The organism is Kitasatospora sp. NPDC054939 (assembly GCF_053610105.1).
On record NZ_JBSGXP010000046.1, the window covers coordinates 1 to 52,710 of the forward strand.

Here is a 52,710-nt window from a genome sequence, read left to right on the forward strand (position 1 = left end):
GGCCGGACGGGCCTGCGGTTCGGGGTGGCGCGGATCCTCGGGCCGGCCCGGAGCTTCGACGCGGCGCCGATCCTCGGCGCGGAGCGGTCGGGGTGGCGCGGTCAGGGTGGCGCTGATCCTCGGCGCGGAGCGGTCGGGGTGGCGCGGTTCGTCAGACCTGGCCGGAGAAGATCGGCAGGTAGCCGCCGGACTGGCCGGCCGCCTTGGGGTGGTAGCTGTCGTCGACGGGCCAGGTGGTGCTGTGCAGCCAGGTGGTGCCGCTGCCGCAGATCTCGTGGGTACCGAAGATGCTGCGCACGTCACCGAAGGCGTTGCCCGCGTTCGCGGCACGCTTGGCGATCACCTCGTTCAGCAGGTCGGCCGCACTGTTGATGGCCGCGCGCTTGGTGTCCCCGATGCCGAAGATGCAGCTGCCGCCGACCTTGTACAGCCGCGGGTAACCCATCACCACCACGCGGGCGTTGGGCGCCTTCGCACGGATCGCCGAGTAGACCTGGTCGAGCTTGCCGGGCAGGGTGGTGGTGGCGTAGTTCTTGGCGGTGGCGACCGCGCTGAGGCAGGCGCTGTCGGATTCCAGCACGCAGGTCTGCATGGTGCTCGCAAAACCCGCGTCGTTGCCGCCGATGCTGATGCTGACCAGCGTGGTGCCCGAGTTGAGGGCCGACAGCTGGTTGTTGAGCACGTCTCCGGTTCTCGCGCCGGAACAGGCCACGAAGGTGAACGAGGACGGTGCGTGGGCCTTCTTCCACAGGTACGGGTACGCGTTGGTGCTCCGCTTGCAGCTGCCGCTGTCGGCGAGGTAGCTCCCTGCGCCGACGCCGGCGGAGTAGGAGTCGCCCAGGGCAACGTAGTTGACGGCGGCGGCGTTCGCGGCCGAGGCGGTGAAGAGCGTGGTCAGGGTGAGCACGACCGCGAGAGCGGCTACGGACAGGGCACGGGCAGGGCGCAGCATGACACCTCCACTGGTGATGCGGGTCACATTGGTGATACCAGGGAGTAGCTTCCTCGGGAAGCGGTCATGCCAAGGATATTGACGGTCCGTCTGACAGGCGGGGTGTGGCGTTTCGGTCGAGGGCCTCGCATCGGAGCGGCATCCTGGCCGGTCAGCACGGGTGCGGGGCCGGTGGGAACGGGTGCGGGCCGCCGGCGTCGGCGGGGCATGCAGCGCCGGCGTCAGGGGCGCGCGTCAGGGCATGCGTCGGCGCCCGCCCGCGGCGAGGCCGGCCGGGGCGGCACGCGGCGAGGCCGGCGGGGGCGGCGCGGCGGCAGGGCGGCACCCGACGCCGGGCGGCCCGGCCGAGGTCCGGGTCAGTGCTGGTCGGGGCGGGCGAGTGCACCGGGGAAGACGGTGCAGCCCTCGACCGGCAACTCCTCGATCGTCTCGTTGGCGGCGGCGGGCACGCCGAGCCGGCGAACGGCGGACGCCACCGCCACCCGCGCCTGCCGCAGGCCGGGGGCGCCCCAGCCGAGCAGTTCCACGGCGAGGCCGGGGGCGACCAGCAGCCGCCGGTAGTGCCGGCCCGAGGCCGGGTCCGGCACGCTCGGACCGACGGCCCGCAGGGCGGCCGTCATCCGCACCCGGGCGCACTCGTGGCCGCCGTTCGCGGAACCGACCCGGTCGTAGAGGTAGCCGAGGTAGTACGCCGGGCCGATCACCGCCTGGGCCTCCTCGCCGGCCTCCCGGGCGAGCGCGCTGCCCGGGTCGCCCGCGTCCTCCGGCTCCAGCGAGCCGCCGGGCAGCGAGACGATGCCGTCCTTGGGGTTGACCAGCGTGAGCACCCGGCCGTCGGGTGCGAACAGCCAGCCCCAGGACTGCTTCACCGTCAGCCCCGGCGGGACCGGTTCGCCCGGACGCCACGGCCACCCCGCGACGGGACGCCTGCGCACCCGTCCGAGCAGCTCGGCGACCTCCGCGCTGTACTCGATCCGGCTCATGCGTCCCCCCTTCGGTGTCGGGCGCGCCGGACCGGCGGTGCACGGGGAGGGCCTGCGGTGCGCGGTTCGGGGCGGAGCGGTCGGAGCCCGCGGCGCGGGGTGCCGCGCGCTCCTGCTGTTGATCTTCCCCGAAATCTTCCCCGAACAGGCGGTCGATGAACAGTCCCCAGCGCCGCTCGGTGGACGCCGGGGCACGTCGACCGCCGTCCGGGCGGACCCCGTACGCCCTGCGCGCGCCGCACTCACCTCATCGGCGGACCCCCTTCCGCGCCCCCGCCCGTTCCCCCGTCCGCCGGACCGCCGACCGGCCCCGGCGGCGGAAGCGGGAAGCCCGGCAGCGGTACCGCGCCCGGCGGGAACGGCATGCCCCGCACCGCGTCGGCGGCCAGCTCCGCCAGCACCTCGGGCACCGCCATCGGGCGCAGCCGCCCCTCCGCCAGCGCCCAGCCGCGGATCCGCTGGTTCCTCCCCGCGCCGGGATCGCCGTGCAGCAGCACCGCCCCGCCGCCGCCCGCGGCCACACCCACCGCGAGGGTGACGCAGAACGCCTCGGTCTCCCGTCCGCCCGCGAGCACCCGCCCGCCGGGCACCACCCGCAGCTCGGCTGCGGCGGTCAGCTCCTCGCCGTCCGCGGGCCCGTGGCAGCGCACGGTCAGCAGGTGGCGGCCGACCCCCGCGCCCTCGGCGAGCGCCAGGTGCACGGCGGCGACGTACCGCATCACCCCGGCCAGCCGGGCCGATACCTCCGGGCCGTCGCCGAGCGCCGTGAGCAGCGCCTCGCAGCCGATCGAGATCCGCACCCGGGCCCGGTGGTCGTCCACCAGCGCCGGCAGCAGTTCGGCCAGCCGCTCCCCCGCGTACACCAGCGGCTCCCCGACCAGCTCCGGATCGGCGGCGTACGCCACCCGGGCCGCGGCACTGCCCGGGTCCAGCCCGAACACCTCGCAGTAGTCCCGGTAGTCGGCCGGGTCGAGGACCCTCAGGTGCACCTCCACCCCCTGCGCGTGCATCGCCCGCAGCCGGGACTCCGTCCGCCGCAGGTAGGCCCGGTGGCCGCCGTCTCCGAACAGGCCGTACCGCCCCAGCCGGACGTGGGCCGCCGGATCGGCGACCAGGGCCACGGCCACCGGCTGCGGCGGCTCGCCCCGGGCCCGCCCCGTCCGGCGGTGCCGGGGCCCGCCGCCCGGGCCACCCGGACCTCCGGGCACCCGCGGTTCCCCGCCCCCGGTCGGGCCGCGCCGCGACCCGCCCGGCCCCGCCCCTCCGGACGGCACGCCTCCCGGCCGCCCCGCCCGCGGCCCGCGCACGGCACTCGCCCGCACCACGGAACCGATCGACCCCCGCACCACCGACATGGACCCGGCCACAGCAACACTCCTCACCCGAACAGGGACACGGACACGACCCGTCGGACGGGCCCGGAACACCCGGATCCGCCGACCCACGCAACCTACACACCGTCACTGACAATCGACGCTGAGCGACGGATCGGCGGAGGAGGCCGAGGAGGCGGAGCAGCCCCGCGGAGCGGGCCGGCGGGGGCGCAGGGGGCGTGCGGGGGGCGGGTTCCGGGAGGGGCGGGACGGCCGGGGTGTCCGTTTCGACGCGGGTTGTCGGTGGCGCCGGTTATGGTCGGGGACCATGCGACTGCTGCATACCTCCGACTGGCACCTCGGCCGCTCCTTCCACCGGGAGAGCCTGCACGACGCCCAGCGCGCCTTCCTCGACCACCTGGTGGCGGTGGTCGAGGCCGAGCACGTCGACGCCGTGCTGGTCGCGGGGGACGTGTACGACCGCGCGCTGCCCGGGCTGGACGCGGTCGCGCTCTTCGACGACGTGCTGCACCGGCTGGCGGCGCTCGGCGTGCCGACCGTTTTCATCAGCGGGAACCACGACTCGGCGCGCCGGCTGGGTGTGGGTGCGGGGCTGATCGGCCGGGCCGGCATCCACCTGCGGACGGATCCGGACGGCTGCGCGGAACCGGTGCTGCTGGCGGACGAGCACGGGCCGGTCGCGGTGTACGGGCTGCCGTACCTGGAGCCGGCGATGGTGCGCGAGCGCTTCGGGCTGGAGCGCGGCGGGCACGCGGCGGTGCTCGGGGCGGCGATGGAGCGGGTGCGGGCGGACCTCGCGGCCCGCCCGGCGGGCACCCGGGCCGTGGTGCTCGCGCACGCCTTCGTGACCGGCGGCGAGCCCAGCGACAGCGAGCGCGACATCGCGGTGGGCGGGGTCGCGGCGGTGCCCGCCTCGGTCTTCGACGGGGTGCACTACGCCGCGCTGGGGCACCTGCACGGCTGCCAGACGCTGGCCCCGCACCTGCGCTACAGCGGTTCACCGCTCGCCTACTCGTTCTCCGAGGAGACGCACCGCAAGTCGATGTGGCTGGTCGACCTGGCGGCCGACGGCTCGGTCACCGCCGAGCGGAGCCACTGCCCGCAGCCTCGCCCGCTGGCCTGCCTGCGCGGCACGCTGGAGGAGCTGCTGACCGACGAGCGGTTCGCGCCGCACGAGCAGTCCTGGGTGCAGGCCACCCTGACCGACCGGGCCCGGCCGGCCGAGCCGATGGAGCGGCTGCGCCGGCGCTTCCCGCACGCCCTCCAGCTGCTGTTCGAGCCGGAGGGCCCGGGGGCGGACACCGCGCAGTCGTACGCGGCGCGGGTCAGCGGGCGTTCCGACCTGGAGATCGCCGAGGGCTTCCTGCGGCACGTCCGGCAGGGCGTGGCACCGGCGGCGGAGGAGCTGGACTGGCTGCGCGACGGCTTCGAGCGCATCCGCGAGACCACCGACCGCAGGGCGGAGCTGCCCCGATGAGACTGCACCGGTTGACGGTCACCGCCTTCGGCCCGTTCGCGGGCACCGAGCGGGTGGACTTCGACGCGCTCGCGGCCGGCGGCCTGTTCCTGCTGCGCGGGGCGACCGGCGCGGGCAAGAGCAGTGTGCTGGACGCGGTCTGCTACGCGCTGTACGGCGAGGTGCCCGGCACCCGGCGGGCCAACCGGCTGCGCAGCGACCACGCCGATCCGGCCGTGCTGACCGAAGTGCACCTGGAGCTGACGCTCGGCGGGCGCCGGCTGCAGATCGTCCGGCTCCCGGAGCAGCTGCGGCCCAAGCGCCGGGGCGAGGGCTGGACCACCGAGCGCGCGCAGACCCTGCTGCGGGAGTGGGTGCCCGACACCGGCGGCGGCGCGCCCGGCTGGCAGCCGCTCAGCAAGTCGCACCAGGAGGCCGGGGAGGAGATCCACCGGCTGATCGGGATGAGCCGTGAGCAGTTCTGCCAGGTGGTGCTGCTGCCGCAGGGGGACTTCGCGCGCTTCCTGCGGGCCGATTCGGTCGAGCGCGGCAAGCTGCTGAACCGGCTGTTCGACACCGAGCGGTTCGGGCAGGTCGAGTCCTGGCTAGCCGAGCAGCGGCGGGCACAGGAGGCGGCCGTGCAGGCGGGCCGGCGCCGGCTGCGGGACCTCGCGGGCCGGGCCGAGCAGGCCGCGGGCCCGTTCGGCGAGCCCGCGGCCGACTGGGTGCCGCCGGAGGACGAGGCGGACCGCTTCACCGGCGACCTCGCCGCGGACGTCCTCGGCTGGGCCGCGGTGCTGCGCAGCGGCGCCGCGGAGCAGCTCGCGGTCGCCGGGGTGGGGCTGGCGGAGGCCGAGCGGGCGCACCGTGAGGCCCAGCGGGCCCGGGCCGCCGAGGACGGGCTGGCCGCACTGCAGCGCCGGCACCGGGAGGCGGCGGTGGAGGCCGCCCGGCTCGCCGAGGCGGGTGCCGGGCTGGCCGGGGACGCCCGTCGGCTGGCCGCCGCGCAGGCCGCGGTGGGGGTCGAATCGGTGCTGCGGCTCCGGGAGGGCGCCGCCGTGGCGCACCGGGCGGCCCGGCAGGAGGAGCAGCGGCGCCGGGAGGCACTGGCCGGCGCCCCGGGGCCGGACGCGCCGGGGCTCGCCCGGGCCGAGGCCGCCGAGCTGGCCGGGGCGGAGCAGCGGCTGCGGGCCGAGGTCGTCCGGCTGGAGGCGGCCGAGGCCGAGGAGCGGCGCTGCGCCGTGCTCGGCCGGGAGCAGGAGCGTGCGGACGCCGAGCGGCGCCGGGCCGAGGAGCTGGCCGAGGAGGCCCGCGACTGGCTGGCCGAGTTCGACGGCCGGCTCGCCGCGCTGCAGGACGAGCAGTCCGCGGCGCAGTCCGCGGGTGCGCGGGTGGAGCAGGTGGACGCCCGCCGCACGGAGACCACCGGACGGCTGGCCGCGGCCCGGCGCAGGGACGAGCTGCGGGCCGGGATCGGCCGGTCCGAGGACGAGGTGCGGGCGTTGCGCGACCGCTTCCAGGACGCCCGCGAGCACAGCCAGGAGCTGCGCGAGCGCCGGCTGGCCGGGATGGCCGCCGAGCTGGCCGCGCAGTTGCTCCCGGGCGAGCCGTGCCGGGTCTGCGGGTCGCCGGAGCATCCGGCGCCGGCCCGGCCGACGGGCGGCCAGGTCGGCGCGGCGGACGAGGACCGCGCCCGCGCCGCGCAGAGCGCCGCCGAACGGGACCTGGCCGTCGCGGACCAGCGGCTGACCGCCCTGCGGGTGGAGGAGGCCGCCGCGGCCGGGGCGGCGGGCACCGAGAGCGCCGACGACCTGGCGGCCGCCCTGCAGGCCCTGGAGCTGGAGCACCGGACGGCGCTGCGGGCGGCCGACGCACTGGGCGCGGTCGGCCGGCAGATCGAGCGCCTCACCGGGGACCAGCAGCGCCGGCTGGCCGAGCTGCGCGAGACCGGCGAGCGCGCCGCGGTGCTGACGGACCGGATCGAGGCACTGCGGGCCGAGGAGCGGGAGCTGGCCGACCGGGTGGCCGCCGCCCGGGGCGACGCCCGCTCGGTGGCGCACCGGGCGGCTGCGCTCGGCCGGCTGGCCGATGCGGTCGGCGGGCTCGCCGAGGCGGCCCGGGCCTGCGCGGAGACGGCCGGGCGACTCAAGGACGCGGACGGCGAGCTGGCGGGTGCCGCGGTCGCCGCCGGCTTCCCGACCGCCGAGGAGGCCCGGGCGGTGCTGCTGTCCCCGCGCGAGCGGGCGGAGCTGGAGGCCCGGATCGACCGGCACCGGTCGGCGCTCGCCGCGGTGGAGCAGCAGCTCGCCCTGCCGGAGCTGGTCGCGGCGGCGGCGCACCCGCCGGCCGATCCCGCCGCGGCCGAGGCCCGGCTGCGGGCCGCCACCGACCGGCTGCGGCGGGCCCATGCGGCGCAGGAGGCGGCCCGCGAGCGCTGTGCGGCGCTGGCGGCGATCGGGGCGCAGCTGGCGGAGCTGGCCGGTTCGCTGGCGCCGGTGCTGGCCCGGTTCGGGCGGATCAACCGGCTGGCGGGCCTGGCCGCCGGGACATCCCAGGAGAACCGGCTGCGGATGCGCCTGGAGTCGTACGTGCTGGCGGCCCGGCTGGAGCAGGTCGCGGCGGCGGCGAGCGACCGGCTGGTCCGGATGTCGGGCGGCCGCTACACGCTCGTCCACAGCGACGACCGCAGCGGCGGCAACCGTCGCTCGGGGCTGGCGCTGCGGGTGGTCGACGCCTGGACGGGCACCGAGCGCGACACCGCGACGCTCTCCGGCGGCGAGAGCTTCTTCGCCTCGCTGGCCCTGGCGCTCGGCCTGGCCGACGTGGTGACGGACGAGGCGGGCGGCATGCCGCTGGACACGCTCTTCATCGACGAGGGCTTCGGCACGCTGGACGAGCACGCGCTGGAGGAGGTGATGGACGTCCTGGACGGCCTGCGGGAGCGGGACCGCGCGGTCGGCATCGTCAGCCACGTCGCCGATCTGCGCAGCCGCATCCCGGCCCAGCTGCTGGTGCGCAAGGGCCGCAACGGCTCGACCCTGAGCCTGGGCCGCCGCGAGGACGCCTGACGTCCGACGGCCGCCGGTCCGATCCGGACCGCGGTCGGAGTCGGGGCCGCGGGAATGGGGCCGGGAAAGGCGGGTCAGCCGGAGCAGGCGATCCGCTGGGCCTGCTGCCAGGTGCAGACCGGGCAGAGGGTGCTGCCCGGCTCGTCGGCCGGCAGCTCGGTCGGTTCGCCGCACAGCACGCAGTCGGCCCTGGGCCCGGCCGACGCCGGGTCGTGGGTCAGCGCGCGGACCGCACCGCTGGGGGCGACGGCGCAGACCGGCCCGTCCGCACCGCCCCGGACACCGCCCACCTCGCCGTGCCCGTTGCCGTCCATGCCGCCGATCGCGTCCTCGTGCGGTGCGCTGTCGCGGAGTTCGCTCATACCGTCTTCCTACTCCGCACCCGCCCGGCCCGGCAAGGCCCGGGCAGCCGGGCCCCGCCCCGGGCCCCCTGCCCCGAGCCCCCGCCCGGGCCCCGGGTACGGTGGCCGCCATGTCCGACTCGCCGCTGCAGCGCCGGCTGCAGGCCGCCCGCGCCGCCTCCCCGACCTACCCCGAGGTGGGCGCCACCCGGGAGTCCCGCCTCCCGGCGGGCTATGCGCACCTGCGGCGGCGGATCCACCTCGGCCACGGCCCGGAGGTGCTGGAGCGGGCCGGGCGCTACGTCCTCGCCTGGGGCAGCCAGCTCGGGACGGGCTTCGCCGTGCACCCGCACGCACCGGCCGAGCCCGGGGCGACCGTCCTGCTGCGGCTCGGCCTGCCCGGCCTGCGCCTGCCCCGGCTGGTGATCCCCTGCCGGGTCGTCTGGACGGTCGACGAGCCCGACCGGATCGGCTTCGGGTACGGGACGCTGCCCGGCCACCCGGAGTGCGGCGAGGAGGGCTTCCTGGTCTCGATGGACGACGCCGGCGAGGTCTGGTTCGAGGTGGTCGCCTTCTCCCGGTTGAGCGCCTGGTACGCCCGGCTCGGCCGGCCGGTGTCGGTCCTCTGCCAGTACCTGGCGATCGAGCGCTACCTCGCCGCGGTGGCCGCGTTCGCGGCCCGGCCCGCGCCCGCGGGGGCGTAGCGCGGGCCGTCCGCGACACGTGGGCCCGGCCGGGAGGACTAGTCGGTCCGGAGGGGGTTGGCCGCCGGTCAGCCGAGGAAGCTGAGCCGGACGGTGCGGTGCGGGTTGTCGCCGTTGGTGTCCACCAGGACGACCGACTGCCAGATACCCAGGGCCATCCGGCCGCCGATGACGGGCAGCGTGGCGTGCGGGGCGACGAGGCCGGGCACGACGTGGTCGCGGCCGTGGCCGGGGCTGCCGTGCCGGTGGCGCCAGCGGTCGTCGGCGGGCAGCAGGTCGCGCAGGACGGCGAGGAAGTCGTGGTCGCTGCCGGCCCCGGTCTCCAGGACGGCGATGCCGGCGGTGGCGTGCGGGACGAAGACGTTGAGCAGCCCGTCGCGTCCGACGGCCCGTTCGTCCAGGAAGGCGGCACAGCGGTCGGTGATGTCGAGCGCGACCTCGTGGCTGCCGGTGGTGATCTCGATGGTGGTGGAGTGGAAGGTGCCGGTGGTGTTGGTGTGGTCCGCCATGCCGCCATCCTCTCCGACCGCGGCGGGCCCGGTGACCCGCACCGCCGGGCGACCGCGGGCCGCGGCGGGCGCCCCCCGGCCGGGGCCCGGGCCGGCTGCGGGGACGCCGAAGACCCGACGGTCGCTCTGGTCCGTCGGGCCGGTTGTGACGCCGGTGGGCGTCGGGGCGGTGCCGTGCCGGGGCGCACCCCGGACGGCGCCCTAGCTGTGTCCGCGGCCGCCGAACAGGGTCCGCCGGAGACGGCGCAGGGGCGCCATCAGCGACACCCGGGCCGTCCGTCGCTGCCGTGCCGCCGGGGAGGCGGTGCCGCGCGGCGTCAGCTCCCTTATCAGCCCGAGTGCCTCGGCGGTGTCCACCGCCGGGAGCGCGGGCGCGCCGAGCACAGCCAGGTGCCGCTCGATCCTGCGGCCGGTCGTGCCGACACCGCACTGGATCGCGGGCACGCGGGGCCGCGTCCGCACTTGCATGTGTTCCATCAGTTTCCCACCCCTACGAGGCGCCAGGGCCGTGAGGCGAAGACTATCCGTGACTGACAGCCTTCGCGCAACCGTCCTGGTGTCCTGCCACCGTACCGCGCGGCAGGAACTGACGTTGCACCAGGGGCCGTCGGCTCCGGTCACGACTACGCATCAATGATGGTGCACGACCCGCGGCAGGTCACCGGGGTCCGGGGGCACCGGCCCGGCGCTCGCCGGCGGCCCCGCGCGCCGGGCGCGTGGTCACCTCCCGGGGCCGGGCGGAGCGCGCGGACGGCGAGCCGGAGCAGGTGGGCGGGCTTCCTATAGAGGGGAGCGCCCCTCCGGACGGTAAGAAGCACCCCTGCGGCGGGCGCAGTCGCCACAGGAAGTCCGACAATCACTTCAGGAAGTGAACACATATGAGGGATTGACTCGGCTCCAGCCTACAAGCAATATCTTCCTCGACAGTCGGAGCTCCGCACGCACCGCGGGCGCGTTCGACTGGTGAAGGGACTCCGGCTCTCCCGGTGAGTCACTGCCCGGCCGCCTCGACGCTGCGGCGGCCCGGCTCACCGGGGTGCGCGGACGGCGGCCGGTCGTAGAGGGTCGGCCGGGCCGCCACCCGGCTGCCGGTGCCGCCCTGCTCAGGGCGCGGCACCGGCGGTTCCGGACCCTCCCGGGCCCCGGTCGGCCGCGCCGCCGCGGCCCGCCCGCGGTGCCGGTACGGCGGGGTGCGCTCGGTAGACTCTGCCGCCGTGCCAGTCCTCCTCAGCATCGTGCTCCCCGTCCACGGCGTGGAGCAGTACCTGCCGCGCTGCCTCGACTCGATCCTCGACACCGACCCCGCCGCGGAGTCGCGCTTCGAGGTGATCGCGGTGGACGACCTCACCCCCGACCGCTGCGGCGGGATCCTGGACGAGTACGCGGCCCGCGACCGGCGGCTGCGGGTGCTGCACCTCACCGAGAACCAGGGCCTCGGCGGCGCGCGGATCGCCGCCCTGCCCGAGGTGCGCGGCGAGTACGTCTGGTTCGTGGACAGCGACGACTGGCTGCCCGACGGCACGGTGGCGGCGCTCCTCGCCGAGCTGGAGACCGAGCGCGGGCTCGGCACCGACGTCCTGCTGACCGGCTTCGACCACGTCTACCCCGACGGCAGCGGCGAGTCCAACCCCTGGCGGCACGTGCTGGCCGGCTCCCCGCTGGAGCGGGGCTGCACCGCCGCCGAGCACCCGGCGCTGTTCCAGTCCGTCATGTCGGTCTGGAACAAGGTGTTCCGCTTTGACTTCCTGCGCGGCCTCGACGTCGCCTTCGGGCGCGGCTTCTACGAGGACATCTCCGTCACGTACCCGGCGCTGCTGACCGCGGGGCGGCTGCGCTACCTCGACCGCAGCTGCTACCACTACCGCCGCGGCCGGCCGGGGGCGATCACCAGCACCGCCTCCCCCCGGCACGCGGACGCCTTCGCCCAGTACGACGCGATCTTCGCGTTCCTGGACCGGGTCGAGCGCGAGGGCCGGCCGGTTCCGGCGGACCTGCGCCGGCTGGTCTTCGACCGCACCGTGAAGCAGGCGCTGACCCTCTACGACAGCCCGGGGCTCGTCCCGGTCGAGCTGCGGCCGGACTTCTTCCGCCGGATCGCCGACCACTTCGCCCGCCACCGCCCGGCCGGCTACCACTTTCCCGGCGGCCTGCGCGGCGTGCAGTACCGGCTGGCGGCGCGCGGCTCCCGGCGGGCGTACGGGCAGCTGCGGCGCACCGGGCAGCTGCCGCGCCGGATCAAGCGCGGCATCGGGGCCGTCCGCGGGCGCTGACCCCGCCGCCCCCGACGTGCGAACGGGGTCCGTACCGGGTGCACCGGTACGGACCCCGCGGCCCTGCGACGGCGGCCGGGCCCCGGGGGGGGCCGGCCCGGAGGGGATCAGCCCTGGCGGGCGGCCAGGAACTCGTCGAAGGTCAGCTCGCCGTCGTGGTTGGTGTCCATCTGGCGGATGATCGTCTCGGCGACCGAGATGGACGTGGTGAGGTCGCCCAGCTCGCGCGCGACCTTGGCGTACTCGGCGGCGGTGATCCGGCCGTCGCCGTTCACGTCGTACTTGTCGAAGGCCGCGCGGACCGTATCGATGTCAGCCATGGGTTTCCCCTCCTGAAGGAGCCTGGGGATTTCGCAGGCTCGGGTGCTTTCCGACGGCCGTACCCTACCCGGCCGTGGTGAGCGCCACGGCTGCCGGGAGTGGACGGGCGCGGGGGTGGGTGTCGTAGTCTGCGGGTCTGATCTCGGCCCGGCCGGGAACCCGGCGGCTGCCGCCGCATGTTCAGGCCCGGGCACCTCCCGGGCGCGTTCGTCCAGGGAGGGACCATGCTCGACCTCGCCACCCGGCTGGTACTGAAACCGCTGTCGCGGGCGATCTGGCGGCCGGACATCCAGGGCCTGGAGAACGTCCCGCGCAAGGGCGGCGTGATCCTGGCCAGCAACCACCTCTCGTTCATCGACAGCGTGGTCATCCCGCTGGCCGCCCCGCGCCGGGTGCACTTCCTGGCGAAGGCCGAGTACTTCACCGGCACCGGGATGAAGGGCCGGCTCTCCAAGGGCTTCTTCGAGGGGATCGGCGCGGTCCCGGTGGAGCGCGGCACCTACCGCTCCGCGCAGGCCTCGCTGGAGTCGGCGCTGGCGATCCTGGAGGCGGACAAGGCCTTCGGCATCTACCCGGAGGGCACCCGCTCGCTCGACGGCCGCCTCTACCGCGGCAAGACGGGCGTGGCCTGGCTGGCGCTGACCGCCGGGGTGCCCGTGGTGCCGGTGGCGCTGGAGGGCCCGGAGGACATCCTGCCGGTCGGCAAGCGCGTCCCGCGGCTGCGCAGGGTGACGGTGAAGTTCGGCGAGCCGCTGCACTTCGACGAGCTGCACGGGCAGGCCCGCTCGGGCAAGGCCCGCCGCCAGGTCACCGACGAGGTGATGCGGGCGATCCAGCGGCTCTCCGGCCAGGAGGTCGCCGAGAGCTACAACGAGGTCCCCAAGGCCGCCTGACCCTCCCCGGCGCCCACCCCGGGCCCGCCCGGACCGCGACCGCCCGGACCGCGACCGCTCAGGCCGCGACCGCCGGCGCCTCGCGCCGCAGCAGCGCCGCGTACCGGCCGTCGGCCGCGACGAGCTCCTCGTGGGTGCCCCGCTCGACCACCTCGCCCCCGTCCAGCACCACGATCAGGTCTGCGGCGCGGACGGTGGAGAGCCGGTGCGCCACGGTGATGGTGGTGCGGCCCGCGGACAGGGTGTCGACGGCCTGCTGGACGGCCCGCTCGGTGCGGTTGTCCAGCGCGCTGGTGGCCTCGTCCAGGATCAGGACGGGCGGGTTGCGCAGGATCGTCCGGGCGAGCGCGAGGCGCTGCTTCTCCCCTCCCGAGAAGCGGTAGCCGCGCTCGCCGACCAGGGTGTCGTAGCCGTCCGGCAGTGCGGCGATCACCTCGTGGATCTGGGCGGCCCCGGCGGCGGCGGCCAGTTCGGCGTCGGTGGCGTCCGGCTTGGCGAAGCGCAGGTTGTCGGCGACCGAGGCGTGGAAGAGGTAGGTCTCCTGGGCGACCACGCCCACGGTCCTGGCCAGCGTGTCGAAGGAGAGCTCGCGCACGTCCACGCCGTCGATGGTGACCCGGCCGCCGGACACGTCGTACAGCCGCGGGACGAGGTGGCTGAGCGTCGTCTTGCCGGAGCCGGTGCCGCCGACCACGGCGAGCGAGCTGCCCGCGGGGACGCACAGGTCGATGCCGGCCAGGGTGGGCCGCTCCTGCGCGGGGTCGTAGCGGAACTCGACGCCCTCGAAGCGGACCTCGCCGCGGATCCGCTCGGGCTCCACCGGGTGCTCCGGCTCGGCGATCTCCACCGGCAGGTCCAGGTACTCGAAGATGCGGTGGAACAGCGCGAGCGAGGCCTGCACCTGCACGCCGGTGGAGAGCAGGCTGACGGTCGGGCGGAACAGCCCCTGCTGCAGCGAGACGAAGGCGACCAGGGTGCCGATGGAGACGATCGGCTCGCCGCCGGCCGCCGCCAGGCCGGCCGCCCAGTAGATCAGCGCGGGCATCGCGGCCATCACGACGTGGATGGTGTTCATCCGCCAGCGCCCGGCCATGCTGGTGCGCACCTCCAGCTCGGCCAGCTGGTCGGACTGCTCGGTGAACTCCCGGGCCAGCGAGTCGGAGCGGCCCATGGTGCGGCCGAGCAGGATGCCGCTGACCGAGAGCGACTCCTGCACGGCGGCGCTCATCGCGGCGAGCTGCTTCTGCCGCTCGGCGGTGATCCGCTTGCGCTCCCCGCCGACCCGGCGGCTGATCCAGACGAACAGCGGGAGCAGCAGCAGCGAGACGACCGTCAGCCGCCAGTCCAGCGCGGCCATGGCGACCACCGAGGCGAGGACGCCGGTGAAGTTGGAGACCAGCGAGGTCGCGGTGGAGGTGACGGTCGACTGCATGCCGCCGATGTCGTTGGCGATCCGGGACTGCACCTCGCCCGTCCGGGTCCGGGTGAAGAAGGCCAGCGACATCCGCTGGAGGTGCCCGTAGACGGCGGTGCGCAGGTCGTGCATGACGCGCTGGCCGACGGTGGTGGAGATCAGCGTCTGCAGCACGTTGAAGATGCTGCCGACCACGGCGGCGGCGATCATGCCGAGCGCCAGCAGGCTGAGCAGCCCGGTCCGGCCCTGCGGGATCGCGGTGTCGAGCACGGCGCGCAGCAGGAACGGCGAGATGACCGAGACCACCGCGGAGGCCGCCACCAGCAGGCCGACCACCGCGAGCCGGCCGCGGTAGGGGCGGAACAGCGCGAGGATGCGGCGCAGCTGGGCGGGGGGCCGGGGCTCGCCCTCGGTCGGGGCGGGCGGGGTCCAGGCGATGCCGTCTGGTCTCAAGGGCGGGTCTCCCGGGGTCGGGCGGGCGGGCGCACGGGCGGGCGGCCCGTGCCGGCACAGCGAGGATAGCTCATAGTTAGCGAAGCTAATATTGAGGTACCTACTATTCCCGCCGCGCCCGACCGGCGCCCGTCAGTCGGTGCGGTAGGTGCGCGCCGCCTTCGAGGAGACCGCCCCGAGCCGGCCGCTGGGCAGCAGCCGGGCCGCCGCCACCGCGAGCTTGTACCGCTTGCCCGGGACGGACAGCGAGCGGCCCCGGGCCAGGTCGCGCATGGCCTCGTCGACCACGCGCTCGGCGGAGAGCCAGCTCCAGGCCGGGATGTTGCCGGTGCCCATGCCGGCCCGGGCGTGGAACTCGGTGCGGGTGAAGCCCGGGCAGAGCGCCAGCATCCGCACACCCGTCCCGCCGAGGTCGCGCAGCACGCCCTGGGTGAAGCTCACCACCCACGCCTTGCTCGCGCCGTACGTGCCGCGGGGGAGGAAGGCCGCCACCGAGGCGACGTTGACGATCGCGCCGCGCCGGCGCTCGCGCATGCCCGGCAGGGCGGCGGTGGTCAGCCGCAGGATCGCCTCGATGTGGACCTTCAGCATGGCGAGTTCGTCGTCGAGCGGGACGGTGAGGAAGGCGCCCTTGTTGCCGAAGCCCGCGTTGTTGACCAGCAGGTCGACGGGGCGCCCGGCGTCCGCGAGGCGGGCCTCGACGGCCGCGATGCCCTCCTCGGTGGCGAGGTCCGCGGTCAGCACCTCGGTCTCCACCCCGTACGTGGCGGCGAGTTCGGCGGCGGAGCTCTCCAGCCGCTTCGTGTCCCGGGCGACCAGGACGAGGGAGTGGCCGCCGCGGGCGAGCTTGCGGGCGAAGGCGGCGCCGATGCCGGCCGTGGCGCCGGTGATCAAGGCAGTGGTCATGCCCCTGACCGTACCGACTCCCCGGGGTGACGGTCAGCCACCCCGGGTCACCTGTGACGCAGAGTACCGGGGTGGCACCATATGGTTCGTACCCGTATCGTCGGTGGAGGGGCACCGCCGGACCGGCGGTGACACTTCGATGAGGAGGCATCCGATGCTTGCTCAGACCATGCGGACGACGCACGCCACGGCGGCCGAGGCCGATGCGCTCACCATGCTGATGACGGAGGACGAGGCGGCCGTCAGCGACGCGCCCACGTACCAGCCCGAAGCCGCCGGCGTGCTGATCGCGCTGCTGCTGCTGTCGCCGAAGCAGCCCACCGAGAAGCCCACCCGGTAGCCGAGACCGGCCGCCGGTCCCCTTCCCAGGAGACCACCACCCATGCCATTCGCCGATACCTCACTCCGCGACGAGTACGCCGCGGCAGTCGAGCGGGTGGCGGGCCGCACCCTCGACGCCCTCCGCGGCGCCGGGGGTGCGGCCGCGCTCGCGGACCCGGGACAGCCGGTGCCCCGCTCGCTGCTGGCCGCCGCACGGGTGCTCGGACCCGACCTGTTCGCACCGCAACTCCTCGGCGGCGCACCGCCCGACGACGACACCGCGGCCCTGGCCGACGCGGCGCTGCGGGCCTTCCCCGCACAGCCCGTACCCGCCGGGCCGGGGCAGGATCCGGAGCAGGACCCGGCCCGGCTGGTCGGCGCCTGGCAGGCCTGGGCGACCGCGCGGCTGCTCGGCCACCCCGCACCGCCGCCCGAGTACGCGCCCGCGCCCCGGCCGCACGCCTGGCAGCCCTGGTCGGTACGGATGGCCCAGCTCTCCGCGCTCGCCCTGCCCGGCCTGGACAGCCCGCTGCACCGGATCGCCCGCGCCCACCCGCAGGCGCTCGCCCGCGGCGCCGTCCGCTCGATGCTGCGTCGCGACCACCGCACCACCGTCCGGCTGGCCCGCTGGCTCGCCTGGCACCGCGCCGAGGGCAAGCCGCTGCCGCTGGACGTGGAGCCGCTGCTCGAACGGCTGCACTTCGTCGGCGACGGCAGCGCCCGGACCGGACTCGAACTCGCCGTCGCCGACGCCCTGCTGGGGCGCAGCCGCGGGGACGGAGCAGCAGCATGACCGACACCGCGGTCCTGGCCACCGCCCAGCGGCTCGGCGCCCGCGCGCTGGACTGGCTGCACGCCTCGCACCGGCTCGGCTTCGGCCGGCTGCCGGACGACGCCGTCCCCGACCTGGCCGACCCGAACGACGTCTACAAGCCGCTCGGCGAGGTCGCGCTGGCCGCCTCCCTGGTGCTGCGCGAGACCGTGACCGGCCCGCGGGAGGCCGCCGCCGCCCGCGAACTGCTGGACTTCGCCTGGGAACAGCTGCGCGAGGGCGACCTCCTGTACGAGCGCCAGCTGCGCAACCCGGTCATGACCGATCCGCTGGAGACCTACGCCCACTTCGCGCGGGCCGGCCACCGGCACCCGCCCCTGGAGCAGTTGCTGGACTCGCTGGGCCGGCTCAGGGCCGTCCACGCGGCGGAGATCCAGGCGAACCGCCGGCTCGCCGTCGCCAACGCCCGGCGGGTGGCCGGCCTCGCCCACCGGCCGGACTGGGCCGCGCTGGCCGCCGGCACCTGGCTCGGCGCCACCCCCGAGCCGTGGACGGCGACCTGGATGAACGGCTACCAGGTCACCCACACCGTCTTCCACCTCACCGACTGGGGTGCGCGCCCGGAGGGCCTGCCCGAGCCGATGCGCGACTACGTGCGCGACTGGCTGCCGGCCTGGATCGACATCTGGCTGGAGATCGGCCAGTGGGACCTGGTCGGCGAACTGCTCGCGGTCGACTCCTGCATCGGCGAACCGGTCGCCGGGCCGCAGGGCTGGGACGCGCTGGCCGCCGTCCAGCGCGCCGACGGGCTGATGCCGTGCGACAGCACCACCCCTGTCCCCGACGACCCGGCCGAGGCGTTCCGCGCGCACGAGCACACCGCGGTGGTCGCCGTCGCGGCCTCCACCATCACCCTCGCCCGGGCCGTCGGCGCGGGCGCGGCGGCCTGAGCCGGTGGGCGTACTCGCCGTGGTCCGGCCCGAGGTGCTCGTGCGGGCGGCCGGCCCGCACGCCACCGCCGTCATCGTGGCCGCCGCCCGCGGCGGCGAGCAGGCCGTGCACTGCCACGGGCTGACCGCCCGGGACGGCGTGCCGTGCACCCCCGACACCCGCTTCGAACTCGGCTCGGTCAGCAAGACGTTCACCGCCCTGCTGCTCGCCGCGCTGGCCGCGGAGGGCCGGGTCGCGCTCGCCGATCCGGTCGAGCGGCACCTGCCGCCGCACTGGCGGCCGGCCGCGGTGCCGGCCGGGGAGCCGATCCGCCTGCTCCACCTGGCCACCCACACCTCCGGCCTGCCCAGGCTGCCGCCCGGCCTGCTGGCCACGGCCGCGCCCACCTGGTTCAGCAACCCGTACGCGGGGTTCGACGACGGGCGGTTGCGCCGCGCACTGGGGCGGACCACCGTACGGGTCGGGCCCGGCACCCGGATGCGGTACTCCAACTACGGCGTCGGGCTGCTCGGCCGGGTGCTGGCCGAGTCCGCCGGCACGACGTACCCCGTGCTGCTCGCCGACCGGCTCTGCGGCCCGCTCGGCCTCACCGCCACCGGCTGCTCCCCCGACGCCCCGGGGCTGGCGACCGGCCACCGGCGCGGGCGCCCGCTGCCGCCGTGGCGCATCCCCGGGCTGCCGGGTGCCGGGGCCGTCCGGGCCGGCGGCGCCGACCTGCTGCGCTACCTGCGCGCCCATCTCGACCCGCCGGCGGGGCCGTTGGGCACCGCACTGGGCGAGGTGCAGCGGCCCCGGCTGCGGCTGCCGTGCTCGGCCGACCGGCTCGCCCTGGTCTGGAACCACCGGCGGGTGGGCGAGCGCGCGTACTGCTTCCACGCCGGCGCCACCCGCGGGTTCAGCGCCTTCGCCGGCTTCTGCCCGCAGAGCGGCACGGCCCTCGCCGTCCTCGCCAACTGCGGCCCCGCCCTCGACGGCCGCTTCGTCCAGGCCGGGTACGAGGCGTTGAAGCGGCTCTCCGCCTGACGGACCCGCGGGGCGGCGGCCCCGCGGGTCCGCGGCCGGCTGTGACGCAGCGTCAGTTCTTCTTGCGGGCGGCGGTGTCGGCCTCTCCCCCGGCACCGACCGGCCGCAGCCGGTCCGCGGCGGTGGCCTTCAGCTGCGGGGCCAGCCTGGCGACATCCCGGGCGCCGACGGTGGCGATCAGGCCCGGCAGCACCCAGCGGACGGGCTGCATCGCGCGCAGCCACGCCTGGGCGTAGACGTGCGGGGAGCGGCGGGCCAGCCCGGCCACCAGCCGGTCCACGGCCGGGTCCAGCGGGTACGTCTTGTTGGCGGGCCAGGGCAGCCGGGCGCGCATCTGCTTGAGGACGGTGTCCTGGTCGGCGCCGCGCACCATGTCGGTGTCGGTCCAGCTGAGGTAGCCGACGCCCACCCGGACGCCCTGGTGGGCCACTTCGGCGCGCAGCGCGTGGGCGAAGGACTCCACGCCGGCCTTGCTGGCGCAGTAGGCGCTCATCAGCGGCGCCGGGGTCAGCGCGGCGAGCGAGGCGATCTGCAGCAGGTAGCCGCGGCTCTCCACCAGGGCCGGCAGGAAGGCCCGGGCGGTGGCCACGCTGCCGAGCAGGTTGACCTCGATGACGCGGTTGAAGGCGCGCGGGTCGCTGCCCAGCAGCGGGCCGCCGAGGGCGATGCCGGCGTTGGCCACCACGGCGTCGATCCGGCCGTAGTGCTCCTGGATCGCGCGGGCGGTCGTCCCGAGGGCGTCGACGTCGGTGACGTCGGCCTCCCAGGAGGTGGCGTCCGGGCCGCAGAGCGCGGCGACGGCCTTGAGCTCGGCGGGCTCCAGGCCGACCAGGGCGACCTTGGCGCCGCGCTCGGCGAGCTTGCGGGCAAGGGTCGCACCGACGCCGCGGGCGGCCCCGGTGACGACGACGACCTGGGTGGAGAGCGGCGGGACGGGGGCGTTCATGCCGTGGCCTTCCTCTCGGCGGGGGCGGTCGGGCGGGCGGGGCGACGGGCGGACGGCACGGCGGCGGCCTCGGCAGCCGGCTCGGCAGCCGGCTCGGCGGCGAGGTGCAGTCCGGCCATCCGGCGGATCTCGGCGGCGACCTCGTCGGGCCGCTCGACCGGCGCCATGTGCCCGGCGCCCGGCAGCAGGAGCAGCCCCTGCGGGTCGGGCAGGGCGGCGGCGATCCGGTGCGCGTGCACCGGAGGGGTGAGCCGGTCGTCGGTGCCGACCACGACGGAGGTCGGCGCGGCGAGCCCGGCCAGGCCCGCGGTGACGTCCAGGGTCTCCAGGACGCGCGCCCAGTGGGCGCGGACCGCGGTCGGGCAGGCGTGCACCACCCGGGCGGTGGCCTCGACCCGGCCGGCCGGGGTGGCGGCGCCCATGGTCGCGTACTTGAGGGCGGCGCGGCTGACCGGGGTGACCGGGCCGAGCGGCAGCCGCGAGCGCAGGACCTGCCGGTGCAGCAGCCGGCGCAGCGCGGGCGGGCGCACGGCGGCGGACACCACCCGCAGTTCGGCGACCAGGTCGGCGGGGCCGGTGCTGATCAGGACGGCGGCGGCGGTGCGCCCGGCGATCGCGGGGCGGTCGGCGCCGGCCATCACGGTCATGCCGCCCATGCTGTGGCCGGCCAGCACGGCCCGCTCGCCGGCCGGGACGGTGCGGGCGAGCACGGCCTCCAGGTCGTCGGCGAGGGCGCGGGTGGAGTACCGGGCCCGGGTCGGCGGGACGTCGCTGCGGCCGTGGCCGCGCTGGTCGTAGACGACCACCCGGTGGTCGTCGGTGAGCAGCCGGACCACCGGGGCCCAGAAGGCGGTGGAGCAGGTCCAGCCGTGGGCCAGGACGACGGTCGGGGCGCCGGCCCGGCCGTGGATCTCGGTGTGCAGCCAGGTGCCGTCGGCGGAGCGGACGCGCAGCTCCTCGACCGGGGCGGGCGGCAGGCAGTCGGCGGGGATCCGGGGGGTCATACCAGGGCCTCCTCGGCCTCGGTGGCGGCGGTCGGCGGGGCGGTCGGGTCCTTGCGCAGCAGGAGTTCGTACTCGGCGAGGTCGACCCGGCGGGTGGCACGGCGGAAGGCGCTGGTGGAGCCGGGCCAGAGCACGGTGTTCCTGCCGCCCTCGTCGAGGTACCAGCTGCGGCAGCCGCCAGTGGTCCAGACGGTGCGGTCCATCCGGTGCTGGAGTTCGAGGTTCCAGTGGCGCTGGGCGCGGACGGTGGGCTGCATCGCGGTAGCGCCGACCGAGTCGAGGGTGGTGAGCGCGTCGACCAGGTAGTTCAGCTGGGACTCGATCATCAGGATCATCGAGCTGTTACCGAGGCCGGTGTTGGGGCCGATGACGAAGAAGAGGTTGGGGAAGCCGTGCACGGTGGAGCCGCGCAGTGCCTCCATGCCGCCCTTCCAGGACTCGGCCAGGCTGGTGCCGCCGACGCCGTACACCCGGGAGGCGACGGGCATGTCGGTGACGTGGAAGCCGGTGCCGAGGACGATCGCGTCGACCTCGTGCTCGCTGCCGTCGGCGGCGACCAGGGTGGAGCCGCGCACCTCGGTGAGGCCGGCGGCGACCACCTCGGTGTTGGGGGCGGCGAGCGCCGGGTAGTACGTGTTGCTGAGCAGGATGCGCTTGCAGCCGATCCGGTAGTCCGGGGTCAGCCGGGCGCGCAGCGCCGGGTCGGCGACGGAGCGGGCGATGTGCCGCTCGGCGACCCGCTGGACCAGCCGCAGCGCCCCGGGCCGGCGGACGAAGGCGTCCACCTGGAGCTCGCGCAGGGCGAAGAGCGCGCCGCGGCGGACCTTGGCGGTGGCGGGCAGCCGGCCGTGCAGCCACTTCTCGGCGGCGGTGATCTCGCGGTCGCGGCGCGGCAGGACCCAGGCGGGGGTGCGCTGGAAGACCGTGAGCCGGGCGACCCGGGGCTGGATGGCGGGGACGATCTGGGCGGCGGAGGCACCGGTGCCGACCATGGCGACGCGCTTGCCGGCGAGGTCGTAGTCGTGGTCCCAGCGGGAGGAGTGGAAGACCTTGCCGGGGAAGGCGGCGAGGCCGGGCAGGTCGGGCAGCTGGGGGTCGGCGAGCGGGCCGGCGGCGGAGACCAGGGCGTCGGCGGTCCACTGGCCGGCGCCGGTGGTGATCCGCCAGCGGGTGTGCTCCTCCTCCCAGCGGGCCTCGGTGACCTCGGTGCCGAAGCGCAGGTGCGGGCGCAGACCGAAGACGTCGGCGACCTTCTCCAGGTAGGCGCGGATGTCGGGCTGGCCGGAGAAGCTGCGGGGCCAGTCGGGGTTGGGCGCGAAGGAGAAGGAGTACAGGTGCGAGGGCACGTCGCAGGCGCAGCCGGGGTAGCTGTTGTCGCGCCAGGTGCCGCCGACCGAGTCGGCGCGCTCCAGGATGACGAAGTCGGTGATGCCGGCGCGGCGCAGCCGCACACCTGCGCCGAGGCCGCCGAAGCCGGAGCCGATGACCGCCACCCGGACGTGGGGGACGGCCGGCGCGGGCCTGGGGGGCTTGCTGCTGGATGCCATGCGGCGTCCTCCTGGGGGGTGAGGGCGTGGTGCGCGGTGCCCGGGGGTCTCGGTCGGAACCACCGTGAAACCTTGCCAGCAATCACTGGCATGATTGGCAGGGTAGCCCTTGCTGACAGCTTGCGGAAGAAGGCCGACCGCCCCGGTTCCACGACCCCCGGTCCTATGCTGAGCCCCGTGGACAAGCTCAGCGCAGCGGCGCACGCCAAAGAACGCGAGTACCGGGTGGAGGAACTCGCCGAAGCCGCCGGCATCACCACCCGCACGCTGCGCTTCTACCGGGAGCGCAAGCTGCTCCAGCCGCCCCGCAGGGAGGGCCGGATCGCCTGGTACGGCGAGGCCCACCTGGCCCGGCTGCGGATGATCGCCGAACTGCTGGAGCGCGGCCACACCCTGGGCGGGATCGCCGAGCTGATCGGCGCCGGCGAGAGCGGCCGGGACGTCGCCGAGCTGATCGGCCTGGAGGCGGCGATCATCGCGCCGTGGTCCGACGAGACGCCCACCCACCTGTCCTGGGCCGAGCTGCACGCCGCCTTCGGCGAGCAGCTCACCGGCGAGAACACCGCGGAGGCGATCGCCCAGGGCCTGGTCACCGTCGACGCGGACGGCATCGGCCACGTCAGCCGGCGGTTGATGGACGCGACCACCGCCCTGGTCGGCGCGGGCGTGCCGCTGGCCGCCGTCCTGGAGGCCAGCCGCCGCACCCAGGAGCACGTCGACGCCATCGCCGAGGCGTTCACCGCGCTGGTCCGCGACCACCTGCTCGGCGCGCTCGCGGGCGGCGGCCCGCTGCCGCCGGGCGAGGCGGCCCAGCTGACCGAGCGCATCCTGCAGACCCGCCCGCTCGCCCGCACGGTGGTGGACGCCCAGTTCGCACTGGCCATGGACCGCCGGGTGCGCGCCGAGTACGAGCAGCTCACCGGCCGCTGCCGGCCCGCGGAGGAGGACGGCTGACGGCCGCTTGGGCGCTCCTCCAGCTACCGCCACGTGACCGCGCGACTGCACTGGGTCATCGCACGGTTACCCGGGTGATCATCGGACCCGTACCGTCGGAAGCCACCCGCTGGTCCCTTTCACCTGGTCGGGCCGGTTGCGGGAGGCGGGCGCCCGGACCGGCCCCCACGGGTGGGGTGCACACCGATGCCATTGGTCGAGAGGTTCCGTACCGCGACGCAGTCGACGGGCGGCCGGGTGCTGGTCTGGTCGCTGCTCGGGCGGCTGCCCAACGCGATGTGCCCGATCGGCACGCTGCTGCTGGTGACCCACAACACCGGCAGCGTCTGGGAGGGTTCGCTGGTCGCCGGCGCGCTGGCGCTCGGTCAGGCTGCGGGCGGACCGGTCGTCGGCCGGCTGGCGGACCGCCGCGGCCAGCGGACCGTGGGCCTGTCCGCAGCCCTGGTGAACACGGTGGCGATCGTCGCCCTGGTCGCCGCCTCGGAGGCCGCACTGCCGCTCGGCTGGCAGCTCGCCCCGGCCGCGCTGATCGGCCTCTCGGTGCCGCTGGTCGGCCCGCTGTCGCGCAGCCGCTGGGTCCGGCTGGCCGACGGCGACCGGGAGTTGACCTCCTCGATGCTCTCGCTGGACGGCATCGTGGACGAGATCAGTTTCACCACGGGCCCGGCCCTGGTCGGGCTGCTGGCCGCCCTCGTCTCGCCGGCCGCCGGACTGCTCGCCGCCGCCGTACTGGTCGGCACCGGCGCGACCCTGTTCGCGCTGCACCCGACCGCCGCCCCGGGCACCGGCGCGGCCCGCCACCGCCCCTCCGAGCGCCTGCTCGACGCCCCGTTCGCACTGCTGCTGGCCGGCATGGCCCTGCTGGGCGCCTGCTTCGGCTCCGTCCAGGTGGGGGTGACCGCGACCGCGGACGCCCTCGGACAGTCCGGCGCGGCCGGGCTGGTGTACGGCCTCATGGGGCTGACCAGCGCCGTCGCGGGCGTCGCCACCGCCGCGCTGCCCGCCCGCTGGGGCCTGCCGCTGCGACTGCGGGCCGGTACCGCGGTGCTGTTCGCCGCCTCGGTGCCGCTGCTGTTCGCGAGCGGCGGCATCGCGGCCCTGGCGGCGGCGATCGGCTGCCTGGGGGTGGCGATCGCCCCGCAGATGATCACCATGTTCGGACTGGTGGAGCGCACGGTGCCGGCCGCCCGGCTCGGCGAGGCGATGGCGGCCCTGGCCAGCGCGATCATTCTGGCGCACTCCGCGGGGACCTTCGCGGCCGGCTGGCTCGCCGAGAACCACGGGCCCGGCGGGCCGTTCTGGGCCACCGTCACGGCGGCCTGCGCGGCGCTGCTGCTCGCCACCGCGACGGCCACCGACCACCGCTACCGCCGTCGGGAGGAGCCCGACCGGGCCGCCGGGGAGCCGTCCCCCGCCGAACAGGTCGGCTCCCGCTGAACCGGCGGGCGCGCCCCGCTGCCCGGGGCGCGCCCGCCCTGCGCAGGCGCCTCAGCGCTCCAGGCGCTCGACGCGGTCCTCGTCGCAGGTGCGCGGACAGGTGAGGCAGGCGGCGTCGGCCTGGACCGCGTAGTAGAGGCAGCAGCCGAGCCGGGTGCGGGTGTGGTGGGTGCGCCCGGTCGGGCCGGTGAGGATCCGGAAGTCGGCGGCGCCGGGCATCGGCAGGGTGCCGCCCGGCAGGACGGCGGTGGCGGCGGCCACCGACGCCTCCTCCTCGCCGAGCATCCGGCCGAGGTACCAGACGGCGGAGGCCAGATCGTCCGTCACCATGCCCCACAGCGCCCGGGTGCCGCGCTTGGTCGGCTTGGCGAACGCCTCCAGCAGCGGTTCGACGTGGGTGACGACGGCGGTGCGCAGTTCGGCGCGCAGCTCGTCCTCGCCGGCCACGATCACGCCGGCCGGGTCGCCGGGCAGGGCGGTGTAGCCGCGCGGGCGCAGGGCGAGGTCGCCGGTCGCCGCGTGCAGCCAGATCGATTCCGGTGTGATGCTCGGCACTCTGCGGTCGAGATACCACGGGCCGCCGACGAGCAGGCAGAAGGTCCAGACGTAGTGGTGCAGCAGCCGCGAGGCGCTGACGTGCGGCCTCGGCTCCTTGCCGTGGTCGGCGGCGATCCGGGCGGCCTCGCCGGCCAGGACGGCGGCGAGCGCGTCCGGGTCGCGGATCAGTTCGGCTGCGGAGTACCAGCCTTGACGCCGCGAGGGATTCGACTCATGATCGTCCAGGAGCTCGACACGGACCGCAGGGCAGAGCCCCAGCAGGCGCTGGTAACCGGCGCGCAGCGGCTGGGCGGCGCCTGGCAGCGTCAGTGACGCATCGGACATGAGCGGCGTTCCCTGGATCATCGGCACTCCCGTGGACGGCCGAGTCGACTTAGGTGAGCCTCACCTTACATCCCAACCCCCGGACAAGCGCAAGACGGGCCCGCCCAGCGGTCACGACTTGACGGCATTAGCTTTGCCTAACCTAATATCTGGCTCCGTGCTGAGAAACGACCCGACGGCCACCGCAGCGGTGGCGCCCGGCCCCTCGGCGGTACGGCGGCCCCTGCTGCTGACCGCCGGAGTCTGCGCGCTCCTGCTGTGCGTCGCCCTGAGCCTGGCGCTCGGGTCCCGTTCCATACCGCTGGCGACCGTCGTCGACGCCCTGACCGGGCGTCTGCACGGCGGCGACGCGGACGTGGTGACGGGCCTGCGGCTGCCGCGTACCCTCATCGGACTCGCCGTCGGCGCCGCGCTCGGGGTCGCCGGGGCGGTCGCCCAGGGCGTCACCCGCAACCCGCTGGCCTCCCCGATCACCCTCGGCATCAACGCCGGGGCGAGCCTGTTCGTGGTCGCCGCGATCTACACGCTGGAGCTCACCCGGCCGCTGGAGTACGTCTGGTTCGCCTTCGCCGGCGCCGCCGTCGCCGCCGTCGCCGCGTACGGGATGGCCCGTCGCGGCGGGGACCTCGACCCGGTCCGGCTGGCACTCGGCGGCACCGTGCTCACCGTGGTGCTCACCTCGTGGACCTCCGCGCTCATGCTGGCCAGTCACCGGACGCTGGACGAGGCCCGGTTCTGGCTGGCCGGCTCGATCGCCGGCCGGCACCTGGAGGTGCTCGCCCCGGTCCTGCCCTTCCTCGCGATCGGCCTGCTGGCGGCCTTCGCCGTCTCCCCCGCGCTGAACGCCCTCGCGCTCGGCGACGAGACCGCCCAGTCCCTCGGCGTCCCGGTCGCCCGGATCCGGCTGGTCGGCGGCCTCGCCGTCGTCCTGCTGGCCGGCAGCGCGGTCGCGGTGGCCGGCCCGGTCGCCTTCATCGGCCTGGCCGCCCCGCACCTGGTCCGCCCGTTCCTCGGCAACGACCACCGCTGGCTGCTCCCCGGCTGCCTGATCGCCGGTCCGGTCCTGCTGCTCGCCGCCGACGTGCTCGGCCGGCTGGTGGCCCGCCCCTCCGAGATCGAGGTCGGGATCGTCACCGCCTTCCTCGGCGCACCGCTGCTCGCGGTGCTGGCCCGGAAGGTGGCCCGATGAGCACCACGCTGCCGACCGCCCGCCCGGCGGCCGTCTCCACCCGCGCCCGCCGCCGCGCCCGGACGCTGCTCTGGTCGGTCGTCACCGCCGCCCTGCTGGTGCTGCTGACCGGCGTCGCCCTCGGCACCGGCCAGATGGACATCCCGGTCTGGGACGCGCTGCGCGCCCTGTTCGGCGCCGGCGACCCCGGGAACGTCCTGGTCGTCCAGGAGTTCCGGGCCCCCCGCGTGGTGTCCGCGCTGATCGCGGGCGCCGCCCTGGCGGTCTCCGGCACGATGCTGCAGCGGCTCTTCCGCAACCCGCTGGCCTCCCCCGACACCATCGGGGTCACCGGCGGCGCCTCCTTCGGCGCGGTGCTGATGCTGGCCACCGGCGCCTCCCAGGAGCTGATCCCGGTGGCCGCGCTCGGCGGCGGCCTGCTCGCCGCCCTGCTGCTCGGCGGCTTCGCCTGGCGCTCCCGGATGGCCGTCACCCGGCTGGTCCTGGTCGGCCTGGCGGTCCAGCAGGGCCTCGCCGCCGCGGTGAACCTGATGATCGTGCGGTTCCCGGCCGAACTCGCCTCCTCCGCCATGCAGTGGACCACCGGCTCGCTGTACGGGCGCAACTGGACCGAGGTGTGGATCGGCGGCACCGCCATCCTCGTCACCTCCCTGGTCGTGGTGCTCTGCCAGCGCCGCGTCGCCGTCCTCGACCTCGGCGACGACTCGGCCGGCGGGCTCGGCCTCAACGCCGGCCGCGACCGGCTGCTCCTGCTGCTGCTCTCCATCGCCCTGGCCTCCCTCGCCGCCGCCCTGACCGGGCCGGTCGCCTTCGTCGCGCTCGCCGTGCCGCACCTGGTGCGGCTGCTGGCCGGCCCGCCGACCCTCGCCACGCTGGGCCTGACCGCGCTGGCCGGCTCGGTGCTGCTGCTCTCCTCCGACCTGCTCGTGCTCCACGTGATCCCCGTCCACGGCCTGCCGGTCGGTGCCGTCACCGCCACCCTCGGCGCGCCCTGGCTCCTGGTGCTGATGTTCCGCCAGGGCCGGCTTCCCCAGAGGAGCAGCTGATGACCGCCACCGCCGCACCGGCCGCCGGCGCCAACCGCCTCGCCGCGCACGGCCTCCACCTGCGCTACGGCAACCGCCTCGTCGTGGACGGCCTCGACCTGGAACTGCCCGGCGGCGCCGTCACCGCGATCGTCGGCCCCAACGCCTGCGGCAAGTCCACCCTGCTGCGCGGACTCGTCCGGCTGCTCGACCCGGCCTCCGGGACCGTCACCCTGGACGGCTCCGACATCCACCGGATGCCCGCCCGGGCGCTCGCCAAGCGGATGGGCCTGCTGCCGCAGCAGCCCGTGACCCCCGAGGCGATCACCGTCGAGGCGCTGGTCCGGCTCGGCCGCTTCCCGCACCAGCGGATGCTGACCCCCTGGTCCAAGGCCGACCAGGAGGCCGTCGAGGAGGCGCTGCGCCGCACCGGCACCGCCGAACTGCGCGACCAGCAGGTCGACCGGCTCTCCGGCGGCCAGCGCCAGCGCGCCTGGATCGCCCTCGCGCTCGCCCAGGACACCGAGCTGCTGCTGCTCGACGAGCCGACCACCTTCCTCGACCTGCGCCACCAGCTGGACGTCCTGGACCTGGTGGCCGACCTGCACGCCGAGGCCGGGCGCACCGTCGTCATGGTGCTGCACGACCTCGGCCAGGCCGCCCGCTACGCCGACCACCTGGTCGTGCTCAAGGACGGCCGGCTGGCCGCCGCCGGGCCCCCCGGCGAGGTGCTCACCGCCGACCTGGTCGAGTCCGTCTTCCAGGTGCCCTGCCAGGTGGTGCCCGACCCGGAGTCCGGCACCCCGCTGGTCGTGCCCCGGGCCCGGACGAAACGGCCCGCCGACACCCCCTGACCCCCACCCCCCGACTTCCGGCCGGACCCGCTCACCCGGGGCCGCACCGGTGACCCACCCTGCCCCGAACCCAGCAAAGGACCCGTCATGACCCGCTCCGCCCGCACCCGCAGACTCCCCGTCGCCGTGCTCGCCGCCGCGCTCACCACCACCCTGCTCGCCGCCTGCGGCAGCAACGGGGAGAGCGCCAAGCCGGCCGACGCCGCCGCGTCCACCGGTGCCGCCGCCGGTTCGGCCGCCGCCTACCCCCGCAGCGTCAAGCACGCCGCCGGCACCGCCGAGATCAAGGCCCAGCCGAAGCGCGTCGTGGTGCTGGACTCCGGCGAGCTGGACGACGTCACCCTGCTCGGCATCACCCCGGTCGGCGCGGTCTCCCCGCACATGAAGACCGAGGGCGGCTTCCCGGCCTACCTCAAGGACAAGATCAAGGACACCAAGGACGTCGGCCCGATGGCCGAGCCGAACCTGGAGCTGATCGCCTCCCTGAAGCCCGACGTGATCCTCTCCTCGAAGGTCCGCCACGCCAAGGTCTACGACAAGCTGAACGCGATCGCCCCGACCGTGCTCGCCGAGACCACCGGCTTCCCGTGGAAGGAGAACCTCGCCCTCTACGCCCAGGCCCTGGGCAAGGAGGCCGAGGCCAAGAAGGCGCTCACCGAGTACGAGGCCCGCGCCGCCAAGCTCGGCGAGGCCATCAAGGCGAAGTACAACGGCACCGCCCCGACCGCCTCCGTGGTCCGCTTCGTGGCCGGCCCGACCCGCCTGTACCAGAAGGCCTCGTTCAGCGGCGTCGTGCTGAAGGACGCCGGCCTCGGCCGCCCGGCCTCCCAGGACGTCGACAAGTCGATGCTGGAGGTCAGCGCCGAGCAGATCAACCAGGCCGACGCCGACCTGGTGTTCGTCACCGTCGCCGACGACCCGACCAAGACCAAGCAGAGCGAGGTCCAGGGCACCCCGGTCTGGCAGGGCCTGAACGCCGTCAAGAACAACAAGGTGTTCACCGTCCCGGACGAGACCTGGATGTCCGGCATCGGCGTCCAGGCCGCCGAGCAGATGCTGCTGGACATCGCCAAGGCCGCCGGCGTCGAGGCGCCCAAGTAGCAGCCCCCGCAGGGGGCGGGCGCACGGCGCCCGCCCCCTGCCACCTCCCCCAGACTTCCCGTCCCCGTCCGGAGAGGACCCGCCCCCACATGCGGCTGTACCTGCTCGCCCTCAACCCCACCGACTCCGTCACCCAGGGGTTCCTCCCGGCCGCCGCCCGGCTCGGGCTCGACGTCACCGTCCTCACCGACCACGCCGAGGCGCACCGCCTCGCGTACGACGGGGTCCCCGGCCTGCCCGGCACCCTGGAGGTGCTGGAGTGCGACGTCCGGGACTTCCGCGAGGTCGTCGGCCTGGTCTCCCGGCACCACGCGCCGGCCGCGGTCTTCTCCAACAGCGACCACCTGCAGACCCAGACCGCCCTCGCCGCCGACTACTTCGGCCTGCCCGCGAAGGACTGGAAGGCCGCGCTGCGGGCCAAGAACAAGGGCGAGCTGCGCCGCCACCTGGCCGCCGCCGGCCTGGACGCCGTCCGCTCCGCCGAGCTCGACCCCGGCCAGGACCCGTCCGCACTGCACGCCCTCGACCTGCCGTTCCCGCTCGTGGTGAAGCCCCGCGAGGGCGTCGCCAGCGAGGACGTCACGCTGGTCGCCGACGCCGACGAACTGGAGCGGCGCTGCAAGGAGATCCAGCACCGCCGCCCCGGCGCCGCCCTGGTCGTCGAGGAGTTCCTCGACGGGCAGCTGAGCACCCTGGAGACCCTCGGCGACGGCGAGCGCCGGCACGTCCTCGGCGGCTTCCGCACCCGGCTCTCCCCGCCGCCGGACTTCATCGAGGAGGTCCTGGAGTTCGTCCCCGCGCACCCGCAGCCGGTGGTCGACCAGGTCCTCGCCCAGCTCGACGCCCTCGGCGTCGGACTCGGCGCCTGCCACACCGAGTTCGTCGTCCAGCCGGACGGCCGCGCCCGGATCATCGAGGTCAACTACCGCGCCATCGGCGACCAGTGCGACCTGATGCTCGCCGAGCTCCTCGACATCCCGCTGTTCGAGCACATCCTCGGCGCCCACCTCGGCCGCCCGCTGCCCGCCGACCTCGGCGCCCGCACCGACCGGCGCGCCCGCAACGAGGTCGTCTGCGCCGACCGGGCCGGCACCCTGACCGCCGCCCCCGGCCCGTACGACGAGGACCGCGACGGCGTCCGGCTCGCCTACCGGCCGCTGCGCGCGATCGGCGAGCGCCACGAGCTCTACCGCACCAACCGCGACTACCTCGGGGTGATCTGGGCCGTCGGCACCGACCAGGCCGCCGTGGACGCCTCCGTCGCCCGCTTCGTGGCGGCCAACCGCTGGGAGATCACCCCGTGACCCCGGCCGCCACCACCACCGCCCCCGCCGACGCGCTGGCCCTGCGGGTGCTCTCCGCGCTGCTGCGCGAGGACGTCCTCGGCCTGCGCACCCGCAGCACCGCCGAGGAGCGCCCCGACGGCCGCTGGCTCCGGCTCGCCCGCGGCGGCCGGACCCTCGCCCTGCCGGTCGCCCCCGAGGGCTTCCAGAGCGAGTACGCCGCCCGGCTCCCGCTGCTGGAGGTCGACGGCACCGCGGTCGCCGACCTCGACGACGCCGTCGCCGCCCTGGCCGGCCTCGCCGACCCCGAGGACCGCGACGGCTGGACCGCCTTCGCCGAGGAGTGCCGGCAGACCCGCGCCACCATGGAGCTGCACGAGCGGGTCGCCGCCGAGGTGCACACCCGGCTCGCCGACCTGTACGGACCCGACCCGGCCCACTGGACCGGCCTCGCCGCCGCCCTCGGCCTGGACGCCCTGGCCGCCTACCTGGACCACCCGGTCTACCCCACCGCGCGCGGCCGGGCCGGCCTCACCGAGGCCCAACTGCGTGCCTACGCACCCGAGTTCCACTCCGCCTTCGAGCTCCGCTGGCTCGCCGTGCCGGCCGACGCGCTCACCGTGCACGGCGAGCAGCCGCTGCCCAGCTGGTGGCCCACCCCCGGCTGGCTCGGCCTCGACCTGGACGGCGACTGGCGCACCCTCCCGGTGCACCCGCTGTCCGTCGGCGCCCCGCTCGACGAGGCCCTGCGCGCCGCCGGCCTCGACGGCCGCGCCGTGCTCGCCGACCGGCCGTACCTGACCGTGGTGCCGACCCTGTCGATGCGAACCGTCGCGGTCGCCGAGGACCCGGCCTGCCACCTCAAACTGCCGCTCGCCACCGCCACCCTGGGGCTGAAGAACCGGCGCACCATCAAGCCCGGCACCCTCGTCGACGGCGCCGCCGGTCAGCGCCTGATCGAGGCCGTGCTCGCCCGCGAACCCCGCTTCGCCGACCGCGTCCTGCACGCCGACGAGCAGACCTTCGCGCACGCCGGCCACGAGCTGCTCGCCGTCCTGCTGCGCCGCTACCCGGCCGGCCTGGAGCAGGCCGTGACCGTCCCGCTGGCCTCGCTGCTCGCCCCCGCCCCCGGCGGCCGGCTCGTCGTCGACCACCTCGCCGACCGCTTCCACGGCGGCTCGGTCACCGCCTTCTACGACGCCCTGCTGGAGCTGCTGCTCGACTGGCAGACCACACTCTTCGGCCACGGCATCGCGCTGGAGTCCCACCAGCAGAACACCTCCCTGGTGCTCGACGGCACCGGCCTGCGACTGCTCTACAAGGACGACGACGGCCCGCGCGTCAACACCGCCCGGCTCGCCGCCGGACTCGGCGAACTCGCGCCCGCCCCGGCCGACTTCGACGACCCGCGGATCTTCGGCGACACCGACCGGCCGCTCACCGACCTGTTCACCACCATCACCGGGCACCTGTGCACCGCCGCGCTCGCGTTCGGCCTCGCCGACCACGGCCGCGCCGAACTCGCCGACACCCTCGGCCTGCTGCGCACCCGGCTGAGCGCCGCCGTCGACCGGCTCGGTCCGGCCGGAACGGCCCTGCGGGAGGACCTGCTCGACGCCGAGCGGCTGCCGGTCAAGGCCATGGTCAGCGCCGGCACCCTGCTCAGCAAGCAGCGCTCCGGTGCCGCCGACATCAACAAGCACTACACCGACGGCCCCAACTACCTGCGCACGCACGGGGGCCCGCGGTGAGCGTCCAGACCCTGCCGCGCCCGGCGGGGACCACCGAGCAGGGCGGCCTCGACCGCCGGCAGGTGCACGCGGTCGCCGCCTGCTACTTCGTGGCCTCGTTCGCCGCGCTCGGGCTGCCGCCGTTCCTCACCGCCATCCTGCCCTCGCTCGGCGACACCGAGGGCCGCTGGGCCGGCGTGCTGTACATCGTGCCGACGGTCTTCAGCGCGCTCGGTGCGCCGTTCTGGGGCCGCCTGGCCGACCGCTTCGGGCGCAAGCGGATGCTGCTGCGCGCCCAACTCGGCCTCACCGTCTCCTTCCTGCTGGCCGGCGCGGCCGACAGCCTGCCCGCGTTCACACTGGCGCTGGTCCTCCAGGGCTTCCTCGGCGGCACCTTCGCCGCCACCAACGGCTACCTCGGCGCGGCCCTCGACGGCTCCCAGCTGTCCAAGGCGCTCACCCTGATGCAGGGCGCCGCCCGCGCCTCGCTGGTCGCCGCACCGATCCTGGTCGGCGCGCTCTCGCCGTGGATCGACCCGCACCGCCAGTACCTGGTGATGGCCGTCCTGCCGCTGGCCGCCGCCGCCCTGCTCGCGCTGCTGCCCGAGCCGGGCCGCCCACAGGCCGCGGGGGACGCCGCCGAGTCGGCACCTGCCGCCGACGCGCCCGCCGACGGGCCGCTGCGGCTGCTGTACGCCTTCGAGTTCGCCTTCGTCTTCGCGACCATCATCTCGTTCCCGTACCTGATCTCGCTGGCCGAACAGCGCCTGCCCGGCGTCTCCGGCACCACCACCGGGATCCTGTTCGCGCTGCCGCACCTGTGCTACCTGGCCTTCGCCGCCCGGACGCACAGCGCCTTCCTGCACCGGCCGCGCACCGGCGTCGCGCTGAGCTTCGGCTTCGTCGCCCTCGGCCTGGCCGGCCACGCGCTGGCCCACTCGCTGACCGCCTTCGTCGTGGTCCGGCTGCTCCTCGGCGCCGGCCTCACCCTCGGCCTGGTCAGCCTGTCCGTGCTGGCCGCCGAAGCCGTCCGGGGCCGCCCGCCGGGCCGCACCTTCGGCACCCTCGAATTCGTCTCCAAGGGCGGCGCCGTCGCCGCCGGTGCCGTCGCGGCACTGGTCAACGGCACCCTCGGCGCCGCCGCCCCCGTGCTGGTCGGCACCGCCGCCGCACTGCTGGCCGCCGCCGCGGCCACCACCGTCACCCTCGCCGACCGCAAGCGCCCGGAGTCCCGATGACCCACGTACCGCCTGCCCCCGACCTCCCCACCGCGGACCAGGCCGCAGCCCACACGCTGCTGAACTGCCTGCTCCGCGAGGTCTCCGCACCCGAGCACCAGACCGCCGTCGCCGGCGGCCGCCTGCTGATCCGCCTGCCCCGCCGGGGCACCCTGCTGAGCGTCGCCCTGCGCCGCACCTCGCTCTTCGGGGCGCACCGCTTCACCGGCCCCGTCGTCGAGGAACTGCCCGACGGCCCGGTCGAGCTGGGCTGGCGCGAACTCGGCGAGCGGATCCAGGACGAACTGACCCTGCGCACCGGCGGCAGCAACGAGGAGTTCCTCGACCAGCTCGCCTCCAGCCACCACGGCGTCGCCGCCGGGCTGATCGACCGGCCCGAGCCCGGCCCCGACCGCTACCTGGAGTCCGAGCAGGCCCTGCTCTTCGGCCACCGCTTCCACCCCGCACCCAAGTCCCGCACCGCCGCGCGCGGCGACTGGCGGCGCTACGCCCCCGAGCACCGCGCCGGGTTCCGGCTGCGCCACCTCGCCGTCCGCGAGGAACTGATCGCCGGCCAGAGCCTGGACGCCTCCGCCACCGCCCTCCTGGACGGCCTGCGCGAGGTGCCCGCCGGCTACCGGCTGCTGCCCGCCCACCCGTGGCAGTACGAACTGCTCGCCGACCACCCGCTGCTGCGCGGCGCCCTCGCCAGCGGCGACATCGTCGACCTCGGCCCGGGCGGCGAGCCGTTCACCGCCACCGCCTCGGTGCGCACCCTGTACGGGGCCGACGCCTTCCTCAAGTTCAGCCTCAACGTGCGGATCACCAACTGCCTGCGGAAGAACGCCGCGTACGAGCTGACCGGGGCCGTCACCCTCACCCGCCTGCTCGCCCCCGCCCTGGCCGACCTCGCCGAGCGCTTCCCCGGCGCCGCCATGCTGCGCGAGCCCGCCTTCCGCACCCTCGCCCTGCCCGGCGCCGACGGCCGGCCGGACACCTCGCTGTACGAGGGCTTCGGCCTGATCGTCCGCGAGGGCTTCGGCGACGCCGCGCTCCCCGGCACCACCCCGCTGCTGGCCGCCGCCGTCGCCGACGAGTACCCGACCAGCTCCGCGCACATCTCGCACCTGCTGGCCGGCGCCGGCCGGCAGGAGGCCCTCGACTGGTGGACCGCCTACCTGCGGCTGCTGCTGCCTCCGGTGCTCGCCGCCTACTTCGACCACGGCGTGGTGCTCGAACCGCACCTGCAGAACGTCCTGATCGGGGTGGACGCTGGGAACCGGCCGGTGCAGGTGCTCTTCCGCGACCTGGAGGGCACCAAGCTCGTCCCCGAGCAGAACGCCGCCCTGCTCGACCGGCTGCCGCCCGAGGTCGCCGGCCCGATGACCTACGACGCCCAGCGCGGCTGGGACCGGGTCGTCTACTGCCTGCTGGTCAACCACGTCGCCGAACTCCTCGCCGCCGTCGCCGACCTGTACCCGTCCGCCGAGAGCGCGCTCTGGGGCGCCGTCCGGCAGACCCTGGAGGAGTACGCCGCCGAGCACGGCTGCCCGCCCCGGCTGCGCGGCCTGCTGGCCGGCGTGCCGCTGCCCGCCAAGGCCAACCTGCTGACCCGCTGGGAGCGCAAGGCCGACCGCGAGGCCGGCTACGTCCGGCTCCCCTCGCCGCTCGCCGACTCCGCCGACACGGCCCTGCGCCGCCTCCAGGAGCCGGCCGCCGCCCCCGCACTCGCCGGGAGCGCCCGATGAGCGGGAACACCCCGGTGGACCGCCGGCACCCCGCCCCGCACCCGGTCAGCGCCCCCGAGCCGGTCCGCACCCGGGTCGCCGCCCTCGCGCCCGAGGAACTGCCCGCGTACGTCTACGACCTGGCCGCCCTGCGCGACCACGTCGCCGCCGTCCGGGCCGCCCTGCCCGACCGGGTCGAGCTGTACTACGCCGCCAAGGCCAACCCGGACGCCCCGCTGCTGGCCGCCGTCCGCGACTCGGTGGACGGCTACGAGGTCTCCAGCGGCGGCGAGCTGGCGCACGTCGCCGCAGCCGTGCCGGGCGCCCCGCTGGCCTTCGGCGGCCCCGGCAAGACGCCCGCCGAGATCGCCGCGGCCGTCCGCACCGGCGTGCACCGCTGGCACGTCGAGAGCGAGCAGGAGCTGCACCGCCTCGCCGCCGAGCTCGCCGCCACCCCCGGAGCCGTCGTCGACGTGCTGCTGCGGGTCAACCTGCCGGTCGGCTCCGGTGCCCTGGACTCCGTCGCCCTCGCCATGGGCGGCCGGCCCACCCCGTTCGGCCTGGACCCGGAGCGCGCCGAGGAGTGCGTCCGCCTGCTGGCCGGCCCGCTCGGCCGGCAGCTGCGGCTGCGCGGCGTCCACGCCCACCTGGCCAGCGGACTCGACGCCCCCGAGCAGCTGGCGCTCGCCGAGCAGATCGTCGACTGGTCGGCCGCGCTCGCCGAACGGCACGGCCTCCCGCTCATCGAGGTCAACGTCGGCGGCGGCATGGCCGTCGACTACACCGACCCGGCCGCCCGCTTCGACTGGACGGCCTTCGGCAAGGGCCTGGCCGAGCTGCTCGACCGCCACCCCGGCCTCACCCTGCGGATCGAGCCCGGCCGGGCGCTCACCTCCTACTGCGGCTGGTACGCGACCGAGGTACTGGACGTGAAGCACAGCCACGGCGAGGACTTCGCGGTCGTCCGCGGCGGCACCCACCACCTGCGCACCCCCGCCACCCGCGGCCACTCGCAGCCCTTCGCCGTCCTCCCGGTCGACGCCTGGCCGCACCCCTGGGACCGGCCCGCCGTCACCACCGGACGCGCCACCCTGGCGGGCCAGCTCTGCACGCCCAAGGACGGCCTCGCCCACCACGACCCGGCCGCGGCCGGGCTGCGCACGGGCGACCGGGTGCTGTTCGCCATGGCGGGCGCATACGCCTGGAACATCTCCCACCACGAGTTCCTGATGCACCCCCGCCCGGGCTTCCACTACCTGGAGGCCTGAGCCCCGGCATGGCTGTGCGCCCCCCCGCCCGGTCGGACGGGGCGCACAGCCATGCCCGGCCCACCGCGCACCCGCCGGCCCTCCCGGCTCCCGGCCCGGCTCCCCTCCCCCGCCGGGCAGCCGTCCCTCAGCCCGGGCCGGGGGCGGAAGGGCGTGCGAGAGTGGTAGCAGTGAAGGGAGCGGCCACGTGCTGATGGACAGGGTGGCGGAGATCCTCGCCGAGGCTTCGGCCGAGGCGGTCGAGCCCCGCTTCCGGGCCCTCACCGCCGGGGACGTGATCGAGAAGGCCCCCGGCGAGCTGGTCACCACCGCCGACCGCGAGGCCGAGGTCATCATCGCCCGCCGGCTGCGCGAGCTGCTGCCGGTCCCCGTGGTCGGCGAGGAGGCGGTGGCCGCCGACCCCTCCCTCACCCGGGCCCTGCGCACGGAGCCGGCCGTCTGGCTGGTCGACCCGGTGGATGGCACCTCGAACTTCGTCGCCGGCCGCCCCGAGTTCGCCGTCATGTGCTCGCTCGTGCGGTCCGGGCAGACCATCGCCGCCTGGATCCTGCAGCCCGCCACCGCGACCCTGTACACCGCCGAACTCGGCGCCGGCGCCTGGCGCGACGGCCACCGGCTGGTCCGCGCCGCGGCCGGACCGGAGCCGGCCGGGTGGCGCGGTTCGGTGAAGAGCCGTTTCCTGGACCCGGAGCGCGGCCGCCGGCTGCGCCGCAACGCGGAGGCGGGCTTCGGCGAGGTGACCCCGGGCCGGCACGCGGCGGGCATCGAGTACCCGGACGTCGCCGACGGCGCGCTGGACTTCGTCCTCTACTGGCGGACCCTGCCGTGGGACCACGCGCCCGGTTCGCTGCTGGTGACCGAGGCGGGCGGCGTCGCGTCGCGGCTCGACGGCTCCCCGTACCGGCCGCAGGTGCCGGGCGGCGAGGACGGCCTGCTGGTCGCCGCCGACCCGGCCACCTGGGAGTGCACCCGCGCGATCCTGCTCGCCGACCGGCCCTGACGGCCGCGGCTCACCAGACGACGGGGAGCCGCTCCGGCAGGCGCTTGATGAAGCCGGGGCGCCAGGCGAGCTGGTCCACCGGGAGGGCCAGCCGCAGTCCGGGCAGCCGTTCGACGAGCGCGGTGAGCGCGATCTCGGCGTGCGTGCGGCCGAGGGCGGACGCCGGGCAGAAGTGCCGTCCGCCGCCGAAGGCGAGGTGCGGGTTGGAGGTCCGGTCGAAGTCGATCCGCTCGGGGTCGGGGAAGACCGCGGGGTCGTAGTTGGCGCCCTCGATCAGCACCAGGACCAGGTCTCCCTCCTTCACCAGGACGTCGCCGAGCTGCACGTCGGCGAGGGCGATCCGGGGCAGGGCGTCGCCGATGGACAGGTTGACCCGGAGGAGTTCCTCCACGGCCCGGCCGATCAGGGCGGGTTCGGCGCGCAGCCGTTCGGCGAGGGCGGGCCGTTCGGCGAGGTAGATGATCGCGCTGAGCAGGAAGGACGAGGTGGAGACGGCACCGGCGCCGAACAGCGACAGGGCGACGGTGGCGAGCAGGTCGTCACCGACCCGGTCGGAGGCGTCCGGGGAGCGGCGGAGTTCGGCGAACCGGCCGAGCAGGCCGCTCGTGGGCCCGGGGTCGGCGTTGAGCTGCCCGAGCATGTAGCCGAGGTCCTTGTACCAGTTGGGGGCGGACCCCTCGAAGGGCACCGGGCTGGTGAGGAAGGCGACGTCGATGCCGGACATCAGCCGCCGCCAGTCGTCGGTGGGGATGCCGAGGAGCCGGCAGTGCAGCGCGGCGGAGTAGGGATCGGTGAAGCCGTCGCGGAGTTCGCCGGGGGCACCGTGCCGGACCAGGGTGTCGATCAGCCGGTGCGCCTCGTCCTGGAGCCAGCCGTCGAGTTCCTTGTCGGCGCGCGGCGAGAGCGTCTTCATGACGGCGTTGCGCAGTCCGGCGCTGTTGATGTTGCCCATGTTGTTGACCACCTCGGGCGGGATGGTCAGCGCGTACTGGCGGGGCACGCCGGGGTTGGCGGTGTCCTTGAGGCTGAAGCGCTCGTCCTCCAGCACCTGCTTGGCCAGTGCGTAGCTGCTGACCAGCCAGGCCGGGTCGCCGGTCATGGTGCGGACCGGGGCGACGGGCTGCTGTTCGCGCAGCCGTACCGCCTCGGGGTCGAGGACGTCGCCTCTGCGGGAGAGCGGGAAGTGGATGTCCGTCATGGGAGCTGCTCCTGAGCCGGGGTGAGGGTCGATCGGGGGGACGTGCGGTGGGCCGTGTGGTGCGGCCGTGTGGTGCGGCCGTGTGGTGCGGCCGGGGTGTTCAGGCGGCGCGGGCGGCCGGTACGACGACGCCGGGCGGGGCCGGACGGACCACCGCATAGCCCTGGCCGGGGGCCGCGCGCAGCCCCTCGTCGCGACCGAACAGGACCGGGGTCAGCGGGAGTTGGATGTGGTAGCAGCTGACCGAGCTGGGCACGCCGAGGATCGCGGGGGTGTCCAGGAAGAACGGCAGTTCCGCGGCGATGTAGCGCAGGCCGACGGCGAGTTGGTGCTCGTCGGGGGCGAGGCCCTCGTCCAGGCGGGCGGCGAGGAAGCCGCGGGCCATGCCCTCGGCGGCGTCGCGGAAGACCGGGTCGGCGCGCAGGCCGTCGACCACCTGGCGGTGCAGGCGCCGGTAGGCGGGGTGGCCGGTGAACTCGGAGAGGGCGTGCGCGGTGACGTGGTGCGCGGGTCCGGCCTCCTCCATGCCGCGGGCGATGCGCCGGGCGGTCGCCTTGATCTCCTTGGCGGCCCGGCGTCGGGCGTGCTCGGGGGTGTAGCCGAAGGTCTCGTACTGGGCCTCGACGTGGAGGTCGGCGTGGACGATGTCGATCCGTTCGAAGAACTCACCTCCCCAGCGGACGAGTTCGGATATTCGGCGGTGACTGAAATAGCTGTTTCCCGGACTGACGCCGATCAGCAGGTGGTCGCCGCGCCGCCAGATCCGGCGGCAGCGGTCGGAGAACGGCAGCGCCTCGAATTCCACGGGTGCGGGCGGTTCCGGGGTGGTGCTGGCGAAGTTCTCGCCCAGGAGGGTTTCGCGCATGCCTTGGCCTCCACGGTGCAGGGCTGGGTGCAGGACTTGGTGCAGGGCTGGATTTACACGGCATTAACCGGGGATACACCGGACATCGGTGCGGGAAAACGGGGTTCACCGCTGGGAAGGGGCGGCCCGGGCCTGGTCGGGCGGCCTGCCCCGAGGAGCCGTTCGCTCTTGGTGTGGCGGCGACCACTTGAAGTTACCGCCGCCGTTCCTGATCTCCGCAAGCCTTGGCGGGGGGTTGGCGGAATTCCGCTCCTGCACGGCCGGAATCAGCCTGTACGACTCGGGAAAGGTATGTCCACGGAGGCTTTCCGGCGGCGCTCCGGATATCTCCGGAACGCCCTGCGGCACCAGTGTACCTTCCTCCAATCCCGGTGCGGGAAAAGGAAGGTGAAATACAGTCGGTACTACGACCGGGCGGCGGCCTCGCGACCGGCCAGGACGACCTCCCGCAGCAGCCCGGCGACCTGCTCGGCGGTGGTGTGCGGGTTGAGCAGGGTCAGCTTCAGCCGGACCCGTCCGTCACCCTCGCCGGGCAGTTCGGTGCGGCCGATCACGGCCCGGCCGCTGCTCAGCAGCAGGCGGCGCAGCTCGGCGTTGACGCGGTCGACACGGGCCGGGTCGGCGGCGGTCTCGGCGCCGGTGGCGTCGGCCTCCGCGTCCGCATCGGCGTCGGCGTCGGCGTCGGCGTCCGCGTCCGCGTCCGGCGGGAGGTAGCGGAACACCACCGTGGTGAGCACCGGCGCGCAGTGCAGTTCCAGTTCGGGTTCGGCCCGGACGGTGTCGGCCGCGGCGAGGGCCAGCGCGTGGCAGGCGTCGACCAGCCGGCCGAGGCCGGCCCGGCCGAGCGTGCGCAGGGTGACGGCGAGTTTGAAGGCGTCGGGCCGGCGGGTGGTGCGCAGCGAGAGGCCGAGCAGGCTGGGGTAGCCGGCCTGTTCGTCGTCGGCGGGGTTGAGGTACTCGGCGCGCCGGGCGAGCGAGACGTAGGTCTCGGCGGAGCGGACCAGGAAGACCCCGGCGGCGGCGGGCTGCCAGCCGAGCTTGTGCCAGTCCAGGGAGACGGAGTCGGCGCGTTCGATGCCGTCGAGCAGCGGGGCGAGCCGGTCGGAGAGCAGGGCTCCGCCGCCGTACGCGGCGTCGACGTGGAGCCAGGCGCCGTAGCGCTCGGCGAGGTCGGCGGCGGCGTGCAGCGGGTCGACGGCGCCGGTGTCGGTGGTACCGGCGGTGGCGACGACGGCGATCGGGGTGCCGCCGGCCCAGCTGACCTCGGCGAGGGCGCGTTCCAGTTCGGCGGGGACCATCCGCAGTTCACGGTCGACGGGGACGGCGACGACGGCGCGTTCGCCGAGGCCGAGGAGGGCGGCGGCGCGCTGGACGGAGAAGTGGGCGGCCCGGGAGGCGAGGATCCGGGGCCGGACGCCGGCCGGCAGGCCGTCGAGTTCGACGATGCCGTCGAGCCGCTGGTCGCGGGCGAGCATCAGGCCCATCAGGTTGGACTCGGTGCCGCCGGAGGTGAGGACGCCGGCGGCCCGCGCGGGGTGGTAGCCGACGAGGGCGGCGAGTTCGGCGAGCAGGGCGCTCTCCAGGGCGGTGGCGGCGGGCGCCTGGTCCCAGGAGTCCTGCGAGGGGTTGAGCGCGCTGACGGCGAGGTCGGCGGCGGCGGCGAGCGCGAGCGGCGGGCAGTGCAGGTGGGCGGCACAGGCCGGGTCGGCGGGGTCGGCGGCGGCCTGCGCGAGGAGCCGGGTGAGCCGGTACAGGGCGTCGGGGCCGGGCGGTTCGCGCAGTTCGCCGGCGACCAGGGCGGCGATCGCGGCGGGGCTGCCGGCGGGCAGCGGGCCGCCGCGCAGGACGGCGCCGGCGGCGAGCGCGTCGAGCACGGTGTCCAGCAGGGGACCCAGGGCGGCCGGTCCGTCGGCGCCGCCGGAGAGGGCGGGTGCCGGGGTGGTCACGGCCGGCCCCCGGCGGCGGCGCGGAGGGCGTCGGCGAGGCGGTCGAGCACGGCCTCGGCCTGTTCGTCGCTGATGGTGAGCGGCGGGAGCAGGCGCAGGACGGCGTCGTGCCGGCCGCCGAGTTCGACGATCAGGCCGCGGGCGAGGCAGGCTTCGCGGGTGCGCAGGGCGAGCGCGGGGTCGGCCGGGTGGGCGCCGCAGCTGTCGGGTTCGGCGGCGGGGTCGACGAGTTCGACGCCGATCATCAGTCCGCGGCCGCGGACGTCGCCGATGACGGGCAGTTCGCCGCGCAGGGCGCGCAGCCGTTCGGCCATCCGCGCGCCGACCAGGGCGGCGCGGTCGGCGAGCCCGTGGGCGGCGACGTACCGGAGGGTGGCGGCGCCGGCGGCCATGGCCAGGGTGTTGCCGCGGAAGGTGCCGGTGTGGGCGCCGGGGCACCAGCGGTCGTACTCCTCGCGGTAGACGACGACGGCGAGCGGCAGGCTGCCGCCGATGGCCTTGGAGAGCACCATGGCGTCGGGGACGATCCCGCTGTGCTCGACGGCCCACATGGCCCCGGTGCGGCCGACGCCGGTCTGCACCTCGTCGACGATCAGCGGGATGCCGCGGTCGGCGGTGATCCGGCGCATGGCGCGCAGCCAGTCGTCGGGGGCGGGCACCACGCCGCCCTCGCCCTGGACGGCCTCCAGGATCATCGCGGCGGGCGGCACCACGCCGCCGGAGGGGTCGTCGAGCAGCCGCTCGGCGTAGGTGGCGGCGAGTTCCGCGCCGACCGCGCCGCCGACGCCGAAGGGGCAGCGGTAGCCGTACGGGTAGGGGAGCCGGACGACCTCGCCGCCGCCGGGCAGCGGTTCCTTGACGGCGACATTGCCGGTGACGGCGAGGGCGCCGGCGGTCATGCCGTGGTAGGCGCCGGTGAAGGCGAGGGCGCCGCTGCGGCCGGTGGCGGTCTGCATGAGCTTGAGGGCGGCCTCGACGGCGTCGGTCCCGGCGGGGCCGCAGAAGTGCACCCGGGAGCCGGTGCGCAGGCCCGCGGGGAGTTGTTCGAAGAGGGCTCCGGTGAAGTCGTCCTTCTCGGCGGTGGCGAGGTCGAGGAGGTGCAGCGGGGCGCCGCTGTCGAGGGTGCGGCGGATCGCCTCCAGGACGACGGGGTGGTTGTGGCCGAGCGCCAGGGTGCCCGCGCCGGAGAGGCAGTCGAGGTAGCGGCGGCCGTCCGCGCCCTCGACGGTCATGCCGTTGGCCCGCACCGGGACGATGGGGAAGGACCGCGCGTAGGTGCGGGCGGCGGACTCGCGCATGCGCTGGCGGCGCAGGATGGCGTCGCCGCTGGTGGCGGCCTGGGCGGGAACGGCGAGCGTCAAGGGGGACTCCCGGTAAGTTAGGTAAGCCTAACTTTACTGATCCCGTCGGGTCGGGAGCCGCCGGGGCCGCCGGAACCACCCGAGCGGGTGACACGCTCCCGCCCCGGACAACGAGCCGGACGCGCGGGGGTTACGGGCTACCCTTCCGGCAGCCGATCCAGCAGGGAGCCACCGCATGCCGCACGACGCCGCAGCCCACGGCCCGCACCGGGACGACCCGAACCCGGCCGGGGCGGACGCCGCCGGGCCCGCCGACCCGTACGAGGCCGAACTCGCCCGCACCCGCGCCTTCTTCGCCGTCCGCGCCGCCGGCTGGGACGACCGCTTCCCCGACGACGGTCCGCGCTACGCCGCCGCGATCGCCGAACTCGGGCTGCGCCCCGGCGCCTCGGTGCTGGACGCCGGCTGCGGCACCGGCCGCGCCCTGCCGCTGCTGCGCGCCGCGGTCGGCCCCGACGGCACCGTGCTCGGCGCCGACGTCACCCCGGAGATGCTCGCCGAGGCCGCCGCCCGGCACCCCGGCAGCGCCGAACTGCTGCTCGCCGACTGTGCCCGACTCCCGCTGCCGGCCTCCGGATTGGACGCGGTGTTCGCCGCCGGCCTGGTCTCCCACCTCGCCGACCCGGAGCTCGCGCTGCACGAACTCGCCCGGGTCACCCGCCCCGGCGGCCGGCTCGCGCTCTTCCACCCGCTCGGCCGGGCCGCGCTCGCCGCCCGGCACGGCCGCGAACTCACCCCGGACGACCGGCGGGCCGAGCCCAACCTCCGGCCGCTGCTGAGCGCCGCCGGGTGGGAGTTGGAGTCGTACACCGACACCGACGAGCGCTGGCTCGCCCTGGCCCGGCGGAACTGACTGTCCACAAGATCACCGGCGTGGCAGACTCGTGGCCTCCGCACCCGGGAGCGGGTGCCCACGAGAGGACCGCGAGATGGCGCTCTTCGGCAACGCGCACAAGGTGGACAACGCCGAGGCTCAGAAGGAGTTCGCCCGGCTCCTCGGCCAGGGCGAGAACGTGCACGGCGCGTACCAGCTGATCCGCGACACCTTCCTGTTCACCGACCGCCGGCTGATCCTGGTCGACAAGCAGGGCATCACCGGCAAGAAGACCGAGTACCACTCGATCCCGTACAAGAGCATCACGCACTTCGCGGTGGAGACGGCCGGCACCTTCGACCTCGACGCCGAGCTCAAGATATGGATCTCCGGCGGCGGTCTGCCGATCTCCAAGAACTTCACCAAGGGCGTGGACATCTACGAGGTGCAGGCCATGCTGACCCACTTCGTCGCCCGCTGACCCTAGGGCTTGCGGCCCCGCCAGCGGTAGCACAGCTCCGGCCGCCCGACCTGGCCGTACTGCGGTTCGCGGGCGGCCAGGCCGGTGTCGACCAGGTGCTCCAGGTAGCGGCGGGCGGTGATCCGCGAGACCCCCGCGGCCGCCCCCGCCGCGGCGGCCGAGAGGCCGCCCTCCGCGGCGCGCAGCACCCCGGCGACGGTGTCCAGGGTGGGCGCGCTGAGGCCCTTCGGCAGGGCGCTGCGCTCGGGGGTGCGCAGCAGGGCCAGGGCCTGGTCGACCTCGTCCTGCCCGGTGGCCTCGCCGGTGCGGCCCAGGGTGTCCCGGTAGCGGGCGTAGCGCTCCAGGCGGTCGTGCAGGGCGGCGGCGCTGAACGGTTTCAGCAGGTACTGGACGACGCCCGCGGAGACCGCCTGCCGGACCATCGCGAGGTCCCGGGCGGAGGTGACGGCGATGACGTCGGTGGTGTGCCCGGCCGCGCGCAGCGTGCGGCAGAGCTGCAGACCGTGCCCGTCGGGCAGGTAGAGGTCGAGCAGCAGCAGGTCGACCGGCGGGCCTGCGGTGCGGGCGCGCTCCAGGAAGCGCAGCGCGTCGGCGCAGCCGTGCACGGTGCCGACGGCCCGGAAGCCGGGTTCGCGCCGGACGTAGAGGGTGTGGGCGGCGGCGGCCACCGGGTCGTCCTCGACCACCAGGACGGAGATCACCGCGCCTCCCGGGTGCGCTGGAGCGGCAGTCGGACGGTGAGGACGGCGCCGCGTTCGCGCCCGACGGCGACGGTGCCGCCGTTGCGGCGGGCGGTCTGGGCGACCAGGGCGAGGCCCAGGCCGTGTCCGCGGCCGTCCTGCTTGGTGCTCCAGCCGCGGCGGAACACGTCCTCGACGGCTCCGGGTTCGATGCCGGTGCCGGTGTCGGCGACGCGCAGCAGCAGGTCGCCGTCGTCGATCCGGGCGGTGACGGACACCTCGGGCGGGTCGGGGCTGAGGGCGGCCCCGGCGATGGCGGCGTCCACGGCGTTGTCGATCAGGTTGCCGAGCAGGGTGACCAGGTCGCGGGTGGGGAGGCCGGGCGGCAGGACGCCGTCGTCGATCCGGCTGTCCTCGGTGAGGGTGAGGTCGACGCCGCGTTCGGCGGCCTGGGCCGCCTTGCCGAGCAGCAGGGCGGCGAGGACGGGTTCGGTGACGGCGGCGACCACCCGGTCGGTGAGCTGCTGGGCGAGCGCGAGTTCGGCGGTGGCGAACTCCACGGCCTCGTCGTGGCGGCCGAGTTCGATCAGCGAGACGACGGCGTGCAGCCGGTTGGCGGCCTCGTGGGCCTGTGCGCCGAGCGCCTCGGTGAAGCCGCGGACGGAGTCCAGTTCACCGCTGAGCGCCTGGAGTTCGGTGTGGTCGCGGAGGGTGAGGACGCTGCCGAGGCGCTCACCGACCGTCGAGGTGTTGAGCACCACGACCCGTTCGGCGGTGAGGTGGACCTCGTCGCGGACCGGTCCCGGTCCGGTGGCGGAGCGCACCAGGGCGGCCGGGAGGTCCAGTGCGGCGATCGACCGTCCCTCCACCGCGCCGTCGAGGCCGAGCAGTTCGCGGGCGGCGTCGTTGCAGAGCACCACCCGGTGGGAGCGGTCGAGCAGGACGAGGCCCTCGCGCACCGAGTGCAGGGTCGCCTGGTGGTACTCGTACAGGTGGCTGAGTTCGGCCGCGCCCATGCCGTGGGTGTGGCGGCGCAGCCGGGCGTTGGCGAGGTAGGTGCCGAGGCCGCCGAGGGCGAGCGCGCCGGCCGCGACGCCGACCAGGGCGAGCAGCGGGCCGCGCAGTTGGGCGCTGAGGGAGTCCATCGTGATGCCGGCGCTGACCAGCGCGACGACCCGCTGCTGCTCGTCCACGACCGGGGTGACCACCCGGACGGAGGGGCCGAGGGTGCCGGTGTAGGTCTCGCTGCGGGTCTCCCCGGCGAGCGCCCAGTCGATGTGGCCGAGGAAGGTCCGGCCGATCTGCTCGGGCAGCGGGTGGGTCCAGCGGACGCCGTCGGTGTCCATGACGGTGACGAAGGAGACCCCGGTGTCCAGCCGGACCCGTTCCGCGTACGGCTGGAGCACGGGGGAGGGGTCGGGTCCGGTGACGGCGGTGCGCACCGAGGGCGAGTCGGCGACCGCGCGGGCGACGGCGGTGACCTGGCGCCGGGCGGCGTCCTCGTGGTGGCCGGCGGTGAACAGGTACGCCAGGACGGCGCCGCCGGCCACCACGGCGGCGACGATGACGACCTGGACGAGGAAGAGCTGCCCGGCGAGGCTGCGCACCCGCCGGGGCGCGGCGGGGAGCGTGCGCACGGACATGCCAGACAGTGTGCACCACGGCCGTACCGGCCCCCAGGGGTGTGCGGGCGGTCCCGGGCGTCCGCCGGTGAACTCTATGAACGCAAGCGTGACCGGCGTCACTGCCGCGGCCCATAGTCGGAGCGGCCCACCACCCGGGGCCGCCAGGACAGCAGGGCGAAGGAGCCGCAGATGTCGATCACAGCAGGCGCGCAGGCAGGGGGCAGACGCCGGGACCGCAGCCACTACCTCTACATCGCGGTGATCGCGGCCGTGGTCGCGGGCGTGGTGGTGGGTCTGGTGGCGCCGGAGTTCGCGGTCGGGCTGAAGCCGATCGGCACCGGCTTCGTCAATCTGATCAAGATGATGATCAGTCCGGTTATCTTCTGCACCATCGTGCTGGGCATCGGCTCGGTCACCAAGGCCGCCAAGGTCGGCAGGGTCGGCGGCCTCGCGCTCGGCTACTTCCTCACCATGTCCACCGCGGCGCTCGGCATCGGCCTGGTCGTCGGCAACCTGCTGGAGCCCGGCTCCGGACTGCACCTGACCCAGGCGCTCGCCAAGTCCGGCCACGCCCAGGCGGCGGCCGGCGGCGCGCAGTCCACCACCGACTTCCTGCTCGGCATCATCCCGACCAGCCTGCTCTCGGCCCTCACCGACGGCAAGGTGCTGCAGACCCTGCTGGTCGCCCTGCTGGCCGGCTTCGCCCTGCAGGCGATGGGCCCGGCCGGGGCGCCGGTCCTGCGCGGCATCGAGCACATTCAGCGGCTGGTGTTCCGGATCATGGCGATGATCATGTGGGTGGCGCCGATCGGCGCGTTCGGCGCGATGGCCGCGGTGGTCGGCGCGACCGGCACGGCCGCGCTCAAGAGCCTGGCCGTGATCATGATCGGCTTCTACGTCACCTGCGCGCTGTTCGTGGTCGTGGTGCTCGGACTGCTGCTGCGGCTGGCCGCCGGGGTCAACATCTTCACCCTGCTGCGCTACCTGGGCCGCGAGTTCCTGCTGATCCTCTCCACCTCCTCCTCGGAGAGCGCGCTCCCCCGCCTGATCGCCAAGATGGAGCACCTGGGCGTCAGCCGCCCGGTCGTCGGCATCACCGTGCCGACCGGCTACAGCTTCAACCTGGACGGCACCGCGATCTACCTGACCATGGCCTCGATCTTCATCTCCGAGGCGCTGGACAAGCCGATGTCGCTCGGCGAGCAGCTCTCGCTGCTGGTCTTCATGGTCATCGCCAGCAAGGGCGCGGCCGGCGTCACCGGCGCGGGCCTGGCCACCCTCGCGGGCGGGCTGCAGTCGCACAAGCCCGCACTGGTCGACGGCGTCGGCCTGATCGTCGGCATCGACCGCTTCATGTCGGAGGCCCGGGCGCTGACCAACTTCGCGGGCAACGCCGTCGCCACCGTGCTGGTCGGCCACTGGACCGGCGAGCTGGACCGCGACCGGGCCCGGCAGGTGCTGGCGGGCGCGCTGCCCTTCGACGAGCAGACGCTGGTCGACGCACACGGCCCCGCCGAGCCGGCCGTCCCCGCCCCGGGGACCGCCCCGAGCCGCGAGTCCGCGGCGGTCTGACCCGCCACGCCCGAACCCCCCGGTCCGGCGCCGCTCCCCCGAACCCCCCGGCCCGATGCCGCTCCCCCAACCCCGAGCGGCGTCGGGCCGAGGCTCCCGCGTACCGGCCCGCCGCCGCGGGCCGGTACGCGTCAGACCGCCTCGGAGCCGCTGACCGCCCAGCTCAGGCCGGTCGCCGGATCCTCCAGCACGACGTGCAGATGGCGCAGCTCGTCCGTCGGGTCGCACCAGGTGAAGCAGCGCATCCGGGCGACCAGCGCGTTCACCTCCGCCCGGTCCGGACCGGCCGCGCCCGCCATCGCGCCCAGCGCCCGCCACAGCGCCAGCCGCCCGAGCGCCGAACCGCCCGCTCGCGCGCCCGCCCCGGCCTGCACCAGCACCGGATAGGCGGCGGCGAACGGCAGGTACCCGCCGGTCACCCGCACCCCCGGGGCGAACCGGGCCGCCGCCTGCGGGGCCGGACCCCGGACGCAGGCCGCCTCCAACCAGTCGGCCAGCCCCGCGAGCAGCCGGGTGGCCCGCTGGCCGGGCACCTGGCCGCCCGGCTCCGGCAGCTCCACCGGGCCCAGCCCCTCCCGGCTCGCCGGCAGTACCAGCAGCGAGCTGCGCGAGCCGCCGCCGCCCGGGTACTCCCGGACCCGGCCGCCCTCGCCCCAGCCCGCCGTCTCCCAGGGCTCCAGCAGTAGCGGCACTCCCTCCGGATCGGGCTCCGCCCCGTACGAGAGGTCCTCGCCGACCAGCACCCGGGTGTGCGCGACCAGCCGCCGGACCGGTGCCGGGCCGAGCAGCGGGGCGAGCCGCAGCCAGGAGTGCCGGGTGGCGAGCACCTCCCAGAGCGGACCGGCGTCGTGGTCGCCGATCCCGGCGGCGCTGCCCGGCCCGCCGTCCCGGTCGAACAGCCGTGCGGCCACCTCGGGCGGCGCCCCCCGGGCGATCAGGTGGCCGAGCGGCGCCGTCTCGGCGGCGGCCCACTCCTCACCCGCCGCCGCCGCGGCAGCCGCCCGGCGCAGCCGGTAGATGCGCAGCAGCTCGGGCCAGCGGCCCTCGTCCGCCAGCGTGCGCAGCCTGTGGTCCTGGTAGGTGATCACGATTTTCAGCGTACGACCGGTCCGCCCGCATCAGCTGACTTGCCGTCAGCGTGGCGCGTCAGCCGTCGGCACCGCCGCCCGGCTCCCGGGCCGCCCGCTCGTCGTCCAGCACGGCCCGCAGCCGGCGCAGCGCCCGCCGGCGGTTGACGTGCAGGGTGCTTCGGTGCACGCCCAGCAGGGCGGCGGCCTCGTCGACGCTGTACCCGGCGAGGTCGACCAGCAGCACCGCGCGGGCCTGCTGCGCGGACAGCCGGCGCAGCAGCCGGACCACCTCCCAGTGCGCCTGCAGCTCCCCGAGGCCGCCGCCGAGCGGGTCCGCCGGCGGGCCGCCGCGCTCGCGCTGCCCGGGCAGCGGGGCCCGCCGGCGCTCCTGGCGCCACCGGTCGCGGACCAGGTTGGCCACCACCGTGAACGCGTAGGCGTACGGCTGCGGGTGGCCGAGGAACCGCTCGGGCCGGCGGACCAGCCGCAGATAGGCGTCGTGCACCACGTCCTCCGCGGCATGGGGACTCCCGGTGAGCGAGAGGGCCGCCCGGCGGAGCCTGGGCAGCATTTCCGTGAACACCCGGTTGAATTCCCCGACGCGGCCGTGCGCATCCGGACCGACGACATCCATGGCCCCCACCTCGGAAATCGACAGCGCGACAACTCTTTTGTGACGCAGGTCACATCATAGTTCGTCGTCTCACGGTGCGCAGTCATTCGTGTGCAGTACGTCATCGACGCGGGCGGGAAATACCCGCCGACTTCCCGTCGGGGCACCGCAGACGAGCGAGGAGAAACACCATGTCCGGTCGGATCGCCCACCACGTCGCCAGGTTCGGACTCGCCGCCGCCGCCGCGCTCGGCGCGATCGGCGCCACCACCCTGCCCGCCACCGCGACCACCCTGCCCGCCCCGGCACCGGCGGCCGGCGAGATCGTCGCCGGCGCGGCCGACGCGCAGGCCGTCGCCGCCTCCTACCGGTGCGTCATCACCGCGAACCACGGCTGGCGGTGGGAGGGCAACTGCCGGATCTACTCCGGTGAGCTGCGCACCATCACCTACTGCGCCAACGGCACGTCCAGCACCGGCCTCTGGATCGGCGCCCGGCCCGAGCCCTGGGCGGTCTGGGGCAACTGCCCCGGCTCCACCTGGACCAGGGTCGTCTTCCAGACCCGCGGCTGACCCGCCCGGCACCCGGCCGTCCGCGGACGGCGGGCGGCGGCGCCGTCAGCCGGCGCCCCCGCCGTTCCGCGGCGGCTCCGCGGGCCGGTGCCCGTCCGGGCCCGCCCGCAGGTCCTCGATGGCGAGTTCGCCCGCCCGCCCGTACGGGGTGCGCCCCCGGGCCCGCGGGGAGAGCGCGACGAGGGCGGAGGCGAGCAGCAGCGAGGAGCCCAGCCCCACCAGCAGCGGCAGGACGAACTCCACCGGGTCGGCGCCGGCGTGCTGCAGGATGCCCATCGGACCTCCGGTCGACCGCCGTCCGCACGTACGCTTCCGGTCTGGGGTGCACGGGACGCTACCGGCGGCGGGCCGCGGTCGTCCGAGGATGCCGAAAGCGGCCCGCCGGGCACGGCGCTGTGCTCTCATGGATCGCCCGCCCCCCGGGGTCCGGCGGTGCGGGCCGGTGCTGCGGGCCCGGCAGCTCCGCTTCAGCGGCGCGGGGTCAGCCGGATCCGCATCGGCCCCTCCGCCCGCAGCGTGATCGCCACCGACAGCGGCACCTCCCGGTCCACCGCCTCCAGGTCGAACTCGCGCAGCAGCGAGCCCAGGGCGAGCACCGACTCCAGCATCGAGAAGTGCTGGCCGATGCAGGCCCGCGGCCCGCCGCCGAAGGGGTACCAGGCGTACCGGTGCCGGGCCTTCTCCGCCTCGGGCAGGAAGCGGTCCGGGTCGAAGGCCTCCGGCTTCTCCCAGTGGTCCGGGTGGCGGTGGGTCACCCAGGGCGCCAGCAGCACCTGCGACCCGGCCGGGACGACGTGCCCGCCGATCACGCTCTCGGCGACCGACCGCCGGCCGACCAGCGCGGCGGCCGGGTAGAGCCGCATCGACTCCTTGATGACCCGGGTGAGGTACGGCAGCGCCTCCAGGTCGGACGCCTGTGGGAGGCGGCCGGCGAGCACCGAGTCCGCCTCCTCCTGGGCTCTGCGCCGCGCCTCCGGGTGCTGGGCGAGCAGGTGCAGCGAGAAGGCCAGCGAGGTCGCGGTGGTCTCGTGGCCGGCCAGCAGGAAGATCAGCACCTGGTCGCGCAGTTCGGTCGCGTCCAGGGCCTCGCCGTCCTCGCCGCGTGCGTGCGCCAGCAGGTCCAGGAGGTCCTCGTCGCCGGACCGCCCGCCCTCCGGACGCGCCGCCCGCGCGGCGATGACCCGGTCGCAGATCCCGTAGAGCTCGCGGCGGGCCTCCTCGCCCCGGCGGTTGCCCGGAGTCGGCCAGGTGCGCGGGAGGCGGACCATCGCGAAGCCGCGGGACCGGACGTACTCGCCGAGCACCGGGAAGTAGCGGTGCACCACGCCCACCGCCTCCTCGACGTCCGTGCCGAAGAGGATCCGGGCGACGGCCCGCAGCGCGAAGCGGGACATCTCCGGAGCCACGTCGACCACGCCGCCGGGCACCTGCCGCCACCGCTCGACCAGCGACTGCGCCTCCAGGCCCACGGCCTCGGCGTAGGTGTCCACCCGGCGGCGGGTGAACAGCGGCTGGATCAGCCGGCGCTGGCGCTGGTACTCGGCGTCCTGGCTGGTCAGCAGGCCGTTGCCGACGGTGGTCCGCAGCTCCTCGTAGAAGGCGCTGTCCTTGCGGAAGTTGGCCGACTCGGTGGCGAGCACCTGCTGGACGCCCTCGGGCGCGGCCACCAGGTAGAACTCGATGCGCCGCCCGGGCGGGCCCGCCGTGAAGCGCACCACGTCGCCGTAGTCGCGCCGGGCCTCCAGGTAGGTCTCCAGCGGGCGCTTGACGATGTCGAGCATCGACCCGAGCAGCGGCAGTCCGGGCGGGCCGGGGATCCGGGTCGCGGTCGCCATCGTGCGGTCCTCCTCCAAGGTGATCCCGATCTCCACAACTTAACTGACCGGTAGTCAGTGGAGAAGGGGTCGGACCGCACGGTGTCGGGTGCCCGGTGCCGGCCCGCGCGCCGGAGCCGCACCCGGACGGCCGCGCGCGGGGGCCCGGCCGGGGCGGCGGGGGGCGCGCGGCCCGGCACGGGGAACGGCGACACTTCAAAGAAAAAATACAACAACCCGTCAGCAGGGATTTGGAAGTACAGA

At 75.5% G+C, this 52,710-nt stretch carries 49 protein-coding genes; 25 read left to right on the forward strand and 24 right to left on the reverse strand.

The window, feature by feature from the left end; all coding sequences use genetic code 11:
- Nucleotides 1-151: 151 nt before the first annotated feature.
- The 3 genes from ACWGB8_RS15635 to ACWGB8_RS15645 all read right to left on the reverse strand — a co-directional run bounded on the left by ACWGB8_RS15635 (nucleotide 152) and on the right by ACWGB8_RS15645 (nucleotide 3,056).
- Complete coding sequence (locus ACWGB8_RS15635) at nucleotides 152-952, reverse strand: SGNH/GDSL hydrolase family protein (RefSeq protein WP_452213947.1); 801 nt, start codon at nucleotides 950-952, stop codon at nucleotides 152-154.
- Nucleotides 953-1,308: 356 nt separating this feature from the next.
- Complete coding sequence (locus ACWGB8_RS15640; protein WP_452213949.1) at nucleotides 1,309-1,935, reverse strand: hypothetical protein; 627 nt, start codon at nucleotides 1,933-1,935, stop codon at nucleotides 1,309-1,311.
- 242 nt (nucleotides 1,936-2,177) lie between these two features.
- The gene (locus tag ACWGB8_RS15645; RefSeq protein ID WP_452213950.1) at nucleotides 2,178-3,056 is read right to left on the reverse strand and encodes a hypothetical protein; all 879 of its coding nucleotides are present in this window, start codon (nucleotides 3,054-3,056) and stop codon (nucleotides 2,178-2,180) included.
- Nucleotides 3,057-3,576: 520 nt separating this feature from the next.
- Between ACWGB8_RS15645 and ACWGB8_RS15650 the strand changes: the two genes are divergently transcribed.
- Nucleotides 3,577-4,746 (forward strand): exonuclease SbcCD subunit D, encoded by a 1,170-nt coding sequence (locus tag ACWGB8_RS15650; protein ID WP_452213951.1) that lies wholly within the window; start codon nucleotides 3,577-3,579, stop codon nucleotides 4,744-4,746.
- Nucleotides 4,743-7,793, forward strand: a complete 3,051-nt coding sequence (locus ACWGB8_RS15655; protein ID WP_452213953.1) for an AAA family ATPase — start codon at nucleotides 4,743-4,745, stop codon at nucleotides 7,791-7,793. Before ACWGB8_RS15650 ends, ACWGB8_RS15655 begins: the two co-directional genes overlap by 4 nt.
- 74 nt (nucleotides 7,794-7,867) lie before the next feature.
- Here the strand turns inward: ACWGB8_RS15655 and ACWGB8_RS15660 are convergent, their stop codons facing one another.
- Complete coding sequence (locus tag ACWGB8_RS15660; RefSeq protein ID WP_452214030.1) at nucleotides 7,868-8,107, reverse strand: hypothetical protein; 240 nt, start codon at nucleotides 8,105-8,107, stop codon at nucleotides 7,868-7,870.
- 158 nt (nucleotides 8,108-8,265) lie between these two features.
- Between ACWGB8_RS15660 and ACWGB8_RS15665 the strand changes: the two genes are divergently transcribed.
- Entirely contained in the window at nucleotides 8,266-8,838 is a 573-nt protein-coding gene (locus tag ACWGB8_RS15665; protein WP_452213955.1) for a DUF1990 family protein, read from the forward strand.
- Nucleotides 8,839-8,906: 68 nt separating this feature from the next.
- Here the strand turns inward: ACWGB8_RS15665 and ACWGB8_RS15670 are convergent, their stop codons facing one another.
- From ACWGB8_RS15670 to ACWGB8_RS15680, 3 genes are all read right to left on the reverse strand, one after another.
- Nucleotides 8,907-9,347, reverse strand: coding sequence for a YjbQ family protein (locus ACWGB8_RS15670; RefSeq protein ID WP_452213957.1), 441 nt, complete (start codon nucleotides 9,345-9,347; stop codon nucleotides 8,907-8,909).
- A gap of 201 nt (nucleotides 9,348-9,548) precedes the next feature.
- Complete coding sequence (locus tag ACWGB8_RS15675) at nucleotides 9,549-9,824, reverse strand: hypothetical protein (protein ID WP_452213959.1); 276 nt, start codon at nucleotides 9,822-9,824, stop codon at nucleotides 9,549-9,551.
- A gap of 514 nt (nucleotides 9,825-10,338) precedes the next feature.
- Nucleotides 10,339-10,464 carry a hypothetical protein gene (locus ACWGB8_RS15680; protein ID WP_452213960.1) on the reverse strand — a complete coding sequence of 42 codons (126 nt, stop codon included), beginning with the start codon at nucleotides 10,462-10,464 and terminating at the stop codon, nucleotides 10,339-10,341.
- A gap of 97 nt (nucleotides 10,465-10,561) precedes the next feature.
- On the opposite strand from ACWGB8_RS15680, the gene ACWGB8_RS15685 reads away from it, so the two are divergent.
- Complete coding sequence (locus tag ACWGB8_RS15685; protein ID WP_452213962.1) at nucleotides 10,562-11,617, forward strand: glycosyltransferase family 2 protein; 1,056 nt, start codon at nucleotides 10,562-10,564, stop codon at nucleotides 11,615-11,617.
- 107 nt (nucleotides 11,618-11,724) lie between these two features.
- On the opposite strand, the gene ACWGB8_RS15690 is transcribed toward ACWGB8_RS15685, so the two are convergent.
- Nucleotides 11,725-11,937 carry an EF-hand domain-containing protein gene (locus ACWGB8_RS15690; RefSeq protein WP_452213964.1) on the reverse strand — a complete coding sequence of 71 codons (213 nt, stop codon included), beginning with the start codon at nucleotides 11,935-11,937 and terminating at the stop codon, nucleotides 11,725-11,727.
- A 225-nt stretch (nucleotides 11,938-12,162) separates the two neighbouring features.
- Between ACWGB8_RS15690 and ACWGB8_RS15695 the strand changes: the two genes are divergently transcribed.
- Nucleotides 12,163-12,831 carry a lysophospholipid acyltransferase family protein gene (locus ACWGB8_RS15695; RefSeq protein WP_452213966.1) on the forward strand — a complete coding sequence of 223 codons (669 nt, stop codon included), beginning with the start codon at nucleotides 12,163-12,165 and terminating at the stop codon, nucleotides 12,829-12,831.
- Nucleotides 12,832-12,889: 58 nt separating this feature from the next.
- Here ACWGB8_RS15695 and ACWGB8_RS15700 read toward each other — a convergent pair whose 3' ends face one another.
- Nucleotides 12,890-14,698: an ABC transporter ATP-binding protein gene (locus ACWGB8_RS15700; RefSeq protein WP_452213968.1), complete on the reverse strand. Its 1,809-nt coding sequence runs from the start codon at nucleotides 14,696-14,698 to the stop codon at nucleotides 12,890-12,892.
- Nucleotides 14,699-14,830: 132 nt separating this feature from the next.
- Nucleotides 14,831-15,604, reverse strand: a complete 774-nt coding sequence (locus ACWGB8_RS15705; protein WP_452213970.1) for an SDR family NAD(P)-dependent oxidoreductase — start codon at nucleotides 15,602-15,604, stop codon at nucleotides 14,831-14,833.
- 154 nt (nucleotides 15,605-15,758) lie between these two features.
- Between ACWGB8_RS15705 and ACWGB8_RS15710 the strand changes: the two genes are divergently transcribed.
- From ACWGB8_RS15710 to ACWGB8_RS15725, 4 genes are read left to right on the forward strand one after another with little or no spacing between them, the layout of a single operon-like run.
- Nucleotides 15,759-15,944, forward strand: a complete 186-nt coding sequence (locus ACWGB8_RS15710; protein ID WP_452213972.1) for a hypothetical protein — start codon at nucleotides 15,759-15,761, stop codon at nucleotides 15,942-15,944.
- Between the two features lie 42 nt (nucleotides 15,945-15,986).
- The gene (locus ACWGB8_RS15715; RefSeq protein ID WP_452213974.1) at nucleotides 15,987-16,718 is read left to right on the forward strand and encodes a hypothetical protein; all 732 of its coding nucleotides are present in this window, start codon (nucleotides 15,987-15,989) and stop codon (nucleotides 16,716-16,718) included.
- Nucleotides 16,715-17,647: a DUF6895 family protein gene (locus tag ACWGB8_RS15720; protein ID WP_452213975.1), complete on the forward strand. Its 933-nt coding sequence runs from the start codon at nucleotides 16,715-16,717 to the stop codon at nucleotides 17,645-17,647. The genes ACWGB8_RS15715 and ACWGB8_RS15720 overlap by 4 nt, the downstream gene beginning before the upstream one ends.
- Before the next feature lie 4 nt (nucleotides 17,648-17,651).
- Nucleotides 17,652-18,671, forward strand: a complete 1,020-nt coding sequence (locus tag ACWGB8_RS15725) for a serine hydrolase domain-containing protein (protein WP_452213977.1) — start codon at nucleotides 17,652-17,654, stop codon at nucleotides 18,669-18,671.
- 52 nt (nucleotides 18,672-18,723) lie between these two features.
- On the opposite strand, the gene ACWGB8_RS15730 is transcribed toward ACWGB8_RS15725, so the two are convergent.
- The 3 genes from ACWGB8_RS15730 to ACWGB8_RS15740 are packed head-to-tail and all read right to left on the reverse strand — an operon-like array spanning nucleotide 18,724 to nucleotide 22,168.
- On the reverse strand, nucleotides 18,724-19,617 hold the full coding sequence (locus ACWGB8_RS15730) for an SDR family oxidoreductase (RefSeq protein WP_452213978.1): 894 nt from the start codon (nucleotides 19,615-19,617) through the stop codon (nucleotides 18,724-18,726).
- Nucleotides 19,614-20,621, reverse strand: coding sequence for an alpha/beta fold hydrolase (locus ACWGB8_RS15735; RefSeq protein WP_452213980.1), 1,008 nt, complete (start codon nucleotides 20,619-20,621; stop codon nucleotides 19,614-19,616). Before ACWGB8_RS15735 ends, ACWGB8_RS15730 begins: the two co-directional genes overlap by 4 nt.
- Entirely contained in the window at nucleotides 20,618-22,168 is a 1,551-nt protein-coding gene (locus ACWGB8_RS15740) for a flavin-containing monooxygenase (RefSeq protein ID WP_452213982.1), read from the reverse strand. The genes ACWGB8_RS15735 and ACWGB8_RS15740 overlap by 4 nt, the downstream gene beginning before the upstream one ends.
- A gap of 165 nt (nucleotides 22,169-22,333) precedes the next feature.
- Here ACWGB8_RS15740 and ACWGB8_RS15745 point away from each other — a divergent pair, with 165 nt between their 5' ends.
- Both ACWGB8_RS15745 and ACWGB8_RS15750 read left to right on the forward strand, forming a co-directional pair.
- Nucleotides 22,334-23,122 carry a MerR family transcriptional regulator gene (locus ACWGB8_RS15745; protein WP_452213984.1) on the forward strand — a complete coding sequence of 263 codons (789 nt, stop codon included), beginning with the start codon at nucleotides 22,334-22,336 and terminating at the stop codon, nucleotides 23,120-23,122.
- A gap of 186 nt (nucleotides 23,123-23,308) precedes the next feature.
- Nucleotides 23,309-24,559: an MFS transporter gene (locus ACWGB8_RS15750; protein ID WP_452213986.1), complete on the forward strand. Its 1,251-nt coding sequence runs from the start codon at nucleotides 23,309-23,311 to the stop codon at nucleotides 24,557-24,559.
- A 51-nt stretch (nucleotides 24,560-24,610) separates the two neighbouring features.
- Here ACWGB8_RS15750 and ACWGB8_RS15755 read toward each other — a convergent pair whose 3' ends face one another.
- Nucleotides 24,611-25,441, reverse strand: coding sequence for an iron-sulfur protein (locus ACWGB8_RS15755; protein ID WP_452213988.1), 831 nt, complete (start codon nucleotides 25,439-25,441; stop codon nucleotides 24,611-24,613).
- 190 nt (nucleotides 25,442-25,631) lie between these two features.
- Between ACWGB8_RS15755 and ACWGB8_RS15760 the strand changes: the two genes are divergently transcribed.
- The 10 genes from ACWGB8_RS15760 to ACWGB8_RS15805 all read left to right on the forward strand — a co-directional run bounded on the left by ACWGB8_RS15760 (nucleotide 25,632) and on the right by ACWGB8_RS15805 (nucleotide 37,835).
- Nucleotides 25,632-26,630: a FecCD family ABC transporter permease gene (locus ACWGB8_RS15760; RefSeq protein ID WP_452214032.1), complete on the forward strand. Its 999-nt coding sequence runs from the start codon at nucleotides 25,632-25,634 to the stop codon at nucleotides 26,628-26,630.
- Nucleotides 26,627-27,676 (forward strand): FecCD family ABC transporter permease, encoded by a 1,050-nt coding sequence (locus tag ACWGB8_RS15765; RefSeq protein ID WP_452213990.1) that lies wholly within the window; start codon nucleotides 26,627-26,629, stop codon nucleotides 27,674-27,676. Before ACWGB8_RS15760 ends, ACWGB8_RS15765 begins: the two co-directional genes overlap by 4 nt.
- Nucleotides 27,676-28,509, forward strand: coding sequence for an ABC transporter ATP-binding protein (locus ACWGB8_RS15770; protein ID WP_452213991.1), 834 nt, complete (start codon nucleotides 27,676-27,678; stop codon nucleotides 28,507-28,509). Before ACWGB8_RS15765 ends, ACWGB8_RS15770 begins: the two co-directional genes overlap by 1 nt.
- An 87-nt stretch (nucleotides 28,510-28,596) precedes the next feature.
- The gene (locus ACWGB8_RS15775) at nucleotides 28,597-29,610 is read left to right on the forward strand and encodes an ABC transporter substrate-binding protein (protein WP_452213993.1); all 1,014 of its coding nucleotides are present in this window, start codon (nucleotides 28,597-28,599) and stop codon (nucleotides 29,608-29,610) included.
- Nucleotides 29,611-29,699: 89 nt separating this feature from the next.
- Nucleotides 29,700-30,914, forward strand: coding sequence for an ATP-grasp domain-containing protein (locus ACWGB8_RS15780; protein ID WP_452213995.1), 1,215 nt, complete (start codon nucleotides 29,700-29,702; stop codon nucleotides 30,912-30,914).
- Nucleotides 30,911-32,644, forward strand: coding sequence for an IucA/IucC family protein (locus ACWGB8_RS15785; protein ID WP_452213997.1), 1,734 nt, complete (start codon nucleotides 30,911-30,913; stop codon nucleotides 32,642-32,644). The genes ACWGB8_RS15780 and ACWGB8_RS15785 overlap by 4 nt, the downstream gene beginning before the upstream one ends.
- Nucleotides 32,641-33,861 carry an MFS transporter gene (locus ACWGB8_RS15790; protein ID WP_452213999.1) on the forward strand — a complete coding sequence of 407 codons (1,221 nt, stop codon included), beginning with the start codon at nucleotides 32,641-32,643 and terminating at the stop codon, nucleotides 33,859-33,861. The genes ACWGB8_RS15785 and ACWGB8_RS15790 overlap by 4 nt, the downstream gene beginning before the upstream one ends.
- Nucleotides 33,858-35,588, forward strand: coding sequence for an IucA/IucC family protein (locus ACWGB8_RS15795; RefSeq protein ID WP_452214001.1), 1,731 nt, complete (start codon nucleotides 33,858-33,860; stop codon nucleotides 35,586-35,588). Before ACWGB8_RS15790 ends, ACWGB8_RS15795 begins: the two co-directional genes overlap by 4 nt.
- The gene (locus ACWGB8_RS15800) at nucleotides 35,585-36,835 is read left to right on the forward strand and encodes a type III PLP-dependent enzyme (RefSeq protein ID WP_452214003.1); all 1,251 of its coding nucleotides are present in this window, start codon (nucleotides 35,585-35,587) and stop codon (nucleotides 36,833-36,835) included. The genes ACWGB8_RS15795 and ACWGB8_RS15800 overlap by 4 nt, the downstream gene beginning before the upstream one ends.
- Nucleotides 36,836-37,028: 193 nt before the next feature.
- The gene (locus tag ACWGB8_RS15805) at nucleotides 37,029-37,835 is read left to right on the forward strand and encodes an inositol monophosphatase family protein (protein WP_452214034.1); all 807 of its coding nucleotides are present in this window, start codon (nucleotides 37,029-37,031) and stop codon (nucleotides 37,833-37,835) included.
- Between the two features lie 10 nt (nucleotides 37,836-37,845).
- On the opposite strand, the gene ACWGB8_RS15810 is transcribed toward ACWGB8_RS15805, so the two are convergent.
- From ACWGB8_RS15810 to ACWGB8_RS15825, 4 genes are all read right to left on the reverse strand, one after another.
- Nucleotides 37,846-39,033 carry a cytochrome P450 gene (locus tag ACWGB8_RS15810; protein ID WP_452214005.1) on the reverse strand — a complete coding sequence of 396 codons (1,188 nt, stop codon included), beginning with the start codon at nucleotides 39,031-39,033 and terminating at the stop codon, nucleotides 37,846-37,848.
- Nucleotides 39,034-39,133: 100 nt separating this feature from the next.
- The gene (locus tag ACWGB8_RS15815) at nucleotides 39,134-39,898 is read right to left on the reverse strand and encodes a tRNA-dependent cyclodipeptide synthase (protein ID WP_452214006.1); all 765 of its coding nucleotides are present in this window, start codon (nucleotides 39,896-39,898) and stop codon (nucleotides 39,134-39,136) included.
- Nucleotides 39,899-40,302: 404 nt separating this feature from the next.
- Complete coding sequence (locus ACWGB8_RS15820; RefSeq protein ID WP_452214007.1) at nucleotides 40,303-41,844, reverse strand: pyridoxal phosphate-dependent decarboxylase family protein; 1,542 nt, start codon at nucleotides 41,842-41,844, stop codon at nucleotides 40,303-40,305.
- The gene (locus ACWGB8_RS15825) at nucleotides 41,841-43,205 is read right to left on the reverse strand and encodes a diaminobutyrate--2-oxoglutarate transaminase family protein (RefSeq protein ID WP_452214009.1); all 1,365 of its coding nucleotides are present in this window, start codon (nucleotides 43,203-43,205) and stop codon (nucleotides 41,841-41,843) included. Before ACWGB8_RS15825 ends, ACWGB8_RS15820 begins: the two co-directional genes overlap by 4 nt.
- Before the next feature lie 175 nt (nucleotides 43,206-43,380).
- Between ACWGB8_RS15825 and ACWGB8_RS15830 the strand changes: the two genes are divergently transcribed.
- Together ACWGB8_RS15830 and ACWGB8_RS15835 are read left to right on the forward strand one after the other, a co-directional pair.
- A complete protein-coding gene (locus ACWGB8_RS15830) occupies nucleotides 43,381-44,058 on the forward strand; it encodes a class I SAM-dependent methyltransferase (RefSeq protein ID WP_452214011.1) in 678 nt (225 codons plus the stop codon).
- A 76-nt stretch (nucleotides 44,059-44,134) separates the two neighbouring features.
- Nucleotides 44,135-44,500, forward strand: coding sequence for a PH domain-containing protein (locus tag ACWGB8_RS15835; RefSeq protein WP_452214013.1), 366 nt, complete (start codon nucleotides 44,135-44,137; stop codon nucleotides 44,498-44,500).
- 2 nt (nucleotides 44,501-44,502) lie between these two features.
- On the opposite strand, the gene ACWGB8_RS15840 is transcribed toward ACWGB8_RS15835, so the two are convergent.
- Nucleotides 44,503-45,201, reverse strand: coding sequence for a response regulator (locus tag ACWGB8_RS15840; RefSeq protein ID WP_452214015.1), 699 nt, complete (start codon nucleotides 45,199-45,201; stop codon nucleotides 44,503-44,505).
- Entirely contained in the window at nucleotides 45,198-46,823 is a 1,626-nt protein-coding gene (locus tag ACWGB8_RS15845) for a sensor histidine kinase (RefSeq protein WP_452214017.1), read from the reverse strand. Before ACWGB8_RS15845 ends, ACWGB8_RS15840 begins: the two co-directional genes overlap by 4 nt.
- 171 nt (nucleotides 46,824-46,994) lie before the next feature.
- Between ACWGB8_RS15845 and ACWGB8_RS15850 the strand changes: the two genes are divergently transcribed.
- The gene (locus ACWGB8_RS15850) at nucleotides 46,995-48,377 is read left to right on the forward strand and encodes a cation:dicarboxylate symporter family transporter (RefSeq protein WP_452214019.1); all 1,383 of its coding nucleotides are present in this window, start codon (nucleotides 46,995-46,997) and stop codon (nucleotides 48,375-48,377) included.
- Nucleotides 48,378-48,508: 131 nt separating this feature from the next.
- On the opposite strand, the gene ACWGB8_RS15855 is transcribed toward ACWGB8_RS15850, so the two are convergent.
- Together ACWGB8_RS15855 and ACWGB8_RS15860 are read right to left on the reverse strand one after the other, a co-directional pair.
- Entirely contained in the window at nucleotides 48,509-49,465 is a 957-nt protein-coding gene (locus tag ACWGB8_RS15855; RefSeq protein WP_452214021.1) for a hypothetical protein, read from the reverse strand.
- A gap of 58 nt (nucleotides 49,466-49,523) precedes the next feature.
- Nucleotides 49,524-50,081, reverse strand: coding sequence for an RNA polymerase sigma factor (locus ACWGB8_RS15860; protein ID WP_452214022.1), 558 nt, complete (start codon nucleotides 50,079-50,081; stop codon nucleotides 49,524-49,526).
- Nucleotides 50,082-50,251: 170 nt separating this feature from the next.
- On the opposite strand from ACWGB8_RS15860, the gene ACWGB8_RS15865 reads away from it, so the two are divergent.
- The gene (locus tag ACWGB8_RS15865; protein ID WP_452214024.1) at nucleotides 50,252-50,632 is read left to right on the forward strand and encodes a hypothetical protein; all 381 of its coding nucleotides are present in this window, start codon (nucleotides 50,252-50,254) and stop codon (nucleotides 50,630-50,632) included.
- Nucleotides 50,633-50,677: 45 nt separating this feature from the next.
- Here the strand turns inward: ACWGB8_RS15865 and ACWGB8_RS15870 are convergent, their stop codons facing one another.
- Both ACWGB8_RS15870 and ACWGB8_RS15875 read right to left on the reverse strand, forming a co-directional pair.
- The gene (locus ACWGB8_RS15870; protein ID WP_452214026.1) at nucleotides 50,678-50,908 is read right to left on the reverse strand and encodes a hypothetical protein; all 231 of its coding nucleotides are present in this window, start codon (nucleotides 50,906-50,908) and stop codon (nucleotides 50,678-50,680) included.
- Between the two features lie 191 nt (nucleotides 50,909-51,099).
- The gene (locus tag ACWGB8_RS15875) at nucleotides 51,100-52,467 is read right to left on the reverse strand and encodes a cytochrome P450 (protein ID WP_452214028.1); all 1,368 of its coding nucleotides are present in this window, start codon (nucleotides 52,465-52,467) and stop codon (nucleotides 51,100-51,102) included.
- Between the last annotated feature and the right edge of the window lie 243 nt (nucleotides 52,468-52,710).

What these genes read in the sequence shown, in the direction of transcription:
- ACWGB8_RS15635 (WP_452213947.1), bottom strand. Translation starts at nt 952, where the DNA reads ATGCTGCGCCCTGCCCGTGCCCTGTCCGTAGCCGCTCTCGCGGTCGTG.
- ACWGB8_RS15640 (WP_452213949.1), bottom strand. Translation starts at nt 1,935, where the DNA reads ATGAGCCGGATCGAGTACAGCGCGGAGGTCGCCGAGCTGCTCGGACGG.
- ACWGB8_RS15650 (WP_452213951.1), top strand. Translation starts at nt 3,577, where the DNA reads ATGCGACTGCTGCATACCTCCGACTGGCACCTCGGCCGCTCCTTCCAC.
- ACWGB8_RS15655 (WP_452213953.1), top strand. Translation starts at nt 4,743, where the DNA reads ATGAGACTGCACCGGTTGACGGTCACCGCCTTCGGCCCGTTCGCGGGC.
- ACWGB8_RS15660 (WP_452214030.1), bottom strand. Translation starts at nt 8,107, where the DNA reads ATGGACGGCAACGGGCACGGCGAGGTGGGCGGTGTCCGGGGCGGTGCG.
- ACWGB8_RS15665 (WP_452213955.1), top strand. Translation starts at nt 8,266, where the DNA reads ATGTCCGACTCGCCGCTGCAGCGCCGGCTGCAGGCCGCCCGCGCCGCC.
- ACWGB8_RS15670 (WP_452213957.1), bottom strand. Translation starts at nt 9,347, where the DNA reads ATGGCGGACCACACCAACACCACCGGCACCTTCCACTCCACCACCATC.
- ACWGB8_RS15675 (WP_452213959.1), bottom strand. Translation starts at nt 9,824, where the DNA reads ATGGAACACATGCAAGTGCGGACGCGGCCCCGCGTGCCCGCGATCCAG.
- ACWGB8_RS15690 (WP_452213964.1), bottom strand. Translation starts at nt 11,937, where the DNA reads ATGGCTGACATCGATACGGTCCGCGCGGCCTTCGACAAGTACGACGTG.
- ACWGB8_RS15695 (WP_452213966.1), top strand. Translation starts at nt 12,163, where the DNA reads ATGCTCGACCTCGCCACCCGGCTGGTACTGAAACCGCTGTCGCGGGCG.
- ACWGB8_RS15705 (WP_452213970.1), bottom strand. Translation starts at nt 15,604, where the DNA reads ATGACCACTGCCTTGATCACCGGCGCCACGGCCGGCATCGGCGCCGCC.
- ACWGB8_RS15710 (WP_452213972.1), top strand. Translation starts at nt 15,759, where the DNA reads ATGCTTGCTCAGACCATGCGGACGACGCACGCCACGGCGGCCGAGGCC.
- ACWGB8_RS15715 (WP_452213974.1), top strand. Translation starts at nt 15,987, where the DNA reads ATGCCATTCGCCGATACCTCACTCCGCGACGAGTACGCCGCGGCAGTC.
- ACWGB8_RS15720 (WP_452213975.1), top strand. Translation starts at nt 16,715, where the DNA reads ATGACCGACACCGCGGTCCTGGCCACCGCCCAGCGGCTCGGCGCCCGC.
- ACWGB8_RS15730 (WP_452213978.1), bottom strand. Translation starts at nt 19,617, where the DNA reads ATGAACGCCCCCGTCCCGCCGCTCTCCACCCAGGTCGTCGTCGTCACC.
- ACWGB8_RS15735 (WP_452213980.1), bottom strand. Translation starts at nt 20,621, where the DNA reads ATGACCCCCCGGATCCCCGCCGACTGCCTGCCGCCCGCCCCGGTCGAG.
- ACWGB8_RS15740 (WP_452213982.1), bottom strand. Translation starts at nt 22,168, where the DNA reads ATGGCATCCAGCAGCAAGCCCCCCAGGCCCGCGCCGGCCGTCCCCCAC.
- ACWGB8_RS15745 (WP_452213984.1), top strand. Translation starts at nt 22,334, where the DNA reads ATGCTGAGCCCCGTGGACAAGCTCAGCGCAGCGGCGCACGCCAAAGAA.
- ACWGB8_RS15750 (WP_452213986.1), top strand. Translation starts at nt 23,309, where the DNA reads ATGCCATTGGTCGAGAGGTTCCGTACCGCGACGCAGTCGACGGGCGGC.
- ACWGB8_RS15755 (WP_452213988.1), bottom strand. Translation starts at nt 25,441, where the DNA reads ATGTCCGATGCGTCACTGACGCTGCCAGGCGCCGCCCAGCCGCTGCGC.
- ACWGB8_RS15765 (WP_452213990.1), top strand. Translation starts at nt 26,627, where the DNA reads ATGAGCACCACGCTGCCGACCGCCCGCCCGGCGGCCGTCTCCACCCGC.
- ACWGB8_RS15770 (WP_452213991.1), top strand. Translation starts at nt 27,676, where the DNA reads ATGACCGCCACCGCCGCACCGGCCGCCGGCGCCAACCGCCTCGCCGCG.
- ACWGB8_RS15775 (WP_452213993.1), top strand. Translation starts at nt 28,597, where the DNA reads ATGACCCGCTCCGCCCGCACCCGCAGACTCCCCGTCGCCGTGCTCGCC.
- ACWGB8_RS15780 (WP_452213995.1), top strand. Translation starts at nt 29,700, where the DNA reads ATGCGGCTGTACCTGCTCGCCCTCAACCCCACCGACTCCGTCACCCAG.
- ACWGB8_RS15795 (WP_452214001.1), top strand. Translation starts at nt 33,858, where the DNA reads ATGACCCACGTACCGCCTGCCCCCGACCTCCCCACCGCGGACCAGGCC.
- ACWGB8_RS15800 (WP_452214003.1), top strand. Translation starts at nt 35,585, where the DNA reads ATGAGCGGGAACACCCCGGTGGACCGCCGGCACCCCGCCCCGCACCCG.
- ACWGB8_RS15805 (WP_452214034.1), top strand. Translation starts at nt 37,029, where the DNA reads ATGGACAGGGTGGCGGAGATCCTCGCCGAGGCTTCGGCCGAGGCGGTC.
- ACWGB8_RS15810 (WP_452214005.1), bottom strand. Translation starts at nt 39,033, where the DNA reads ATGACGGACATCCACTTCCCGCTCTCCCGCAGAGGCGACGTCCTCGAC.
- ACWGB8_RS15815 (WP_452214006.1), bottom strand. Translation starts at nt 39,898, where the DNA reads ATGCGCGAAACCCTCCTGGGCGAGAACTTCGCCAGCACCACCCCGGAA.
- ACWGB8_RS15830 (WP_452214011.1), top strand. Translation starts at nt 43,381, where the DNA reads ATGCCGCACGACGCCGCAGCCCACGGCCCGCACCGGGACGACCCGAAC.
- ACWGB8_RS15835 (WP_452214013.1), top strand. Translation starts at nt 44,135, where the DNA reads ATGGCGCTCTTCGGCAACGCGCACAAGGTGGACAACGCCGAGGCTCAG.
- ACWGB8_RS15845 (WP_452214017.1), bottom strand. Translation starts at nt 46,823, where the DNA reads ATGTCCGTGCGCACGCTCCCCGCCGCGCCCCGGCGGGTGCGCAGCCTC.
- ACWGB8_RS15850 (WP_452214019.1), top strand. Translation starts at nt 46,995, where the DNA reads ATGTCGATCACAGCAGGCGCGCAGGCAGGGGGCAGACGCCGGGACCGC.
- ACWGB8_RS15860 (WP_452214022.1), bottom strand. Translation starts at nt 50,081, where the DNA reads ATGGATGTCGTCGGTCCGGATGCGCACGGCCGCGTCGGGGAATTCAAC.
- ACWGB8_RS15865 (WP_452214024.1), top strand. Translation starts at nt 50,252, where the DNA reads ATGTCCGGTCGGATCGCCCACCACGTCGCCAGGTTCGGACTCGCCGCC.
- ACWGB8_RS15870 (WP_452214026.1), bottom strand. Translation starts at nt 50,908, where the DNA reads ATGGGCATCCTGCAGCACGCCGGCGCCGACCCGGTGGAGTTCGTCCTG.
- ACWGB8_RS15875 (WP_452214028.1), bottom strand. Translation starts at nt 52,467, where the DNA reads ATGGCGACCGCGACCCGGATCCCCGGCCCGCCCGGACTGCCGCTGCTC.